Source organism: Arthrobacter sp. SAFR-179 (assembly GCF_059414945.1).
This window is the reverse complement of sequence record NZ_JBPFDM010000011.1, coordinates 112,359-168,363: the sequence shown is the minus strand read 5'-3', so window position 1 is coordinate 168,363 and position 56,005 is coordinate 112,359. Positions and strand designations below refer to the sequence as shown.

Genomic DNA, 56,005 nt, shown 5'->3' with positions numbered 1-56,005 from the left:
GGGGTCTCCCGGCAGTTCTCGGCCAGCGGTTCGAGGGTTTCGGGATCCACCACTTCGAAGTAGTCGAGTTCAACCATGGGCTGGGACTCAACCAGCGCCAGCGCGGAATCCAGGTCCAGCGGCTCATGGGCATTCGCCCGGTCCTCCAGCAGGCGCAGTGCCCTGGACAGGACCAGCGCGGCCTCCCGCTCCGCCTCCGAAAGGAAACGGTTCCGGCTGGACAAGGCCAGCCCGTCCTCTGCCCTGACAGTTGGCACGCCGACGATTTCGACCGGAAAGTTCAGATCGGCAACCATCCGCCGGACCAGGGCCAACTGCTGCGCGTCCTTCTGCCCAAAGTAGGCCCGGTACGCGGGCAGGCGGCCGGCCCGGGAAGCGTCATCAGCGGACCCGGCAGGAAGGCCTGCGGCCGGCATGCCGTAATGGAGCAGCTTTGCCACAACGGTCAGGGCGCCGTCGAAGTGTCCGGGCCGCGATGCACCCTCCCACTTTTCGCCGAGGCGGCCGGACGTCACCCGTACTAACGGCTCCCCGCCGGGGTAAACCTCCTCCACAGACGGCGCGAATGCCAGGTCGACGCCCTGTTCCTCCAGCAGCGCAAGGTCCGCGTCCAGCGTCCTGGGGTAGCGGTCCAGGTCCACGGCGTCGCCGAACTGCAGGGGGTTGACGAAGATGCTGGCCACCACAACGTCGTTGTGTTCGGCGGCGGTGCGCGCCAGTGCGGCATGGCCTTCGTGGAGTGCGCCCATGGTGGGCACCAGGCCCTGCGATGTACCGCGCCTGGCGCCAAGGAGCCTGGCGCTTTCCGCGTGCAGTTCGTGAACGGTCTTGACGAGTTGAATGGACATTCAGTCCTCCTTCGGTTCGAGGGCCTCGCGCAGCCCCTTCAGCTGGTCAGGTTTCAGAAGTCCCCGCCCTTCTGCCCTAAGGGCTGTGGCCCGGGCCATCGCGAGGTAGGCCTCGAGCACGTCGCCATGCCCGCCGCCGTCGAACTCCCGCAAAGCCTCGGCATGGGCACGGACCGTTCCCACGTCCCCGCGGGCCACCGGTCCGGTCAGCGCCGACTCCCCCGATGCCAGCGCGTTTTCCAGCGTGGCCCTCAGCAATGGACCCAGCATTCGCTCGGGTGCCTCCACCCCAACCTCCCTCAGGAGCTGGGACGACTGGGCCACCAGGGTGACCAGGTGGTTCGAACCGTGCGCGAGGGCTGCGTGGTAAAGCGTCCTGTCGGCCTCGGCGATGGCCACGGGTTCCGCCCCCATCTCCACCACCAGCGCCTGGGCGATGGGCAGCATGGCGGCATCGGCCGTCACCCCGAAGGTGCAGTCCAGCAGCCGGGTGAGGTCCAGGCTCATGCCTGTGAATGTCATGGCCGGGTGCAGCGCCAGCGGAACGGCACCGGCTGCGCGCACAGGATGCAGCACGCCCACCCCGAACCGTCCTGAGGTGTGCGCCACCAGCTGGCCGGGCTGCCATGCCCCCAGCTTCGCCAGCCCGTCCACCAGGCCGGGCAGTGCGTCATCCGGCACGGCCAGCAGAACCAGTTCCGACCGCTCGACAATGTCCTGCACTTCCAGGACGGGCACGCCGGGCAGGAGTGCTTCAGCCCGTTCCCGGCTTGCGTCGGACACGGCTGACACCCCGACGACGGCGTGCTCGGCCGCGCGCAAAGCCGCGCCAAGCACGGCTCCCACCTTGCCGGCACCGATGATTCCGACGCCGAGGCGTCCGGGCTTAGCCATGCTGCTGGCCTTCCTGTTGGTAATGGTCCCGCGCCTTAGCGGCTGCTGCGTCGGTTGTGTCCCCACGGGCCGGCGCATCGGGCATCGGCACGCCAGGCGCCGCGGCGCCGGGCAGTTGCAGGGCACCCATCGGCGTGGGCGCAACTGCCGGAACAACCTGCCGCAACCATTGTTCGGTGGTGTGCCGCTTCCGCGCCAGCCGGGCGCGTGCCGACTGGTCGTCGAAAAGCTGCCGGGCCTCGTCCAGCCCGGCCTGGACCAGCCGGGGGGCCACCGGCCCGGCCGTCGTATGGAGGACCAGGTCCGCCACACGGAACCTGCGCGCCAGGGGTCCCTGCTGCAATGCCAGTGACTGGGTCCGCTGGTGGGGAACCAGCACCAGTTCCCGCCACCAACGCCCGGAGCGGATCAGCAGGGCCGTGTCAGTTGCGGTGAACCCGTTGCGGCGCCACGCGAGGGGTGCCAGCAGGCGGGCCCGTCGCGGCGTGGTGACGAATCCGCCGTCGGAATCCGTGCCGTTAAGGCCGGCGCTAAACACCAGCTCGGGCTGGCTGGTCCCCGGGTCCGGCAGGACCAGCGAAAGCATGGCCATGACGTCGGACAGCTTTCCCACCGGCAGGAGGGTGGTCCTGGTGTTGCCCTCGGCGGCGTTGCCGGAAACCCCGTAGCCGGCCGCATTCACCTGCATCCGGTACCAGCCGAAGGGCCGCCACAGCGGAGGCTGGGCAACCTTCACCGCCTGGATCCGGCCTGGTGGAAGCGTCTGCGCCTGGGTGTCCAGGAGCCCGTACCGCAGCCGGATGCCGTCGGGAGAAACCGATGCTGTGAAGTTGAACCCCTTGTTGAAGAAGTTCCAGTAGCCGGCGGCCAGGCCCAGGGCCGCGGGCACCAGGTAGAAGTAGAAGGCGCGGTTGTCCGTCAGCGCCGACAGGACCACCGAGGCGATCCCGCCCACCACGATAAAGACGCTTTGCTCGCTCAGGATCAGCGATCCGAGAAGGCGCGACGGCGGCACGGCCAGGACAGTGATTTCCGGCGCCTCGAGTGCGGGCCGGGCAAGGCGCTCCGGACCTGCCGGGCTTCCGGAATTGGCACCTGCCGCGGAATCAACGTGGGCACCTGTAACAGCACCGGCGGATGCTCCGGACGCCTGCGCCAGGATGGTGGCACGCAGCTGCCGGGCATCCTCGAACTTCAGGTAGGCCAGGCGCACCGCTGATTCCCCGGCGTCGGCTACCTCAAATTTGAGTTCCGCCAGGCCGAAGATCCGGGCCAGCAGGGGCTGCACGATGTCAATGGCCTGCACCCGGTCCAGCCGCGCCTGCCGGTGCTGGCGGAAGATGAGCCCGCTGTTGACCCTGACATAGCCGCCGGACACCTGGTACTTGGTGAAGTACCAGGTGAGGACGAACCCCAGCACCGCCACGGCCAGCACCACCGCCCCGCCGCCAAGCAGCCAAGGCGCGCGCCTGGCAAACCCCTCCTCGAACACGGGCTGGCCCTGCAGCGTCCGCTCGAAGAGGTCCCGGCCAAAGAAGAAGGTGATGGCGGCCAGGGCAACCCAGCCGCGGACGAAAGGTGAGGCAGGATGCACCCGCAGCCACTCGCCGTTGGACGTTCTGTTGGTTTCCGGGCTGCCCTTGGCAGGTGGAGGCGCAGCTGGAGGAGCAGGCGGAAGCTCAGGCGGCTCCCCGGGCGGACCGGTCAGCTCGCCGTCAGTGGTCACAGTCCTGCCAGCCTGGCTTCACCGCGGGCGGCCAGCTGTTCGCGGAGCCGCGCACCTTCCGCTGCCGGCAGGCCGGGAATGCGTGCGTTCGTGCCGGGTGACGCGGTGTGCAGCTTGACGCTGCACAGCCCCAGCGCGCGTTCCACGGGCCCCACCGCAATGTCCACGTACTGCATCCGCCCGTAGGGAACGGCCATGGTCCGCTGGAAGAAGATGCCGCCCCTAATCAGCAGGTCGTCATCGCGCTCTGCGTAGCCGATGGCCCGGACCTGGCGCGGAATGAGCACCAGCCGCCACAGGGCGGCCAGCAGCGTAGCGGACGGGACGGTGATGGCGAGCCACAGCGGCGGCCACCGCCACCAGCCCAGGAGGACGAACACCAGTGGAGCGGACAGGACCAGCAGGGTGACAAGGTTGGCAACGGCCCATTCCACCAGCCGGACTGTGATGTATTTCGGCGAGACACGCTGCCAGGCGATACCCGGCGGGTCAATCGCCTCGGTACGCATATTCGCCTTCCCCGGCGGCTTCCCCGCGGGCTGGGCGGCCCTTCTTCCCGTCCAGGCTGTTGGTGTCCCCGTCTTCCGGGGGAATCCTGCAGAACCGCTCCACCAGGAGCCCCACCACGATCATCACCAGGCCGCCGCCGGCCATGGCCAGGGCCAGCCAGGTGATGCCCTGGTCACTGCGGAGGCTCCAGATCCGCAGCTGGTCCAGGAAGATGCCCACGTGCCAGCCCAGCAGCACTGTTCCGGCATAAGCGCATGCCTGGGCCAGGACCAGCGTCCGCGCGGCCAGAAGGGGGTCCAGCTGCGTTTTCCTGGCCGTGCTGTTGGGCTTGACGCTGTTGCGCCACCTCAGCACCCGGATGCCCAGGATCAGTGTGATGATGACGATGACGCCCATGGTGGCGAGCGCCGTAGCGGGCAGGACAGGAGTGGCCATGCTGTACCGGCTGGTGACTACCGTGGCCGCCCAGCCCGCCACCGCAAGGATGACGCAGATCAGCAGCAGGCGCAGCGGGTTGATCGGCTTCATCGCTCCTCCACCGCTCCCGCCGTGGGCATGCCGTCGAAGTCGCCGAACCCGTCGAATGGGGCAAGGTCCCCGAAATCCGAGGCCCGCGTTGCCAGCGTGCTGATCCGTTCGCCGTCCAGCGTGGCGGCGGGTTCGATGAGTGACCAGGGGTAGAGGACGAAGGCCCGTGATGCGGCGCGTGGGTGCGGGAGGGTCAGCGTGGGATCGTCGCTGCGGAAGTCCGCGTACGTGATGATGTCGACGTCGAGCGTCCGCGGCCCCCAGTGGACCTCGCGGACGCGGTGGTGCTTGTTCTCCACCGCCTGGCAGTGCTGCAGCAGTTCCTGCGGGCTAAGGCTGGTTTCCACCGTGATGACCATGTTCAGGAAGTCCGGCTGTCCCGGGGGTCCGCCCACGGCTTTGGTCTGGACGATGGGTGAGACGGCAAGGAGCCGGACCTCAGGCGGGTCCACCAGGTCGGCCACGGCCTCCGTCAGCGTTTCGTTGCGTTCACCAAGGTTGCTGCCCAGGGCAAGCACGGCCTTGGTGTAGGTCCCGTTCACGTCTGCGCCCCGGACATGGCGGTGCCTGCGGGGACCCGTTCCCTGTGGACGGTGACCGCCACATCGCCGAAGGGGACCTCGATGGGGGCCTGGGGTTTGTGCACGGTGATGTCCACGGCCTGGAGTGTGAACTCGGACAGGAGGCTGTCTGCGATCCGCACCGCGAGTGCCTCGATGAGGTTGAGGGGCTCGCCGGTAATCCACTCGGTAATACGCTGCGCCACCTCACCATAGTGGGCGGTGTCCCGGACATCGTCGGACTGCGCCGCTTCCGTGAAGTCCAGGTGGAGCACCGCGTCCACGACGAATGGCTGGCCCTCACGGCGTTCGAAATCGAAGACGCCGTGATGGCCCACGGCCGTCACTCCGGTCAGCGTAATCCTGTCCATGGGTCCCCCGGCCCTATTGTTTTTGGGGTACGGCGGATTGTGCCGGGGACGCTGCGGCCATGCGTGCAGCAACCTTGACGGCGTCAAGGCTGGACCCAACCTCGTGCACGCGGACCGCCCATGCCCCGCGGTAAGCGCTGATGGCGGTGATGGCCGCCGTGGCAGAGTCGCGTTCCTCGGGGGCGGCGGCCTTGCCCGCCACGGTGAGCAGGGTGCCGAGGAAACGTTTGCGGGAGGCGCCCACCAGGACCTTGTGGCCCAGGCTGTCCAGCTGGTCCAGGTTCTGCAGCAGTTCCCAGTTCTGGGCGTCGTTCTTGGCGAACCCCAGGCCCGGGTCGATGATGATCTGTTCCTGGCTGACACCGGCGGCGTACAGCTTGTCCCGCACTCCTGCCAGCTCCGCCACCACTTCCCCGGCAACATCCGAGTATTCGGCAAGCGAGTTCATGGTGCGCGTGTCCCCGCGGCGGTGGGTGAGCACGTACGGCACCTTGGAGGCCGCCACGAACTCGGCCATTTCGGGCTCGATGCTCAGGCCGGAGATGTCATTGATGATTGCTGCGCCGGCCTTTACCGCTGCTGCAGCCGTCGAGGCGTGGGTGGTGTCGATGCTGACCAGTGCCCCTGCTTTCACCAGGGCCTCGATCACGGGCAGGACGCGGCGCTGTTCCTCGTCCGGGGTCACATCGTCAGCCCCGGGCCGGGTGGATTCACCCCCGACGTCGATGATGTCGGCGCCCGCGTAGAACATCCGCAGGCCGGCAGCGATGGCAGTGTCTGCCGTGGCGTGCTTTCCGCCGTCACTGAAGGAGTCCGGTGTGACGTTCAGGATTCCCATGACCAGGGTGCGGCCAGTGGGCAGGTCCGCGAAGCGCGCCGCCGGGCGGGGCTTGCGCAGGATGGGCAGCGGGGAGGTTGCGGGCCCCGTTCCAGGGGCTGCAGCGAGTGAATCCATGGTCTGTTGTTACCTTCCGAGGATGAGGCTCATGGCTTCGGCGCGGGTGGCCGGGTCATGAAGCTGCCCGCGGACCGCACTGGTGACGGTCTTCGCTCCGGGCTTGCGGATACCGCGCATCGACATGCACATGTGTTCGCATTCAACGACGACGATGGCGCCACGGGGTTTGAGGTGGCGAACCATCGCTTCGACGATTTCAGTGGTGAGCCGCTCCTGCACCTGCGGGCGGCGGGCGTAGATGTCCACCAGGCGGGCCAGCTTGCTCAGCCCGGTAACTTTGCCATCGTGCGAGGGGATGTAGCCAACATGGGCCACCCCGTGGAACGGCACGAGGTGGTGCTCGCACGTGGAGTAGAACGGGATGTCCTTGACCAGGACCAGTTCCTCATGGTCCAGGTCAAAGGTGGTGGACAGGACCTCCGCGGGGTCGCGGTGCAGTCCCGCGAACATTTCGGCGTACGCCTTGGCCACCCTTTTCGGGGTGTCGAGGAGGCCGCCGCGGTCCGGGTCCTCGCCGATGGCAAGGAGGATCTCACGGACGGCCGCCTCGATTCTCGGCCGGTCCACCTTTTCGTGTTTCGAATGGTGGGAACCGTCCTCCGCCAGAGGTACGGCGGAGGCGGGAACGTCGTCGTCGTCGAAAGAAGTCACAGGGAAAGCTTAGCCGCGAAGGGTGTCAGGCCCCGAGTCGGGGGTGCCGCCGTGAAACGGAGCGTCTTCCGGAACGCCCTGCGAATGAGGGGGCTGGGCGTCCAGCGGCTCATCCATCCGGGCCTTCTTGGCTTCCTCCTGCGCCTCGCGCTCGGCGCGCTCCTGGCGGCTCTCCACCGGGCCTGCCATCTGGACCGGGCGGGTCTCCTTGGACAGCCACACCTCGCGGAAGTCACGCTTGCGGACGTCCCTGAAGATGTCGGCGATCTCGGCTTGGTTCAGCGTTTCGCGCTCCAGCAACTCCAGGGCCAGGAGGTCCAGGACGTCCCGGTTTTCGGTGAGGATCTCGTAGGCCTCATCGTGGGCCTGCTCAATCAGGCGGCGCACTTCCTCGTCCACGACGTAGGCGATCTGGTCCGAGTAGTTGCGCTCGTGGCCTGCGTCGCGGCCCAGGAAGGGTTCACCGCCGCCCTGGCCGAGGCGGACCGCGCCGACGCGTTCGCTCATGCCGTATTCGGTGACCATCTTGCGGGCGGTGCCGGTTGCCTTTTCAATGTCGTTGGAGGCGCCGGTGGAAGGATCGTGGAACACGATCTCCTCGGCAACACGCCCGCCCATGGCGTACGCCATCTGGTCCAGGAGCTCATTGCGGGTCACGGAGTACTTGTCGTTTTCCGGAACCACCATGGTGTAGCCCAGGGCCCGGCCGCGCGGGAGGATGGTGATCTTGGTGACCGGAGCGGAGTTGCGGAGGGCCGCCGCCACCAGGGCGTGGCCGCCTTCGTGGTAGGCGGTGATCTTGCGCTCGTGTTCCTTCATGACCCGGCTGCGCTTCTGGGGACCCGCCATGACGCGGTCAATGGCTTCGTCCAGGGCGCGGTCGTCGATCAGGTTGGCGTTGGAGCGGGCGGTGAGCAGTGCGGCCTCGTTGAGGACGTTGGCGAGATCGGCACCGGTGTAGCCGGGGGTCTTCTTGGCCACGGCCTTCAGGTCCACACCGGGCGCCATCGGCTTGCCCTTGGCGTGCACCTGCAGGATTTGGTCGCGGCCGATCAGGTCCGGTGCGTCCACGCCGATCTGGCGGTCGAAGCGGCCGGGACGCAGCAGTGCCGGGTCCAGGACGTCGGGCCGGTTGGTGGCGGCGATGAGGATGACGTTGGTTTTCACGTCGAAGCCGTCCATTTCAACCAGCAGCTGGTTGAGGGTCTGCTCGCGTTCGTCGTTGCCGCCGCCGATGCCTGCACCGCGGTGGCGGCCGACGGCGTCGATCTCGTCGACGAAGATGATGGCGGGCGAGTTGGCCTTGGCCTGTTCAAAGAGGTCGCGAACGCGGGACGCGCCAACGCCGACGAACATTTCCACGAAGTCCGAGCCGGAGATGGAGAAGAAGGGGACGCCTGCCTCACCGGCCACGGCTCGGGCCAGCAGGGTTTTACCGGTACCTGGAGGGCCGTAGAGCAGCACGCCCTTGGGGATCTTGGCGCCAACGGCCTGGAACTTGGCCGGTTCCTGCAGGAATTCCTTGATCTCCTGCAGTTCCTCCACGGCCTCGTCGGAGCCGGCCACGTCCGCGAAGGTCACCTGCGGCATGTCCTTGCTGACCATCTTGGCCTTGGACTTGCCGAACTGCATGATCTTGGAGCCGCCGCCCTGCATGCGGGTCATCAGGAACCAGAAGAGGGCGCCCAGCAGGATGACCGGGATCAGGAGGGAGAGCAGGCCGGAGAACCAGTTGCTTTCGATCGGCTGGTCAGTGAAGCCCTGGGCCGGCTTGGCGTCGGTGACAGCCTTCACCACATCCTGCGCACGGGCATCAACGAAGAAGAACTGGACGCTCTTGCCCTTGTCCTGCCCCTCCAGCTGCAGGTTGTCCTTCAGCGTGAGGTCAACGCGGTTCTCGCCGTCGAAGATCTTGGCCTGCTCCACCTTGTTGCCGGAGAGCAGTTCCAGGCCCTTGTCGGTATCGATCCGGGCCGCACCGCCGGGGGCGAGCGTTGCAAAAGCCACGAGGAGCAGACCGACCACAACGACGATCCAGATGCCCGGGCCTTTGAAGAAGTTCTTAGCTTTCATCTGTTCGGGGGCTGGCCCCGTCCCTTCCGGTAGTGCTTCACGGCGAGTAGTCTGCGCGCGTGATGGTGCTGCGTCAGCTTCTAGCTATACACCGTCCGGAGTACATCACGCATAGCGAAAAGCAAAAGTTCCCTGTGGGCGTAGCTGCGCGGGGACAGCGCAGGAGCTGCCTGCGTGGCGGGGTTTTGCCGGGGCACGGCGGTGGTGGAGCGTGCCGCGCGGCTTACTCGTAGACGTGCGGGGCCAGGGTTCCCACGAAGTCAAGGTTGCGGTACTTTTCGGCGTAGTCCAGGCCGTAGCCCACCACGAATTCATTGGGGATGTCGTAGCCTACGTACTTGACGTCGATTTCCACCTTGGCGGCGGTGGGCTTGCGGAACGCCGTGCAGATCTCCACCGAGGCGGTGCCGCGGGATTCCAGGTTGGTCTTGAGCCAGGACAGGGTAAGGCCGGAATCGATGATGTCCTCGACGATCAGGACGTCCTTGCCCATCAGGTCGGTGTCCAGGTCCTTCAGGATGCGCACCACTCCGGAGGACTGCGTGCCCGAACCGTAGGAGGACACGGCCATCCAGTCCATGGAGATGTGGCTGTGGAGTGCACGGGCAAGGTCGGCCATGACCATCACGGCGCCCTTCAGCACACCCACAAGGAGGATCTCGCGCCCTTCGTAGTCCTTGTCGATCTGCGCAGCGAGCTCGCTGATCCGCTGCTGGATCTGCTCCTTGGTGTAGAGAACGTGCTTGAGATCTGCCTGGACGTCGTTTGAATCCACCAATGGCTCCTGTTTAGATGCGGGGTGCGACTATTTTGCGGGCGGTTTTTGAGACCGGAATACTAGCTTCCCACAGCGCGCCGGTTCGCGGGGAACGGAACCGGGGCCGCCCTCCGCCCCGGGCACACCCGCAGCCTTCGATCCCTCCAGCTGCGCCAGCGACAACCGGTACACGCTGACGTTGCCGGGAAGCTCCACCGGGCCGGCCGAACCCTGCCGCCGCAACAGCGCCTCCGCCGCCAAAAGGCGCTGGTAGCTGGGCTGCTGCCCGCCGACGTCGGCCGCTGCCTTGGCGATCACCCGGAACCTGATGGCCGGGGCCAGGGCACGCAAGGCCTCCTCAGGCAGCGCCAGCGTGCCGCCGTCGCGCTCCACAAGGGATGCGAAGGTGCTTTCCGCCACAGCCTCCAGGTAGTCGGCGTCCAGCTGCAGGATGGCGGCGGTCCGGGCCAGGGACTCGGCGACGCCGGGGCCAAGGTTCTCCTCGAGGTGCGGGAGCACCTCCACACGGGTCCGGGAGCGCGCGAACGCGGGATCGGTGTTGGTGGGATCGTGCCAGGGATCCAGTTCCTCCACAGCGCAGATCTCCTCGGTGTCCGCCCTGCGCAGGCCGAGGAACGGCCGCAGGAGGACACTGTTTCCGGCACCGGCCCGGGCGGGGCGCATGCCGGCGAGGGAGCGTGACCCGGAGCCCCGGGCCAGGCCCAGCAGTACCTGCTCCGCTTGGTCGTCGAGGGTATGGCCCAGCAGGATGGCGTCCGCGCCCTGTGCCTCAGCGGCCGCCTCGAGCGCCGCATGCCGGGCTTCGCGCGCTGCGGCCTCAGGTCCCATGCCCGCACCGGCCACCGTCACCGTGCGGATTTCCACGGGCGAGAGGCCCAGTTCCTGCAGTATCCCGGCAGTGCGGGCGGCAACGTCCGCGGACCCCTCCTGCAGCTGGTGGTTTACCACCACGGCACCCACGGTCAGCGGACGCCCGTCCACGTGGCCGCGCCGCGCAAAGTACGCTGCGACGGCGGCAAGTGCCAGCGAGTCAGGCCCCCCGCTGCACGCCACCAGGACGTGGCGGGGATATCCGGCGTCGGCCAACGCGTTTTGCAGCATTTTGCGGGCGGTCCCGACGACGGGTGCCAGCCTTCCGGGCCGGCGTCGTCCGCTGCGTGTCCCCACGGCGCCGGCGGATGGGATGTCAGGCAGGGGTGCGCCGGCCAGGGGTGCGCCGGACAGCGGTGTTCCGGGCAGCGGTGTTCCGGGCACCGGGGCGTCCGCCAATCAGAGCCCCATCCGCTCAAGCCACAGCTTGGCGTCGTGGATCTCAGGCTCGGTGGGCAGGTGGTCCACCGATTCCCAAACCTTGTTGAAGCCCTCCATTCCGGCCACCTCCACCACGGCGCGGACGAATCGGGCGCCATCGGAGTACTGGCGCATCTTGGCGTCCAGGCCCAGGAGGCTGCGGATGAACTTCTCGATGACCCCGCGGTCCTTGCCGCGGTCGTTGAACCGCTGCCGGATGGTCTTCACGGAAGGGACAATGCTGGCGTCGACAGCGTCCATCACCACGTTCGCATGCCCTTCCAGCAGGCTCATCACCGCGGTGAGGTGCGAGATGGCAGCCTTTTCCTCAGGATCCTGCAGCAGGTCCAGGATGGCGCCGCGGCCGGGCGTATTTCCGGTGGCGGAGCGGTCCTTCAGGGAGCGGGCAGCGGCGGTGGCGCGCTCCATCAGGGTGTCGACGTTGCCCAGGAGGTGGCCGCTGAGTTCATCGATCTGTTCCAGCATGTGGTGCCGCAGCCAGGGCGCTGCCGCGAACTGGACACGGTGGGTTTGCTCGTGAAGGCAGACCCAGAGCCGGAAATCCTCCGGCGTGACGTTGAGCTCGCGCTCCACTGAAACGATATTGGGGGCCACCAGCAGGAGCCTGCCGGCCGCGGGGGCCGCCGAGTTTTCCGCCAGCGCCGCGAAGGGATCGTACTGGCCCAGGACCTTGCTGGACAGGAACGCCAGCACGGCGCCCAACTGGCTGCCGGTGATGGCGCCGCTGACCTGGGCGGCGGCGGGGCTGAGGGTTCCGTGGCGGCTGTCCAGCATCTTCTGCATGGCAGGCTTGAGCATCACCGCGAAGCTCTGGGTGTTGGCCTTGGCCCAGGACGCCCGGTCCACCACCAGCACCGAGGAATCGCGGAGGTCCCGCGCCGCCTCCAGTCCGGTGATTTCGTGGACGTGCGGAACAGACGCATCCGCCAGCCGGCGAAGGCTGTCCACCGCCTCGCCGATGGCCTTTTCGTCGAGCACGGGCCCGGCGGGAGCCAGCCGCGCTGCGGCGGAAGCAGCGAGGTCCCAGTTGATCAGGGACTGGGCTGTTGGGGACAACGTCGATGCGGACTCGCGCGCAGTGGACTCCATGGTTCCCATCAGAACACAGCAGGCCGGGGATCGTCCTTAAGTTCGCTGACCGGCGAACTTACACAGCCGCCGCACAGGAGGGCGAAAGTCCTGTCCCAGTCCGGGCCGGCACTGTGGGAGGACAGGAAGAATCCGCCCAAGAAGGAGGCCGTCATGATCCCCTACCGTCCCGTTCCTCCCCTGACCGCAGGCCCGCGCAAGGGCTGGGCGTCGGTGCTTGCCGCCGTCGTCATGGCTGCGCTGCTGGGGATCCAGGCCCGGTAGTTCCATCAGCAGGGGTGCCCGCCGCTGGAATTCGGGTTAGCGGCAGCCGCAGCCTGCCAGCGCCGTGGCGGCCCGGTCCAGGGCTTCCTTGTTGCCGGCGACGCCGGGCGTCAGGCCGTTGCCGATGAAGGAGAAGACCAGGAGCCGTCCGTCGGCGTCCACGACGTACCCGCTCAGTGCCAGCACGGAATTCAGCGTCCCGGTCTTGGCGCGGACCAGGCCCGCGCCGCCGGAGGTGGTGGCGTCCCCGTAGCGCGTGTCCAAGGTTCCGGAGAGCCCGCCGACCGGAAAGCCGTCCAGGGCGGCTCGAAGCCTGGTGTCCGGCCCGGTGGTGATGGCCCGCACCACCTCCGTGAACTGGCGGGCCGAAACCTGGTTGCCCATGGCCAGTCCGCACACATCCGCCAGCTTCACCGAGTCGGTGGGTATGCCGGCTGCGGCAAGTTCGGCGGAGACCACAGCCGTGGCGCCGTCGTTGCTCCCGGGCCGGCCGGTGGCCACCGCCGCCATCCGGCCCATGGTTTCGGCCAGGTAGTTGTCCGATACCTGCAGCATCAGGTTCACCTGCTCAGCGACAGTGGCCGATTCAACGGCCGCCAGGGCTGCGGCGTTGGACTGGAAAGCCCCGGGTGAACGTTCGACGCCGGCCGCCACCGTGAGTCCCGCCCCGGCACCTGCCGCCCGGAGCCGGGCGGCGAACTCCTCCGCCGCGGCCTGGGCGGCATCCTGGGGACGCGGGCCGGTGGTGACGGCGGGATCAAAGCGGGCAGAGTTCAGGGCCAGGGGGTACAGCGGGGCTATTTCGCCCGCTTCCACGTCGCCTGACTGCCAGTTGGGGTTCAGTGCGGGCCCGGTGAAGAGGGAGCCATCCACCAGGACCTTGACCTCCCCCTTGGTGCCCCCGGCCGCCAGGGCCTGCGCCGTGAGGGCGGCAAGGGTGGCAAGGCCGGCGTGGCCCATAACCTGTTCCGGCTGCGACTCCCCCGCGGCCAGGAGGACGTCGCCCCCGCCCACCAGCATCACCTGCCCGGCGGCGGGGCCGGGAACCACTTTGGTGGTGAAACGGTGGTCCGGGCCCAGGGTGCGCAGCGCGGCCACCGCAGTCAGCAGCTTAAGGTTCGATGCCGGCACCCGGCTTTCTGCCCCGCCCCGGTCGAAGAGGACCTGGCCCGTGAGCGCGTCCTGCACCATGCCGGTGAAAGTACCGCCGCCGTCGACCTTTAAAGCAGGCTCAATCTGGGCCGTCACCGCTGCCTGGAGCGGCACCGGGGCGGACGCCTGAAGCGGGGCAAGCACCTGCGGGGCCGGGAGGGTGGCGGGGGCCTGCTGCCAGGCAGGCGGCGCCGCCTTGGGTTGAGGGGCGTCTGGGCCAATGAATCCGGGGGCCACCAGAAGGGCTCCCGGGACCGCCAGGACGAGCAGGAGCAAAGCCGCCAGGACCAGCGGCCAGGGCCCGCGCTGCCCTTCCCCTGGGACCTGGGCAAGGCCGCCGCGGGGCCCGGAGGGATGCGCGCGCAACGGTTCCTGGCCGGTTGTTTTGGTCATGCTGGTGCTGGTCCTCAAGTCCTGAAATATCCCCACAAGTTCCTGATTCCAGGGCCTCTCGCTATATCCTCAATAGTAGTCGGCGGCACCGACACTCTTTTTTGTGGGCCCGTCAAGTGTGCCGCGCACCCCCTGCAATTGCCGAGGAGCATTCCATGAAGCACGACGTGACCATCGAGATCCCCAAGGGATCGCGCGTCAAGTACGAAGTTGACCACGAGACCGGCCGCGTCCGCCTGGACCGCGTCCTCTTCACCTCCATGCAGTACCCCACGCACTACGGGTACTTCGAGAACACCCTCGGCGAGGACGGCGACCCGCTGGACGCACTGGTGCTCCTGCAGGACTTCGACCTGCACCCCGGCGTCATCGTGGAGTCCCGCCCCATCGGCGTCTTCAACATGACCGACGACGGCGGCGGAGATGCCAAGATCCTCTGCGTTCCGGTGGATGCCCGCTTTGACCACATCCAGGAAGTCAGCGACGTCAACGAATTCCTGATCAAGGAAATCGAGCACTTCTTCACGCGCTACAAGGACCTGGAGCCGGGCAAGTGGGTCAAGGCTGAGGGCTGGGGCGACCGCGCCGCCGCCGAGGCCGAACTGGAAGCCTCCATCAAGCGTTACGTGCCCACCGGCCACTGACCGCCAGTTCTTCAGACGGCGGGTGCCCGGCTTTTCGAAGCCGGACACCCGCCGTCGTAGTTTCAGGAAGATATGGCATGGTGGGGCTGTGAATTCCGAGCCAGCCCTGACTTCCGAGCCTTCGTTCAATCCTCCGTGCGGGCCCGTCGCCGGCTGGCGGGACGGCGACGTTATCCGCGCCACCGGCATCCCGTATGCCACAGCTGCACGGTTCCAACCCCCCGCCCCGGCCCCGGACTGGACCTCCGAACTGTCCGCCACATCCCCCTCCCCTGCCTGCCCGCAGGCGCCTGTCCCCTTCCTCGACGACGTCCTGGGCACCCGATACGGGGAACTTCCGGGCAGCGAGGACTGCCAGAACCTCTCCATCACCATGCCGGCCGACCTCACCCCGGACGAAAAGCTGCCCGTCATGGTCTGGATCCACGGCGGCTCCTATACCACCGGATCCGGCGACCTGGCCATCTTCGACCCCGCCCGGCTGGTGGCTGAGAACCGCGTCATCGTGGTCTCGGTGACCTACCGGCTGGGACTGTTCGGCTTCCTGGCAACACCCGGCGGGCGGCCCGGCAACCTGGGGCTCCTGGACCAGCTCGAGGCGTTCCGGTGGGTGCAGCGGAACATCGCAGCCTTTGGCGGAGACCCCGGCCGGGTCACCGCGTTCGGCCAGTCCGCCGGCGGCGACGCCATTGCCCACCTCATGGCGACACCCGAGGCGCCCACCCTTTTCCAGCGCGCCGTCATCCAGAGCGCACCGCTCGGCATCACCCGGGGGCGCACCAAAATGAACCACGCCATGGGCATTGCCGCCGAATCCGTCACCGAACAGACACCGGCCATGGACGTGGTGGCGCTCGAGGAGCGGGTCACCCAGGTGGCCAAAAAGTTCGGCCTGCTGGCCGCCATGCCTTTCGGCACCCAGTACGGTCACGACCCCCTCCCGGCGGAATCCGATATCGAAGCGGCATGGGACCGGACGGCACCGGCCATCGAGGTGCTGATCGGCCATACCTCGGAGGAGGCCCGGCTGTTCCTCCCCCGCAGTCCACGCCTGATGCGCCTGGCAGGTGTCCCCGTGGTGGGGCCGCACCTCGTGCGCGCCATCGACTGGCTAGTCACCGAAACCGTATACGGCCGGGCAACCCGCCGGTTTGCCCGTCGCCACGCCAAGGCGGGCGGAAAGGCCCACCGCTACCTCCTGACCTGGCACGCCCCCGGCAATATTTTTGGCGCAGCGCACACCGTCGACCTGCCGCTGCTGCTCGGCACCAGGAAGACCTGGGACGGCGTGGGCCTGATCGACGGCGCCCGCTGGGAGGACGTGGACATGACAGGCCGGTCGGTGCGGGCCCTGTGGGCCGGCTTCGCCCGCGGCGATGATCTCGGCGAAGCGGGAGCCGTTGACGACGCGCTGCGTTACAGGCGGGTCTGACAGGCAGTGAAAACCCTCGGCGTGGACCTGGCGGCGGCCACCAAAAAGACTGCGGTGGCCGTCATCGAATGGGGCCAGGGTTCCGCGCAGTTGGTCCACCTGGCACTCGACGTGACTGACCAGGACATCGTTGAGCTGTTCGGCTCCTGCGAGATGACCGGCGTGGACTGTCCTGTGGGCTGGCCCGACGCGCTGATCCCGTTCCTCACCGGACACCTGGACTTCGACGCCGGCCCCGTCCTGGAGTACGACGGGATTGCCGGCCGAAGGCTCCTTGCCTACCGCGACACCGACCGCTTCGTCACCCGCCAGACCGGGCTGATCCCACTGAGCGTCTCCGCGGACCGGCTGGCACACCCGGCGATGCGCTGCGCAGTGATCCAGGCAAAGATTGCCGCGCTGCACGGCCCACAGCCACGGGACGGCTCCGGCCGCCTTGCCGAGGTGTACCCGGCCGCATCGCTGAAGATCTGGGGCCTCAACGGCCGCGGCTACAAGGGCCGCGGCGACCCCGAAGCCGAACGCCTCGGCCTCCTGCTGGCTGCCCTCGAAGAGCAGGCGCCATGGCTGGACCTTGCCGGACACCGGGAAAGCCTGGCCGCTTCGGACGACCTGCTCGACGCCGTCATCGCCTCCGTCACCGCCCGAGCCGCCGCCCGCCGTCGTACGCTTTTGCCGGACGAGTCCCATGCCAGGGCGGCACGCAGCGAAGGCTGGATCCACCTCCCGTCCTGCACTCTGGAAGAGCTCCCGGGCTAAGTGGGCCGGCTATGCGCCGGAGTGCCCCAGCTTCCAGTTCCGGATCTCCTCCGGGTCCTCACCGTGGGTCCGGGTGTGCTCGCGGGCACGGTTGCGGCGGTCCTGCAGTTCCTGGCGCAGCAGCGAATGCTTTTCCGCCAGGCCGGGCACACGGTCGATCGCGTCGATGGCCAGGGTAAAGCGGTCGATGCCGTTCATCATGGCCATGTCGAACGGCGTGGTGGTGGTCCCCTCTTCCTTGTAGCCGTGCACGTGCAGGCCCTGCTGGTTGGTGCGCCTGTACGCCAGCCGGTGGATCAGCGCGGGATAGCCGTGGTACGCAAAGATGACGGGCTTATCCGCGGTGAAGATGCCGTCGAAGTCATGGGCAGGCAGGCCGTGCGGGTGCTCGCTTTCGTCCTGCAGCCGCATCAGGTCCACCACGTTGACCACGCGGACCTTGAGGCCGGGCGCGCCCTCGCGGAGCAGTTCGGCGGCCGCCACGGTTTCCACGGTGGGCACGTCACCGGCGCAGGCCAGCACGACGTCGGGCTCCTCGCCGGGCACCTCAGAACCGGCGAACGTCCAGATCCCCAGGCCGCGGTGGCAATGGTTGGCGGCGTCGGCGGGGCCGAGCCAGGTGGGCGAGGGCTGCTTGCCGCTGACCACGATGTTCACGTAGTCCGTGGAGGCCAGGCAGTGTTCCATGACGGAGAGCAGGGTGTTGGCGTCCGGCGGCAGGTACACCCGGATGACCTCGGCCTTCTTGTTGACGGCGTGGTCGATGAAGCCGGGGTCCTGGTGCGAGAACCCGTTGTGGTCCTGCTGCCACACGTGCGATGACAGCAGGTAGTTCAACGATGGCACCGGCTGGCGCCAGTGCAGCTTGCGGGAAACCTTCAGCCATTTGGCGTGCTGGTTGAACATGGAGTCGACAATGTGGACGAAGGCTTCGTAGCAGTTGAACACCCCGTGCCGGCCGGTGAGGAGGTACCCCTCGAGCCAGCCCTGGCACAGGTGCTCGCTCAGCACCTCCAGGACACGGCCGGAGCGCGCCAGGTGCTCGTCGACGTCGTCAATCCGGTACTGCCACACCTTGTCGGTGACCTCGTAGACGTTCTGCAGCCGGTTGGACGCCGTCTCGTCCGGCCCGAACAACCGGAAGTTCTCCATGTTCTGCGCGATCACGTCCCGCATCCAGGAACCGAGCGTGACCATGGGGCTGACCCGGTCGATGCCGGCGTTGGGGACCTCGACGGCGTGGTCCCGGTAGGCGGGCAGTTTCAGCGCGCGCCTCAGCAGTCCGCCGTTGGCATGCGGGGTGGCGCTCATGCGGAAGTCGCCGGTGGGCGCTCCTTTCGCCACGTCGGGACTGAGCCGGCCGTCGCCGTCGAACAATTCCTCCGGCCGGTAGGACTGCAGCCACTCCTCCAGCTGTTTCAGGTGCTCGCCGTTGGTGCGCACCTCCGACAGCGGCACCTGGTGGGCGCGCCAGGTGCCTTCCACCTGCAGCCCGTCCACGGTTCGGGGCCCGGTCCAGCCCTTGGGCGAGCGCAGGACGATCATCGGCCAGCGGTGCGCGGCGTCCTCGCCGGAATCCTCACCGGATGCGTCCTGCCGGTGGGCGTCCTGGATGGCTTTGATGTCCGCCAGGCACTGGTCCAGGACGCCGGCGAAATCGCGGTGCGCCTGCTCCGTGTTGTCCGAGTCCGTCACCGTGACGAAGTAAGGCTCATGGCCATACCCGCGCAACAGCTGCTCCAGCTGGTCCTGCGGCATCCGGGCCAGGACGGTGGGGTTGGCGATCTTGTAGCCGTTCAGGTGCAGGATGGGCAGGACGGCGCCGTCCACGGCTGGGTCCAGGAAGTTGTGGGAGTGCCAGCTGGCCGCCAGCGGTCCGGTTTCCGCCTCGCCGTCGCCGATCACCACCGCCGTGACCAGCTGCGGGTTGTCAAATACCGAGCCGTAGGCATGGGCCAGGGAGTATCCCAGTTCGCCGCCTTCGCTGATGGATCCGGGGCTTTCCGGGGCGGCATGGCTTGGGATGCCGCCGGGGTACGAGAACTGCCGGAACAGTTCTGCCAGGCCGGCCTCGTCATTGCCCACATGGCCATAGATTTCGGAATACGTTCCTTCCAGCCAGGCATTGGCGACGACGGCGGGACCGCCATGGCCGGGACCGGCAACAAAGAGCATCTCCAGGGAGTCGCGGCGGATCACGCGGTTTAGGTGGGCGTAGACGAAGTTGAGTCCGGGCGTGGTGCCCCAGTGCCCGAGCAGGCGGGACTTGGTGTCCTCAGCCTGCAGCGGTTCGCGCAGCAGCGGGTTGGACCGCAGGTAGATCTGCCCTACCGAAAGATAGTTGGCGGCCCGCCACCATTTGTCGACGAGGCTAAGTTCGTCCTGCCCCAGCCCGTCCTGCCGCATGTCTTCCTGCCGCCGTTCATTCTGTCCAGCGCTGCCGGGCATAACCATCCTCACGTCGGGTGTGCCGCTGCAGGCGGCCGTTCCCCCATCGCAACAGATGGAGGGGCAGGCAGGCAACCCCCGCCGTCGCGCTTTTCCGCTCTTGCGGCATCGCTGCGGGCGGCATGTAGGGTAGTAAGCAAGCTTAGCTTCCGCTCGGCGGGGCTGGGAAAATCTACTGCGGGGAGACCAGATATGCCAGCCGAAGACGACGTTGTGATCCCCGGAGTTCCGTCCAGTGAACCTCCGGCACGCGAAGAGCCCACCACACCGCGCGAGCCGTTGCCCCCGAAACCGGACCAGCGCAGTCCTGAGGCGGTGTCCCCCACGGGAAGCCCCACCGGGGCGCCGGCCGGGGCACGCGCCCAGTCCGGCCAGTACCTGACCACGGCCCAGGGGCTCCGACTGCAGGACACGGACCACTCCCTGAAGGCCGGCGTCCGCGGCCCCATCCTGCTGCAGGACCATCACCTGCGCGAAAAGATCACCCACTTTGACCACGAGCGGATCCCGGAGCGCGTTGTCCACGCCCGGGGCGCCGGAGCGCACGGTGTGTTCCGTTCCTACGGCAGCGCGTCGAAGGTCACGCGTGCCGGCTTCCTTGCCCCGGACGTTGAGACTCCGGTGTTCGTGCGGTTCTCCACCGTGCTCGGTTCCCGGGGATCCGCGGACGCCGTCAGGGACACCCGCGGGTTCTCCACCAAGTTCTACACCGATGAGGGCACCTACGACCTCGTGGGGAACAACATCCCCGTGTTCTTCATCCAGGACGGCATCAAGTTCCCGGACATTGTCCACGCGGCCAAGCCCCACCCGGACCGGGAAATTCCCCAGGCCCAAAGCGCCCACGACACCTTCTGGGACTTCGTTTCGCTGCACACCGAGGCGCAGGCCCACACCATGTGGAACATGTCCGACCGCGGCATCCCCCGGTCCTACCGGACCATGGAAGGCTTCGGCGTCCACACGTTCCGGCTCACCAACGCCACCGGCCACACCACCCTGGTGAAGTTCCACTGGAAGCCCAAACAGGGTGTGCACTCCCTGGTCTGGGAAGAAGCCCAAATCATCAACGGCATGGACCCGGATTTCCACCGGCGCGATCTTGCCGACGCCATCGAGGCCGGCGCCTACCCTGAATGGGAGCTGGGCATCCAGACATTCCCGGACACAGAGGACCAGATGTTCGAGGGCATCGATCTCCTGGACCCCACCAAGTTCGTCCCTGAGGAACTGGCGCCGGTGCAGCCGATCGGGCTCATGACCCTCAATGCCAACCCCACCAACTTCTTTGCCGAGACCGAGCAGGTGGCCTTCCATCCGGGTCACCTGGTGCCGGGAATCGATGTCACTAACGATCCCTTGCTGCAGGTCCGCCTGTTTTCCTACCTGGACACCCAGATCTCGCGCCTTGGCGGTCCAAACTTCGCCCAGATCCCGATTAACCGGCCGCACGCACCAGTTAACGACATGCTCCGCGACGGCATGCATCAGACGGCGGTCCATGCGGGGGTTGCCCCGTACCGGCCCAATTCCCTGGATGGCGGGTGCCCGTTCCTGGCTGGGGAAGACATGGGGGCTTTTGTGGACGTGCCCCAGGCAGTGGCCGAAAGCGTGAAGGAACGGCGCAATCCGGCCTCCTTTGATGACCACTACAGCCAGGCCCGGTTGTTCTTCCGGAGCCTGAGCGCCGTGGAACAGGACCACGTGATCCAGGCATACACGTTCGAACTCGGCAAATGCTTCGAGACGCCCGTCCGGGAACGCCAGCTCCAGGCCCTGGCCAACATTGACGCACGGCTTTGCGCCGCCGTCGCCGCCGGCCTGGGCATGCCTGCACCGGAGGCCACGGAACAGGTGGCAGATCAGGATCCCAGCCCGGCACTGTCCCAGGTCGGCCATGCCTGGCCGGTTGCGGGCCGGGTGGTGGGCATCATCGCCGACTCGTCCAGCGACCTGTCCCAGGTGGCAACTGCCCGCAAAGCGCTCGACGACGAGGGCATGGTCCCGTTGGTCATCGCACCGGCGGGAGGCGTACTTTCCTCTGACGGGCTTTCGGTGATGGTGCAGCGCACCTTCCTTACGGCGCGGTCAACCGAGTTCGACGCACTGATCGTCGCCGGGGGACGGCATCCCGCACCCGACGCCACCGCAGGGCGGGACGCCAAGGGCGGGGAACCGCGTGAAGGGGCGGACCCGCGCGTCGCCCTGATGTTGACTGAGGCTTACCGCCACGCCAAGGCCATTGGCTTCTGGGGTTCGGGTTCAGCTGTCCTGGACGCGGCAGGCATCCCGCAGGACGCGGCGGGCATAGCTGCAGGAGACTCCGCAGCTGCGGTGACCTCCGCTGTCTCCGGGTTGCTCGCCGCCCACCGCGCCTGGGAGCGTTTCCCGGCAACCGGGGCAGCCGAGCAGGAGAACTGACGCCCGGTCCTTATCCATTTGCCGAATCACGGTTGAGGGTCCGCGTCCACGTGACGCGGACCCTCTCCCGTTTCAGGAATGGGGCAGCGCGGCCCTGCATAACCGGCCGTTTCGCAATTCCTACTTCCGGGTAGTGTGGACCCAGAATGTTCACACTGACCATCAACCAGACGGACAGCCGGCGCGACGGCGACCAGGTCCCGCAACTGCTCAAGGCGCTGCGGCACATCCCTGCGCGCCTGGATTTTGACCGGTCTGTGGAGGACGAAGTCCAGGGCATCGTCGAGTGCCCGCACCAGGCGGTGGATGCAGCCATGATCGCGCTGCGCAGCGGGCACTGGTACGTGGGAATTGGTGCGGGGCCGGTGAACGAGCCGTTGCCCAACCAGATCAAGGACGCGTCCGGCCATGGTTTGGTCTATGCCCGCCGGGCGGTGGACCGGCTCCGCAGCAGCAAGGAGCGGGTCCCGGTTGCGGTGGAGGGGCCGCTGGCGGATGTTGCCCAGGACGCAGAGGCCATCCTCCGGTTGCTCGGCCATATTGTGCGGGACCGCTCAGACGCGGAATGGCGGGTGCTGGACCTGCTGACCCCCGGCGTCCGGGGGCAGCAAAAAGCGGTGGCACAGGAACTGGGCATCACCACCCAGGCCGTCAGCAAAGCCGTGGCACGGGCGCAGTGGAACGAGGAACATGCCGCCCGGCCGGCAGCTGCCAGGCTGCTGGCGCTGATCCTCGCGGCCCGGTAGCCTGCGGGCGCTTGGCCCTCTTTTGCGGCCTGTTTGGCTGATAGGCCTCAGCTGCCGGTGGCCGCCATAACGGGTTCGCCGTTGAAGTACTCCAGCTTCCAGCCGTCGATTGCGTGATGGTGCGCCAGGTTCAGTACGGCGTTGTCCACGCTGGACAGGGTCTGGCCGATGGCCCGGCTGAGGCTCACGCGCAGCAGGGTGCCGTGGGTGACCACCAGGAGCCGCTGGCCGCGGAACTCCTCCGCAAGGGCCTCCAGCGCGGCAAGCCCCCTGTTGGCGGCCTCTTCTTCGCTTTCCGCGCCTTTGAAACCGCCCGGAATACGCAATGCGTCCAGCTCCGGGCCGGCCTGCATTCCTTCAGCCGGTCCGAAGCTGCGCTCCGTGAGTTCCGGGACACGCCGGGACACTGACAGCCCCAGTCCCTCGGCAATCAGGTCCGCGGTTTCTGCGGCCCGGCTCAGGGGCGAGGAGACAATGGCGTCCCATTCGTACGGGGCAAGGACGGCGACGGCGTCCCTCGCCTGGCCGCGGCCGACGTCGTTCAGGGGGATATCCGTTGCTCCCTGCAGCCGCCGCTCGGCATTCCAGTCGGTCTGGCCATGGCGGACGAGGGCAAACGTCGTAAGGGTCATGCCTCTATTCTGCCTTGGCCGACCGGCGGCCCTGAATTCCCGCTTGCTCCATCAGTAATGGTCGGCAAAACCGGGGTTTAGGTGCCGTATCTGATGGAGCAACGCGCAGGGTGTCTAGAGGAGGCTGCGCAGCACCTGGGCGGCGCCGTCGTCATGCACTGAGTGGGTGACCTCATTCGCGGCGGCCACCACCTCCGCCGGCGCCTGCCCCATGGCCACACCGCGGCCCGCCCAGGTGAGCATCTCGATGTCATTCCGGCCATCCCCGACAGCAACGGTGAGGTGCTCTTCAAAACCAAGGCGCACGCGAAGGTTTTCCAGCGCGCTGGCCTTGGTCACTCCTGCCGCAGCGATGTCCAGCCACGCGGTCCACCCCACGGAGTAGGTCACTCCCGCCAGGCCCACGTGGTTGATGGCCTCGGTAAACTCCTCCGGCGTGTTTTCGGTGCTGAAGACCACCACGCGCACGGCGGTGGCTTCCAGCATGGTGTGGAAGTCCACGCCCACGGCCTCGACGCCGAAGCTGGCATCCTGGAACCGCTCGGTGGAGAGGAAGTTGCCGTCGGCGTCCTCAAGGGCGTACTTGGCGGACGGCAGCCGTTCCCGCAGCGCGCGCAGGGCGGGAGCGGGATCGAAGGTGGCCTTGTGGATCACCTCGTAGCCGTTTTCCAGTTCCGGGTGCAGCCGGAGGGTCACGCCGCCGTTGCAGCAGACCGCATACCCGCGCTCCATTCCGATCTTTTCAATGATGGGAAGCGTGGCATTCAGGGAGCGGCCGGTGGCGATCATCACCTCGTGCCCGGCGGCCACCACGGCCTGCGCCGCTTCCCGCACGCCCGGGGACATGTGGCCGTCGTGGTTCACCAGGGTGCCGTCCACGTCCAGCGCGACCATGAACTTCCGGTCCGCACCGGCGAAGCCAAGGGCGTTCTCGTTGGTGTCTCGAATGTTGTCTCGCCGGTCATCGTTGCCGGCGACTGAGGTTTCAGTCAGCGTTGTCATCCACATAGTGAACCAGACGTAACTGACGGGCGCTAGGACGCGGACCACAGGTTTATTGAACTGTTGGTTAACACGGCGGATTCCCACATCTTGGGGCAGGGATGTTCGTTGCGCACCCGCCAACGGACGATACACCCCCGCACGCGCCGGTGTATCGTCCACCTCGCGGTGCGGAACTCCATGGGGCCGGTTATCCACATGCACCGGCCGGCCCCTCCAGCCCCCGACCATGCTCCAGCGACGATGAGTGGCATGCACCTGATTTCCGCCCTGGACCTTCGCCACACCACCGGGGACACCCGGTCACTCAGCAGGCGCTATGCGCAGGGTGAACTCGTCCGCGTTCGCAAGGGTGTTTACGCCGCGAAGGACGAATGGGTGTCGCTGCCTCCCTGGGAAAGGTACCTCCAGACGGTCCGGGCCGTGGACTTGGAACTGCCGCAATCCACGTTCTGCTTGAACACGGCCGCCGTCCTCTGGGACTTGGAACTCCTTGCTGTGCCCGGATATGTTCACTTGTCCGGGGCATCCAGGGGCCACACCGGCCGCAGGCAGCCAACAACCTCCGCGGCCCCTGATGGATCCAGGCGAACCGGCATCACCCACCTCACCGCATACGGCATCCACAGGCATCGCGGGGATACAGCGTCGGTCCAGCGCGGAGGCCTGCTGGTCACTCCGCTGCCCGATACCGTCATAAACGTCCTGGCGAGGGAAAGCTTCGCGGCAGGAGTCGTGCTGGCTGACCACGCAATCAGCAACCGGCGCGTTTCAGGACCTCCGGTCAGCAAGGACGAACTGTTCCAGGCGGCCTCCCAGCTCCCCTCGGCCGCCCGCCGAGACTGGGTGGCACAGGTGCTTAACTTCGCTTCGCCCCATTCAGAGTCAGCCGGAGAATCCCTTAGCCGCGCACAGATGCATCTTCTCGGTTTCCCGGCCCCTACGCTCCAGGCAAGGTTCCGGCAGGGAGGTTCATTGCTCGCACGGACTGATTTCTTCTGGCCGCGGTACCGGCTGATCGGCGAGTTCGACGGCGACTCAAAGTACCTGAGTGACGACTACCTGGGCACACGGACGGCACGGCAAACCGTGTTGGCGGAGAAGAAACACGAGGACAGGCTCCGGGCGGCGGGTTTCCGGGTTGTCAGGTGGGATTGGGCAACGGCCTCGGACCCGTCCCGCTTTACGGCGTGCCTCCGCCAGGCCGGTCTCCCGAATACCCTGAACAGACCGTCCAGCACCCAGTAACGGACAGTGCACCCCCGCGCTCGGGGGTGCATTGTCCAGGTCCGGGTGCACCAACAGGGAAGAACCCTAGAGGACCGGCAGGACCTCGAGGCCGCCCAGGTACTTCTGCAGCGCCTTGGGCACGTTGACGGAGCCGTCCGGGTTCTGGTGGTGCTCCAGCAGCGCCACGATCCAGCGGGTGGTGGCCAGGGTGCCGTTCAGCGTGGCTACAGCCCGCGTGCCCTTGGCGACCCCCTCGGAGTTCACCACGCGCTCACGGATATTCAGGCGGCGCGCCTGGAACGTGGTGCAGTTGGAGGTGGAGGTCAGCTCACGGTAGGCGCCCTGGGTGGGGACCCACGCTTCGCAGTCGTACTTGCGGGCCGCGGAGGTGCCAAGGTCACCGGCAGCGGTATCAATCACCCGGTACGGCAGCTCGCACTTGGCCAGCATCTCCTCTTCCCAGGCCAGCAGGCGCTGGTGCTCGGCGGCAGCCTCTTCCACAGTGGTGTAGATGAACATCTCCACCTTGTTGAACTGGTGGACGCGGATGATGCCGCGGGTGTCCTTGCCGTGCGAACCGGCCTCGCGGCGGTAGCAGGAGCTCTGTCCGGCATAGCGGACCGGACCGTTGGAGAAGTCCAGGATTTCGTCCGCGTGGTACCCGGCAAGCGCCACCTCGGAGGTGCCCACAAGGTAAAGGTCGTCCTCGGCGAGACGGTAGATCTCGGCGTCGTGCTTTACATCGAAGCCGGTGCCCTGCATGGTCTCCGGGCGCACCAGCGTGGGGGTGATCATCGGGACGAAACCTGCTTCGATGGCCTGGTCCATGGCCATCTGCAGCAGTGCCATCTCCAGGCGTGCGCCGACGCCACGGAGGAAGTAGAAACGGGCACCGGAAACCTTGGCGCCGCGTTCCATGTCGATTGCGCCGATCAGCTCGCCGATCTCCAGATGGTCGCGGGGCTCGAAGTCCGGGAATTCGCGCGGGGTGCCGACGGTCTTGACCACCACGTAGTCATCCTCGCCGCCCTCGGGAACACCATCTTCAATGAGGTTGGGGATGGTGCGCAGGAGCTCTTCCTGCTTGGTCTGCGCAGCATCGGCCTCTGCAGACGCGGCCTTGACGGAGTTGGCCAGCTCCTTGACCTCCGCCAGCAGAGCCTGCTTCTCCTCGCCCTTGGCCTTCGCCACCTTCTTGCCGAACACGTTCTGCTCGGCGCGGAGGTTTTCGAAGCGGAGCAGGGCCTCGCGGCGGGCGGAATTCGCGGAGATGATCGCGTCCACCACTGATTCGTCCGCGCCGCGGGCGCGCTGGCTGGCACGGTACTTGTCAGGGTTTTCGCTGAGGTCTTTTACGTCGATCACCAGACAAGGGTATCCAATACAACGCACGACGGCGGGCGGCGGCCCCAGTGCACCCGCCCACCGCGCGCCGGGCTACTGTTGAACCACCATGAGCGACTGGATTCTCTACCTGCTGATTGCGGTGGCGCTTGCCTTCGCCACATCCAGCTGGTGGGGCGTCCGCCGCCTCAAGGCCCTGCATGTCCGCAGTGCGATGGCAGGGGAAGCCTACGACACGGGGCTGACGCAACAGCGGGTGGCCGTGGTCCTCAACCCGATCAAGGCCCGGTCCGGGGAAGCGAAGGAACTCATCCAGCGCGCGTGCCTGGCAGCCGGATGGGAGGAGCCCGTCTTTTTCGAGACAACGGCGGAGGATCCCGGCTTCTCCCAGATGCAGGCCGCCCTGGCCGGCAAGCCCGACGTCGTCCTTGTGGGCGGTGGCGACGGCACCGTACGCGTGGTGGCTGAGGCCCTGGCGCACACGGACGTTGCCATAGGTTTGATTCCGCTGGGCACCGGCAATCTGCTGGCGCGGAACGTGGACCTGGATGTGAACGACCTTCACGGCAACGTCCAGACAGCCCTGTTTGGACGCCAGCGCTACATCGACACCGCACGGATGGCCATCGAGAACTCCCGGACCGGCCACTATTCAGAGCATGTGTTCCTGGTGATCGCCGGAATCGGCATGGATGCCGAGGTCCTGGCCGACACAAACGCTGGGCTGAAGAGAGCGGTGGGCTGGCTCGCGTACACGGAGGCGGGCGTTCGCCATCTTCCGGGCCGGCGCAAAAAGGTGTCCATTGCGTTGGACGGCAGCCCGGAGCAGATAAGGAACATCCGCAGCGTGCTTTTCGCCAACTGCGGCCTGGTTCCCGGTGGCATCGACTTCATCCCGCAGGCCATGATCGACGACGGCATGCTCGATGTTGTGGTCATGAGCCCCCGCAGCGCCCTGGGTTGGCTGCTGATGTACGTCAAAATCATGTTCAAGCACAGCGGAAAGCTGCCCATCATGACCGTCTACCGGTCAGGCAGGGTGGTGATCAAGTGCCCCGAACCCATGCCCACCCAGCTCGACGGCGACACATCGGGCGAGGCCACGCAGCTCACCGTCCAGGTTTTGCCGCGGTCCCTCCTGGTCCGGGTCAGGCGAGAGGTCCACGGCAGCAGCGCCAAAGCAGTGCGCTGATAAGGCTGTGAGACGACGAAGCGGTGAGTGCCGCGTGGGTCAGGCGCTGGCTTGCTTCTTGGCGTCAGCGGCGGCCTTGGCAGCAGCGTGGGCTTCAGACTGCTCGCGGATCATGGCCTGCTCCTCTTCGAAGCGCAGGCGGTCGGCGCGGTCCGCGTCATCGCCGTCCCAGTCCTGGTTGTCGGCGGTCGGCTTGGGATTGACGATCATCCCCTGGCCGTCGTTGTCAGTGCTGCTGGTCATGACCCTCTCCTTTCGTCAGGGGCCATACCCCGTGTGGATCAAGCAAGCATACGCATTGTCCACAGCCCGCGGAAGTACTTCAAGAGGCATTTGCCTACGCTGTGGGCGAAGCTCCGGAACCGTTTTCACCTGCGAAAGATTCCGCGGCAAGGATGGACTCAACCCACGATTGGGCGGCCGCGAATGCTGCATCCGAGGTGTGCGTCGGCACCGGCGTCTCCTGCTTGTCAGCCCTGGCATATGAGCCCAGGAAGCGGGTTCCCGGGCTGATGCGATGCAGGCCCGCCAACGCGTCGGCCAACCTCGCTTCACCGGCGTGGCCGTCGGCGTCGATGCTGAAGAAGTAGTGGCCCAGGTACTGCCCGGTGGGCCGGGATTCGATCCGGCTGAGGTTGACCCCGCGGCTGGCGAACTGGTCCAGGATCTCCATCAGGGCCCCTGGACGGTCCTCAGGAAGCGGGACGACCACGGTGGTTTTGTCCGCACCTGTGCGGGGCGGAAGGGCGGCGGGCCGGCTGACCAGGATGAAGCGGGTCACCGCAGCCGGGTTGTCTCCGATGTCCTCCGCCAGCACCGACAGCCCCGCATGCGTACTGGCTACCAGTGGCGCGCAGATGGCGGCGTCGTAATGGCAGTCCTCCTCCAGTAGCCCCAGGGCCGCAGCAGCGGTTGACGAGCCGGGAACGTATTCTGCATGTGGCATATTCTGGTCCATCCACAACCTGCACTGGGCCCAGGCGTGGCCGTGCGTGGACACCCGCCGGACGTCCGCCGCCCGCACCCCGGGCCGGGCCACCAGGACAAAGCTGATGGGAACCAGGACCTCGCGGATGATCCGCAGTTCCTGGCCCGTGGCAATGGCGTCCAGGGTGGCAGTGACGCCGCCCTCCACCGAGTTCTCGATGGGGACCATTGCCGCGTCGGCCGCCCCGTCACGTACATTCCCAAGTGCAGCGTTGACGTTGGACGCCGGGATCCTGACCGACTGAAGGGCGTCAGGCACCTGCAGGAGGGCAGCGTCGGTGAAGGTACCTTCCGGCCCCAGGAAGGTGTAGGTGCGGGAAGTGCCGGGCACTAAAGCACCAACGGCTTGAGCCCGTTGTCCGAGACCAAAGGCTTGCCGGATTCCAGCCACTGATCCATGCCGCCCGCGACGTTGATGGCGGTATACCCCTGGCCGGTGAGCCACTGGGCAGCGCGGAAGGAACGCCCGCCTGTCCGGCAGATGACGTAGATGTCCTCGTCCGGGTCGAGCTCGTCCAGCCGTGCCGGGATCTGGTCCATAGGGATGTGGAGTGCGCCGTCAGCGTGTCCGGCTACCCACTCGTAGTCCTCCCGGACATCCAGGATCACAGCATCAGCGGGAACGTCATGCACGGGGACGGTATCGAAGTCACTCATCGGAGTCCTGTCTTGGCGGGATCAGAGTCAGGTTTAAGCCTAGCCCTTCCGCCCCTTTCCACCTCCCTAAGCCCGGAACAGTTGCGTCAAAAGCTGCGGGTTAGGCTGGTGAAGCCCAAGGAGGTTTCCATGTCCCAGCAGCCCGCCGCCGTCCCCGCCTGCCCGGTCGTTCCGGATCCGGCCACGGAACGGTACGCCGGAGCCCACATGGAGTCCCGGTTCCGTGGCTGAAATCCATGAGCTCTCCGCACTGGCCCTACGGAACCTCCTTGCGAATGGAACTGTGTCCGCCACGGATGCCGCCGCCCATTTCCTGAGCCGGATAGGGCAGCAGAACAAGCTTCTTGGCGCATTCATCACCGTGACCGCGGAACAAGCAATGAAGCAGGCAAGGGCGGCCGATGCCCTGCATGCCCGCTCCAACGGCGACCTTCCGCCGCTCCATGGAATGCCGCTGGCCTTCAAAGACCTCACCGACGTGGCCGGTGTAGTGACCACGCACGGCAGCGCCGCCCTGGACCACAAACCTGCCCCCGCCGACGCTCCGCTGGTCTCCCTCTTCAAGGAGGCAGGCGTGGTTTCGCTGGGGAAGACCCAGGTGCCTGAATTCGGACTGACGGCCTACAGCGAAAACCGCGTCGCACCGCCGTCGCGCAATCCGCACGCACCCAGCCGGAGTTCCGGAGGTTCCTCCGGCGGCAGTGCGGCCGCCGTGGCGGCGCGCCTGCTGCCTTTCGCCCCCGGGACCGACGGCGGAGGGTCAATCCGCATCCCCGCAGCCGCCTGCGGCCTGGTGGGCCTCAAGCCTGGGCGGGGGCTGGTGGCAGCCGGCGAAAGTGCCGGCGATCCTGCACGGCTGGTGGTACCCGGCCCTCTCGCCCGCAGCGCGGAAGACGCCGCACTGATGATGGACGTCCTGGTGCCGGGAAACCAGTACCTGCGGTCAGTGCAAAGTGGGAAGCCGCCACGGCTGCGGATCGGCGTCACGCTGGACAGCCCGTGGTCCGCCACGTTCCCCTTTACGCCGGAACAGGAGGCCCTGGACGCGCTCCATGCCGGCGAGGCCCTCCTGGAACACGCGGGCCACAGCCTGGGCGACGCTGCCATCCGTTACGACAACCGCTACCCGGATGCCTTCACCACAGCCTGGACCGCCGGCGTGGGCGCGGCCCGGATCAGTCCGTCACGCGAAGCGTTGCTGGCACCCCTGACCCGGACCTTCCCGCGCCGCGCCCAGCAGCGCAGCCCCGCCAAACTCGCCGAGGCCCTGGCATTCCTTCGGCAGTTCCAGCACGACACCCTGGTGCAGTATGGGCAGTGGGACCTGATGCTGATGCCCGCCTTGGCGCAGACGCCGCGGCCGGTAGGGTGGTTCACCGGCACTGCGCACGGCACTGAGCGCTGGCCGTCGGCCCAATGGCCGGGGGACGCGGACGGCGACTACCGGAAACAGTGCGAGTTCGCCCCGTGGTCCTCGATGGTAAATGTGTGCGGACTGCCGGCCATCACCCTTCCCGTGCACTGGACCGGGGGCGCCCCCGGCAGCGGACTACCCATGGGAATCCAACTGGTGGGCCCCATGGGCTCCGAAGCCCTCCTCCTGCAGGTTGCACACCAGCTCGGTTGTTAAGGGCCCCGCTTGTTGGTTCCGCGACGTTGTTGACCTGCTCCTAACGTCCGCTTAATCCGTTGGTAACCCCGGCGGCGCACACTGGAAAAGCACCTTTCAGCACCCTCCATTCGCCCTCCACCCGATGAGGAGTTGCCCCAACATGAACGTTGAACACCCTGCCCCAGGCATCGAGACCACCATGACGGCAGACGACGGACGTCCGGACATGAGCAATTCGAACGTCAGGGAAGACCTGGCGATGACCGGCCGGTGCGCGCTGGTCCATCTGCCTACGGGCCGGACCTGCCTCCTCCCCCTGCGGCATGCCGGGCCCTGCGAGTTCCACCGCCCGCAGGAGGCCCAGGACGTGGTGGACGGCGGCTGACAGTGCCGGAGACGATTCCCGGCGCGGCTGCCGCTTTGCGTGGCCGCGGCGCCATGCCTGCTGCAGTGCCCTGCCTGCTGCGCCCCCTTCTGGACTTCGCTTGCGTATCGACTCCGCCGTCAATCAGGAGGACGATTAAAGGGCAGTCACCATGAGGAGGTCTGTGATGTGCTACGCATCGAGCAAGGACTTCGGGTGGGGCGCCAGGAAAGAAACCAAGCGCCGGCCCGAAGCGGAAACGGAAACCCCTGCGGAAACTCCGGAGAAGCCGGCCAAGGAACAGGAATTTACGTTCTGGGCCTTCCCCAGCTGGCACAGGACATCTGCGTCCAGCACCCCCTCCGGCGAACGGAGCAGGGAGAGGGTCTGATGCCGGGGCCTGAATGACGCGGGCTATATCGACCCGCCCTACCGGCCCAGGCGCGTACCAAAGGAGGGGTTCTCTCGTGAGGACCCCTTCGTCCTGAAAGCGGCCCTCGCCATCCAACCCGGGACAGCCCTTTGACGGCAGGCCACGAGACCGTTCGTTGTGCCACGGCAACCCGGACGGCTATGGTTGCACAATAAGCATGCTTAGCAATTTGTGAAAGGGGACGAGCATGAGCGCAGGACAGTACACGCCAGGACCGGACCGCCGGCCGGAACCGGACGTCAACACCACACCGTCGAGCGCAGCTCAGCCCTCAGAAGACCGCGCACCAGCCTATGGCGGCGTCCCGTCCTACGCACCGGACGCACCAGGAACGGGCGGAACAACGGGAACCACAACCACACCAGGGCCCGCTGCCGGCGGCACCGCAGACCGCAAGGTCACCCGCGCCGGAGTCATCTGGGCAGCGGTGGTTGCAGCCTTGGTGCTGCTCATCCTGCTGATCGTCTTCATCCTGCAGAACCAGGAACAGGCGTTGGTGAAATTCCTGGGCTTCGAGGGCGCAGTCCCGCTGGGCATGGCACTGTTCATCGCAGCCGTGACGGGCGGCGTGCTGGTAGCCGTAGCGGGCGGCGCGCGAATCCTGCAGCTCCGTTCCAACGCCCACAGGGCAAGGGCCCGGCAGCGGAAGTAGGTTAGCCGGCTGGCGCCAGGGGCCCTTAGGAAAGGCTGACCGCAAATGGGCAGGGTCGTCGTCATGAACCACGTGACGCTCGACGGCGTCATGCAGGGACCAGGCCGGCCTGACGAAGATCCCCGGGGTGGATTCACCGACGGCGGGTGGGCGGTTCCGTATGCCGACGAGGCAACAGTCCAGAAGATGGGCGAACGGATGGGTGCCGACCATGCCTTCCTCTTCGGGCGGCGCACCTACCTGCAGCTCCTGGAGTCCCGGAACGCCCAGGGAGGACCCTTCAAGGACGCCTTGAACAGCACGCCCAAATACGTCGCCTCCGGGGACCCCGACCTGAAGCTTGAATGGCCGAATTCAACCCTCCTTCACGGTGATGTTCCCGCGGCGGTGAAGGAACTCCGGGAAACCTCCCCGGCGAACCTCGTGATCATGGGCAGCCGAGTGCTGATCCGCACGCTCATGGCAGCCGATCAAATCGACGAGTACCTGCTCATGATCCATCCCCTGGTACTGGGCAGCGGCCAACAACTTTTCGCCGGCGGCACCCAGACACCGCTGAGGCTCCTCGAAGCCGACCACACGGCAACGGGCGTCCTCATGGCCGTTTACATACCGGACCGGCAGTAGGAGACGCCGGGGACACAGCTCCGACGCCTCCCTGCAACCGGCACTACTAAGCGCCCACCCCGTCAGCAGACGCCGAGGGTCGCGAACTTCCGGGCCCGGGCTGCCACGAGTTCCGGCACCGGAATACCGGCCACCGCGCCGAGTTCATATTCAATGGCCCGGGCCATCCGGGTGCAGAATTCGCGTGGCTCCAGCGAAGCATCATCACGCTCATCCACAATGTGGTCCACAAGGCCGTGCCCATACAGCGCGGCCACGTTGACCCCCTGCGCCTGGGCCATCGCCGGGGCGAATCCGGTGGTCCGGTGCACAATGGCGCTGGCACCCTCCGGAGGCAGTGGCGAGAGCCAGCTGTGCTGGGCAGCAATAGTCCTGTCCGCGGGCAGCAGCGCCAGCGCTCCCCCGCCGGCGCCCTGGCCGAGCAGCACCGAGACCGACGGCGATTCCAGGCCGATCAGCTCATGCAGGGAGCGGGCAATTTCCCCCGCAAGTCCGCCCTCCTCTGCCTCCTGCGACAACGCGGCGCCGGCGGTGTCAATGACTGTGAGCAGCGGCAGCCGCAGTTCCTCCGCCAGCTTCATCCCCCGGCGCGCCTCGCGCAGTGAGCCCGGCCCCATGCCGGCGGCGTCCTTCCGCAGCGGGCGGGCGTGGCCCAGCACGATGCATGACTGGGTGCCAAAGCGCGCCAGCGCCAGGAGCAATCCAGGATCCTTCTCACCCTGCCCGGTCCCGTTCAGGGGAAGGGCGTCCGTGGCGCCGAACTTCAGCAGCTGGCGCAGGTCCGGCCGCCGCGGGCGGCGGGAAATCCCGATGGACGTCCAGGCGTCTACGTCGGCCGGCCGTACGGCGAGCGTGGACGGAACGGACACAGATGCCATAGAGCCGGCGGCTGCTGCCGTGGGCGTCAGGATGTCCAGCGCCCGCCCCACCAGGTCGGCCAGGTCACCCGGTTCCACCACGCCGTCGATGAGCCCCTTGTTGAAGAGGTTTTCCGCCACCTGCACATTTTCGGGGAACGCCTCCCCGTACAGCGCTTCATAAACCCGGGGACCGAGGAATCCCAGCAGTGCTCCCGGCTCCGCCACGTTGATATGACCCAGGGAACCCCAGGAGGCCATGACACCGCCGGTGGTGGGGTGCCGCAGGTAGACGAGGTACGGCAGGCCGGCCTGGCGGTGCGCCCGGACGGCGCCGGTGATCTTCACCATGGACAGGAACGCGAGCGTCCCTTCCTGCATCCGGGTTCCCCCGGATGCGGGCCCGGCCAGCAGGGGCAGCCCCTCGGCGGTGGCGCGTTCGACGGCGGCGACGATCCGTTGTGCCGCGGCGTGGCCGATGGAACCGGCCAGGAAGGAGAATTCGCTGACGATCAGGGCCACTCGGCGGCCGCGGATGAGGCCGGCACCGGTGATCACCGACTCGTCCGCACCACTGCGTTCGCGGGCCTTGGCCAGGTCAACGGCGTACTCCCCAGACACTTCCGGCTGTTCCGGCTCGCTGTCCCAGGAGACGAACGACCCCGCATCCACCACGGCGTCCAGGAGTTCGCTTGCGTTCAGGTGCCGCACCTTTTCCTTCACCGGCATGCTATTTCGCCCCGGCTGCTGCAGAAGCCAGGCCCAGCCACTCGCGGATCGCCGGACCGTCCTCGTCCAGCAGCGGCGGTGCATCGTGCTCAGTCAGGGTGGTTTCCCCTGCATCCCCCGGTGCGAAGAACCGCAGCGGCGGGCCGGGCAGGCTGACCTTTCCGAGCAGCGGGTGATCCACATTCACCACGAGGCCCTGGGACGCCACCTGCTCCCAGGCGTACACCTCGTCAAGCGAGCGGACCTTGCCTGCCGGGATCCCGGCGTCGTTCAGTTTTTCCAGCAGTTCCACCGCGCCGTAGCCGGCGAAGGCGCGTTCGACGGCGGCAATCACCCCTGCGCGGTTCCGCACCCTTTCGGCGTTGCTGGCAAAGCCGGGGGCAGCGGGGTCCAGGCCGAAGGCCGATGCAAATGACTGCCACAGCTTCTCGCTGCCTACGCTGATCTGCACGCTCCCGTCCTTGCAGTTGAACAGGCCGTAGGGTGCGATCGAGGGATGGTGGTTGCCCTGCGCCTGCGGAACCTCCCCTGCAACTGTTGCCCTGGTGCCCTGGAACGCATGGACACCGATCAGCGACGCCAGCAGGGAGGTGCGCACCACCTTGCCCTGGCCGGTCCGCTCGCGTTCAACCAGCGCGGCCAGCACGCCGAAGGCGCCGTTCATGCCGGAGAGCAGGTCGGCAATCGGAACGCCGACGCGTTGGGGATCGTCAGGGCCGGACCCGGTGAGGGACATGAGCCCCGCCTCGCCCTGCAGGATCTGGTCGTAGCCGCTGCGCTGGGACTCGGGCCCGTCGTGGCCGAAGCCCGTGATGGAGAGGATCACCAGCCGGGGGTTGAGCTCATGCATGGCCGCGGTGGAGAAGCCCAGCCGGTCCATGACCCCCGGGCGGAAGTTCTCGATCACCACGTCCGCCCGCTCGAGCAGGCCGCGGAGCACCGCCTGCCCGTCGCCGCTCTTCAGGTCCAGGCTGATGGACTCCTTGTTGCGGTTGCAGGACATGAAGTAGGTGGACTGGAGGTCGTCCTCCGGGCCGACGAAGGGCGGCCCCCACCCGCGGGTGTCATCGCCGGTTCCCGGGTTTTCCACCTTGATGACGCGGGCGCCGAGGTCCGCCAGCATCATGCCTGCGTGGGGTCCGGCCAGTGCGCGGCTGAGGTCGACGACGGTGTGCCCGGCCAGCGGGCCTTGGCGGTTTTCGGTGCTCATGGTCTGGGTTACCTTTCTGGAACGGATGGCGGAACGCCGGCGGGTGCAGCTGTGGCTAGAGCCAGCCGGGCACTACCAGTGCCAGCCATGCCAGGACGGGGCCGGCCACGATGACGATGCCGCTGTAGCCCAGGATCCGCTTGTAGAACTGGTCCTTGTCCACGCCTTCCGGGGCGTTGGCCAGGACCAGGGCGCCGTTGGTGGAGAACGGTGAGACGTCCACGATCGTGGCGGACACCGCCAGGGCGCAGATGACGCCGACAGCGCCGATCTCGCCGGTGGAGAGGAACGGGACGGCGAGCGGGATGAGGGCGGCCAGGATGGCTGTGGAGGAGGCAAAAGCGGATACTACGGCGCCGATGAAGCAGATGAGGAGGGCTGCGAGCAGCGGCATGCCCAGGCCGGCCACGCCGTTGGAGACGAATTCGATGGTGCCGGCTTCCTCCAGCACGCCCACGAAGGTCAGCATCCCGCAGATCAGCAGCACCGTGGACCAGCTGATCTTGTTGATGGCACCCTTCTGGGCCGCGGGTGATACCAGGGCCAGGACGATGGCGATGGTGATCGACACGAAACCGACGTCCATCTTGAAACCGAGCGCAACGACGGCCAGGGCAATCAGGCCGGCAATGGTGACCAGCTGGGGAATCCGCTCCTTGCGTTCCCTGGTGGCTGCGACGCCGTCGCCCGCGGGGTCCCGGGGACCGTACATGCCGGAGCCGAAGCCCTTGAAGGGGACATCGGTGCCGGCTTTGGCGCCAACGCTGACGGCCATCCTGGCCTCGGCAGCCTGCTCCACGAACTGGCCTACCTTGGAGGACAGGAGGTTCCGTCCGCCGAGGACCACGAAGAGCACCAGGGCAATGACCAGGTTGAAGACGAAGCTCGAGAGGAAGAGCGCGGTGGGACTGAAGGCAAGGTCCGTCTTGGCCAGGATGCCGTTGACGGTGACGCCGTAGACGGCAATGGGCGAGAAGCCGCCCGCCTGCGCCCCGTGTATCACCATCATGCCCATCAGCAGCGGGCTGATCTTGTACTTGCCGGCGAAGCTCAGGGCGATGGGGGCAATGATGGCGACGGCGGCTGGAGACAGTGCGCCAACGGCAGTGATGACGGCAGTGATGGCAAACATGACCCACGGGATGAGGGCAACGCGGCTGCCCACCAGGCGGACGGCGCCGCGGACCAGCAGGTCAATGGTGCCGTTGTTCTGCGCGATGGCGAACAGGTACGTGACGCCCACGATCGTGAGGAAAAGGCCGCCCGGAAAGTTGGCCAGGATTTCGTTGGTGGACATGCCCAGTACCACGGCGCCGAGCAGGAACGCGCCCACGAAGGCGAGCGCGCCCATGTTGAGGGGCAGGACGGTGGCGAGCAGGAACATCGCCGCCAGGATGATGATCGATAAGACAGGAGCGGACATCGTTGGTCCTCCGTTGGGGAAAGAAGAATGTGACGTGAGTTACTGGCTCACTGGACTAGCCTCTTAGACAGTGAGTCTATCTGTCAATAGAACGAGGAGGTATTCTGTTCCGTACGACCCAAGGGAGGGCTTTGTGGAGAAGACAGCACGGCTGGGCCTGGAACGCGTCACACGGCCACGGCTGTACGAGCAGCTGGTGGAGCAGATCCTCGCCTACATCGAGTCTGCCCAGCTTCGTCCCGGGGATCTCCTGCCGGCGGAACGCGACCTGGCCGAACGGCTGGGGGTCTCCCGCGCAACACTGGCCCAGGCCCTGGTGGCCCTGGAGGTGCTGGGCGTCATCGACGTGCAGCACGGCACCGGCGCGGTCCTGGCCCGGCGGCCGAGCGTGGCGTCGGTCATCAAAGGGCTGCGTGAACACCAGAGCCGGCTGCCGGAGATCGTGGAAGCGCGCAGCACCCTGGAAGTCAAGCTCGCCGCCCTCGCCGCGGAACGCCGGACCGACCAGGACCTCGCCGCCATCGACAACGCCCTGGACGTCATGGCAAAGGAAATCAACGACGGCGACCGCGGCACCCATGGCGATGAACTGTTCCACCAGGCCATCACCGCGGCGGCACATTCCTCCGTCCTGGCACAGCTGATGGCCTTCATTGCCGAGATGATCCTGGAAACCCGGATGGAGTCCCTGGGCCAGCCCGGCCGGCCTGAGCAGTCCCTGGCGTCGCACCGGAAGATCGCCGATGCCGTCCGCGCCCAGGACCCGGAAGCGGCCGCGAGCGCCATGCTGGCGCACATCGAGCTTGTCTCGGACGTGGAACTGCTCCGCTAGGCGCCGACAAGCGGCTTAGACCGGGGCATCTCCCCGCTTTACGGACCACTACCCCTGTAATGCCCGTCCGGAGGGATTTTTTCTGCGCGACACGCCGGGGTGTCTGGTTTCCCGGACAGCAGGAATCCGTTACGGGTGTAGACGAAGAACCAAACCCGGTGTGATGGACACTACGTTTTCCATCACTGAGGAGTTAGGCCATGGCCGGAGGCAGCACCGCCGTAGAGGCACGATCGATCGACATGATTCCGCCCGGCGAGCGGCACGGCCACCCGCGCGGCCAGTTCACCCTGTGGTTTGGCGCTAATGCCCAAATCACCGCCATCGTGGACGGCGCTCTGGCCGTGGTGTTCGGTGCGGACGCCTTCTGGGCCATTGTTGGCCTGCTGGTAGGGAACGTGCTGGGCGGCGCCGTCATGGCCCTCCACTCAGCGCAGGGCCCCAAGCTGGGCTTGCCGCAGATGATCTCCAGCCGCGCCCAGTTCGGCGTCTACGGGGCCGTAATTCCGCTGGTGCTGGTCATCCTGATGTACGTCGGATTCGCCTCCACCGGCACCGTCCTCTCGGGGCAGGCGATCAACCTCATGCTGGGAGTGGACGCGCCCGCCGTCGGAATCCTCATCTTCGGTGCCGCAACAGCACTTCTGGCCATCCTGGGCTACAAATACATCCACGCACTGGGCCGGATCGCCACAGTGCTGGGGCTGGCCGGCTTCCTGTACCTGACGTTGGCCGTTGCCACGAAGTTCGACATCACGCAGGTGTTGATGGTCAAGGGTTTTGAATGGCCCACTTTCCTTACCGCCGTTGCTTTGGGCGCAGGATGGCAGCTCACCTTCGGGCCCTATGTTGCCGACTACTCCCGCTACCTGCCCGCAGACACCTCGGAACGGAAGACCTTCTGGTACACCTTCGCCGGCTCGGTGGGTGGCGCGCAGTGGGCGATGACCTTGGGCGCCCTGGCCGGCGGACTGTCCGCCGCAAAGCTGGGCGGGGACTTCCTGAAGAACCAGGTGGGCTACATGGGCGACCTCGCCGGCGGCGGCCTGATCGCCGTCTTCATCTACTTGATGATCGTCACCGGCAAGCTGACGGTGAACTGCCTGAATGCCTACGGCGCGTTTATGTGCGGCGTGACCATCAGCACCGCCGTCAACCGCAGGGATACTGTCTCCAAGGCCGTGCGCATCGCTTTCATCGTGGCGGTGATCGGCGCCAGCGTGCTCATCGCGTTGTTCGCCAGCAAAGACTTCCTGAACCTGTTCAAGAACTTCGTCCTCCTGCTGCTCATGGTGTTCACGCCGTGGTCGGTGATTAACCTGGTGGACTACTACAAGATCTCGCGGGACCGGCTGGACATCCCAGCCCTCTACAACCCGGACGGCCGTTACGGCCGCTGGAACGTTGCCGCCCTGGTTTCCTATGGAATCGGAGTCGTCATCCAGGTCCCGTTCCTGGCTCAGGCGCTGTACACAGGGCCCGTCACCAAACTGCTGGGCGGCGCGGACATCTCCTGGCTCGTGGGCATCGTGGCCACCCTTGCCATCTACTACCCGTGGGCCAGGGCCACCAACCGTGCGCCGGCGCAAACGATCTACCCAGAGAATCCGGCCGAGACGCCGGCCGTTGCAGTGAACGGATAAGGCACGACGGCCGTACGGGCCCGGGTGCTAAGGCCGCGCAGGCGCCCGGGCGGGCGGGGCTAGAAAGTGCCGGTATTCGAACCGACGGTGCCGGCGACTGCCAGGCCGACGATGAGCAGCAGCCAGAGGGCCCCGTAGCCCAGGAGGCACAGGTAGCCCAGCACCAGGCCGGTGATGGACATTCCCCTGCTTGAGGGTTCGCGTCGGAGGGCCAGGTGGCCAGTGATGATGGCGGCAAACTGCGGCAGGAGCAGCCAGCCCATCAGGACCGACGCAATGCCGCACACCATGCTCGCAATGCTCAGGGTCTTCGCTTCCACCGGCCGGCCGTAGTAGGACCCCTGGCCAAAGTACTGCTGCTGCCCGAACTGGGGCTTGCCGTACTGTGCCTGGTTGTATGGCGCCCGGCCATACTGGGGTTGGCCACTGGAGGACGCCTGCCCATATTGGGGCGGGGGCTGGTAGCTGGGCCACGGCGAACCGTCACGCTGGTAGTCAGGTCCCTGGGATGGCTGGTTACTCATGGTTTCTCCCCTGCGAATCTGGCTCCAGCCTACTTCAGTGCAGGACCAGGCGGACCGCCAGGATCAGCATCAATATGCCGATGGCCGCATCAATCCAGCGCCAGGTGCGGGTGCTGCTGAGCACTCCCGCGAGCGCCCTTGCCCCGTACCCCAAGGCGGAGAACCACACCACGCTACCGGTGACCGCGCCCGAGGCGAAGATCCACCGCAGGTCGGGGCCCTGCTGGTTGGCAAGGCTGCCCACCAGCACCACGGTGTCCAGGTAGACATGCGGGTTCAGGAAGGTCAGGGCCGCCGTTGCGGCGATCACCGAATTCTTCGACCTGGGCGCCTGTTCCGCCAAAGCCGAGGGTTTCGCCGCCGCCATGAAGGACCGTACCGCGAACCACAGAAGGTAGGCCGCTCCGGCCCAGCGCAGCACCTCCAGGGCCTCGGGGAACCGGGTGACCAGGGCCCCGATGCCCGCGGTGCCGCCCACGATCAGGAGGGCGTCGCCGGCCATGCAGACAGCCACCACCGCCCCGACGTGCTCCCGCCGAATGCCCTGGCGGAGCACGAAGGCATTCTGGGCGCCGATCGCCACGATCAGCGCCATCCCGGTGAGCATTCCCGTTATCCCTGCAGTCCACATACCTATGACCGTAGGTTTTCCTCCTACCTTAGACAAGTAAAGGATCCTTCGGTGTCATTAGAATGGCTTCATGAACCTTGAGCACCTGAAAGCCTTGGTGGCTGTTATCGATGAAGGAACGTTTGAGGCGGCGGCGGACCTGCTCCGGATCACGCCCTCCGCGGTAAGCCAGCGGATCAAGGCCCTGGAAGCTTCGGTGGGCCAGGTGCTGGTTCGCAGAAGGTTGCCCTGCACGGCCACCGACGCGGGCGCGCTGCTGCTGCGGATGGCCCGCCAGGTGCAGGTGCTGGAGGCGGAGACGTCGGCAGCGCTGGGCTCCGGCAGCGCCGCCCGGGCGCACCTGCCGGTGGCCGTCAACGCGGATTCGCTGGCCACCTGGTTTGTCCCCGTCCTGCAGCAGGCCGCCGGATGGGAGGACTCTGCCCTCGATCTCCACGTTGAGGACCAGGGCTACAGCAGCCAACTGCTGCGCGAGGGCGAGGTCATGGGCGCCGTGACGTCGGATCCCGTCCCGGTCAGCGGGTGCAGGGTGGAACTGTTGGGCTCCATGCGGTACGTCCCGGTGGCCACTCCGGCGCTGCACCGCCGGCTCTCCGCCTCCGGGGGCGTGGACTGGGCCGCAATGCCCGTCCTGAAATTCAACACAAAGGACAACCTGCAGCAGCAGCTGCTCACCGGGAAGCCCCTGCGGCAGCCCCCTCCCACGCACACTGTCCCGTCCTCCCAGGGATTCCTCGCGGCGGTCAAAGCCGGCCTGGGCTGGGGAATGATTCCGGAACTCCAGCTTACGGATGAGCTGGAGTCGGGCGCCCTGGTCCGGCTTGAGGACGGCGCGCACCAGGATGTAGCTCTTTACTGGCAGGCCTGGACCCTCGATTCAGACAGGCTCAACCGGATGACCGCTGCAGTCCGCGCCGCAGCCAAAGAGCGGCTGCTGCCGGGAGATGCGCCGGAGGCTAACGGCCCAAGTAGGGCAGGATATAGACGGCAAAAATGACGAAGGCCGCCAGCAGGGCAAGCTTTCCTCCGCTGGTACCGCCGTGCTGCTGGGCCTTGCCGTTCCTTCCGCGGTGCCCCGGTCCTGCCGACGACCCTGCCCGCGTTCCCGCCCCCTGCCGTCTGGGCTGCCCTGACTTCGTAGTTCCCGGGAGAAGGGCACGGCCCGCGGGGTGCCGCGCCACGCTTTGGCTGCGGCCCGTCCCGTCCCCGGATCCTGGTTTCTCCCGCGGACGTGCCGCAGGGCCGGCAGGCGGCAATGCCCCTGCGGGACGCACCACGGTTCCCGGCCGCACGCTGCGCAGGGCTGTGATGCCCGGCTCCTGCTCATGGGTGAGCTGCTGGCCCAGATGCGCGTACAGGCCCACCACGGTTTGCTGGTCGAGGACTGCCGGCAGCGAATCGATGGCGCCGACCACCCGCTGTGAACCCGCCACGGCAACATCGGAGTCCGTGACCCCGAAAAGATCAGGTTGCGCGGACATGCAGATGAGTGGACGCACCAGCCGGCGGTGCGGCGGAGCCAGCACCGAGGCCACCGCTGCGCACTGGGCCAGGGCGCCTTCCACTGCCTGGGTGCGCGCAAACCTGCCCTGCCACAGCACCCCGGACGCCACCCGCACCTCGCCGGTCCAGTTCTTCGAATCGACCACCACCACGCCGCCGGGGCCCACCAGGACGTGGTCGAGGTTCGCCTTGGGCCGGCCCGGCCAGTGGACGTCGTGGAGCACGTACCAACCCCGCGGGACCAGTTCACTGAGCTTCTCGGCCACCACCCGCTCGCCTACCGCGCCGGCGTCCCACGCCCTCGTGGAACGCTCCGCCTGGTCGAGTTGGCGCTTCAGCCTCGCAACGCGCTCGGCAGCCAGCCTGGACTGCTCCGCTGCCCCGTCTCCTGCCCCCATTGGACGTCCCCGTTTCCTTGCCGGACGGACGACGGCGGCGGCCCGCCGTCGTCCGTTTCTTTCGGTTGTTTTCGTGGAATTTTTTGAAAGGTAGCAGGGCGCTTAAGGCCGGGTATATAGGTACTTTCGGGCGGTGTACTCAGGTGGACTACTTGGTTAATGGCGTCATGGCGTGTCACAGGGTCCGGATTTTGGGCGGGTCGTTTGGACTCCTGCCAGCTTCTGGCATGCTGGAGCCATGGCTAGCCGCGCGGGCACAGTTGCCCAACCCCAGGACCTTGTTGACATCACTGCGCTCCTTGACGCGTATTACGACATTGCGCCGGACCTGGGTGATCCCGGCCAGCGCGTGGTGTTTGGCACTTCGGGGCACCGGGGTTCCAGCCTCAAGGCGTCGTTTAACGAACAGCACATCGTGGCCATCACCCAGGCAATCGTGGAATACCGTGCCGCCCAGGGCGTCACCGGCCCGCTGTTCCTGGCCAAGGACACCCACGCACTGAGCGAGCCCGCACAGAACTCCGCCCTGGAGGTGCTCGCCGCCAACGGTGTACAGGTCCTCGTCGACGCCAGGCATGGCTACACCCCCACCCCGGCTTTGAGCCACGCCATCCTGACGTACAACCGGAAGGCGGCGCCCGGGGCCCCGCAGGCCGACGGCATCGTGGTGACTCCCAGCCACAACCCACCGGGCGACGGCGGCTTCAAGTACAACCCCCCGCATGGCGGCCCGGCGGACTCGGACGCCACCGGCTGGATCGCCAACCGGGCCAACGAACTGCTGGAAAACGGGCTGCGCGGCGTGAAGCGGATCCCGCTGGCTGAGGCCCAGGCCGCAGACACCACGGGCAAATTCGACTTCCTGAGCAGCTACGTGGACGACCTTCCGTCCGTCCTGAACCTGGACGTCATCCGCAATGCCGGCGTCCGGATCGGCGCCGACCCCATGGGCGGGGCGTCCGTGGACTACTGGGGCGAAATCGGTGAGCGCCACCACCTGGACCTCACCGTGGTGAACCCGACGGTTGACCCGCAGTGGGCCTTCATGACCCTCGACTGGGACGAGAAGATCCGCATGGACTGCTCCTCGCCGTCGGCCATGGCCTCGCTGATCCAGCGGATGTCCGACGCCGCAGCCTCCGGCCAGCCCGCGTTCGATGTAGCCACGGGCAACGACGCCGACGCCGACCGCCACGGCATCGTCACCCCGGACGGCGGGCTGATGAACCCCAACCACTACCTTGCCGTCGCCATCGACTACCTCTACCGCAACCGCAGCGGCTGGAACCCCGCCTCCGTGATCGGCAAGACCCTGGTGTCCTCCTCGATCATCGACCGCGTGGCCGAGAGCCTGGGCCGCAAGCTCGTTGAGGTTCCCGTTGGCTTCAAGTGGTTCGTCCCCGGCCTGCTTTCCGGTGAAGGCGCGTTCGGCGGCGAGGAATCCGCGGGCGCCTCCTTCAACAAGCTGGACGGCAGCGTCTGGACCACTGACAAGGACGGCATCCTGCTGGCACTGCTGGCCTCGGAGATCACAGCGGTCACCGGCAGCTCCCCGTCGCAGCTGTACAAGGGGCTGACGGACCAGTTCGGCGCCCCCGTCTACGCGCGGATCGACGCGGCAGCCACCCGGGAGCAGAAGGCCGCACTCGGTAAGCTGTCGCCGTCGGATGTCACCGCCACGGAACTGGCCGGCGAGACGATCACGGCCAAGCTCACCGAGGCACCGGGCAACGGCGCGGCCATCGGCGGCCTGAAGGTGGTCACCGAGAACGCCTGGTTCGCGGCCCGCCCCTCCGGCACCGAGGACGTGTACAAGATCTACGCCGAGTCGTTCAAGGGCGAGGAGCACCTGAAGCAGGTGCAGGCGGAGGCCAAGGCACTGGTGGACAGCGTCATCGCCTAGCCCTGCTGCTGCTCCGGCGAAGGTTCCTGGCTCCAGAGCCGGAGGACGCACCTGGTGGTGGGGTCCCCGCCGGGAGCCATGTCCACCAGGGCGACGCGGTCAAGCACGACGGCGTCGCCCGGGTGGAGGCGCTTGCTGCCGTGGTGCGAGACGTGGGGCCGGTAGCCTGCGCGCGTGTGCGCCGGCGTCAGGATCCTGCCGCCGAGGGCGTCGACTGCCTCGACGAGGTGCTCGTGCAGCCGTTGGAGGTCCGGTTGCGGCTTGATGAGGTTGACGGGGACGGAGCCGTTGCGCCCGAACCCCGCGTCCTCCCCCACCGCCAGCGGCGCCCCAAGGGCTGCCTCGGCGTGCGGCGCCGCCAGCCCGGCGATGCTGCCGGCGACGTCGGCGCCCTCTGTGGTGGCGGCGTCGAACCTCACCAGGGTGATGTGCAGCGGCCACTCCGTCCGTGGAAAAACCTGGCCGGCAGCAACCGGTTCGACGAAGGCCACAAAGATCAGGTTCCGCACGGGCATACGCCCAGTCTCCCACCCGCCCCAGCAGACGCCCGCTCACTTTTGACACGTGATGGTCACACCCCCGCTCACATTACGCAGAGAAACAGCAAACGCCCGCTCACCGTGTGAGCGGGCGTTTGCCGAAAGACCGCCAAAAGTGAGCGGGCGTCGGGTGCTAGACGGTGCGGACAGCCTCGTCGTAGGAGAACTTGGGCTTTGCCTCGCCCCAGGCGTCGGCGGCCGGCTGGCCGATATTGACCACCAGGAAGCTCTTCTGGTCGCCGCCCGGGAAGAAGGCGGCGTCGATCGCGGCGAAGTCGGCGCCGGTCATGGGGCCTGCGGCGAACCCGAGCGAGCGGACGGCCAGGATGAAGTAGCCGGCCTGCAGGTGGGCGTTGTTGTTGCCCGTGGCGGCGGCGAGTTCCGGGTCGGCGTCGTACATGGCCTTGGGGGCGTTGTAGCCGGGGAGGAACTCGTCCCACTTGCCGGCCCAGTCGGTGTCGTAGCTGAGGATGGCCACGAGCGGAGCCGAGGCGGTCTTGGCCTGGTTGCCGCGGGACAGCGCGTCCACCAGGGTGGCACGGGCCTCGGGCGAGCGGACGTAGGTGACGCGCAGCGGCTGGGAGTTGAAGGCGGTGGGGCCGAACTTGGTGAGCTCGTAGATGGCCTGGGCCTGCTCGTCGGTCACCTCACCTGTGAAGGAGTTGGCGGTGCGGGCCTGGGCGAAGATGGCGTCCACGGCTGCCGAATCGATAACCGCTTCTTCGTGGGCAATGGTCATTGGCTTACCTTTCGATGCGCCGCCCGCCTGCCGGGGTGGCCTCTGATGCTTTCCATAGTTGCAACTTCAACTGCTTTCCCCCTCTTCCCGTGACGGCAGGTGACGTTGGGCACAGTAGACCGGCAGGAAATACTTGGCGGTATTCTGGACCGAGTTATTCTTTGCCCCCTCGCGGCACCCCCTGAAAGGCATTCCTTCCCATGAGCATGCTCGGAATCAAATGGAAGCTGCACGGCACCGGCAAAACCATCAAGCCCGGCCAGGTGGTGGCCCCGGATGAGCGGTTGGCGTGGCCCCTGACCATCGGCGTGGGAATGCAGCACGTGGTGGCCATGTTCGGCGCCACCTTCCTGGTTCCCATCATTACCGGGATGCCGCCGGCCACCACGCTGTTCTTCTCGGGGATCGGCACGCTGCTGTTCCTGGTGATCACTAAGGGCCGGGTCCCCAGCTACCTGGGCTCGAGCTTCGCGTTCATCGCCCCCATCACGGCTTCGCAGGCGCAGTTCGGCATCCCCGGCGCCCTGGGCGGCGTAGTGCTGGCCGGCGCCACCCTGGCCCTGGTGGGTGCCGTGGTGCAGAAGTTCGGCGCCGGCTGGATCAACCGGCTGATGCCGCCCATCGTCACCGGCGCCATCGTGGCCCTGATCGGCCTGAACCTGGCCCCCGCCGCCAAGCAGAACTTCGACGCCGCCCCGATCACCGCCCTCATCACACTGGTCACCATCATCCTGGTCAGCGTCCTGTTCCGCGGGATCCTGGGCCGGCTCAGCATCCTGGTGGGCGTGGTGGTGGGCTATCTGGTGGCCATGCTCCGCGGCGAGGTGAAGTACGACAAGATGGACGCCGCAGCCTGGGTAGGCCTGCCGCACTTCCAGACCCCCGAGTTCCACATCGGCGTCCTGGGCCTGTTCGTCCCCGTGGTGCTGGTGCTCGTGGCGGAGAACATCGGCCACGTGAAGTCCGTCGCCGCCATGACCGGGCAAAACCTCGACGGCGTCTCCGGGCGGGCGCTGATGGCCGACGGTGCCGCCACGGTGCTGGCCGGCCTGGGCGGCGGGTCGGGCACCACCACGTACGCAGAGAACATCGGTGTCATGGCGGCCACCAAGGTGTATTCGACGGCGGCCTACTGGGTGGCGGGCATGTTCGCCATCCTGCTCAGCTTCTCGCCCAAGTTCGGCGAGCTGATCGCCACCGTCCCGGCAGGCGTGCTGGGCGGCGCGGCCACCATGCTGTACGGCATGATCGGCATCCTGGGCGTGAAGATCTGGGTACAGAACAAGGTGAACTTCTCCAACCCGGTCAACCTGACCACTGCCGCGGTGGCCCTGATCATCGGCATCGCGGACTACACCTGGACCATCGGCGACCTGAAGTTCACCGGCATCGCCCTGGGTTCGGCTGCCGCGCTGGTGATCTACCACGGCATGAAGGCCATCGCGAAGGCACGCGGAACGGTGGCCGAACCCGAAACCGAGCAGGGCGTACTGCCGCCCGCGGCCAAGGCCGCCATGAAGGCCGCGGCCAAGCGTTCCCCCAGGAAGCGCTAAGCCGCGCTGCCGGTTCCCAGTTCCGGGTCCGTTCCAGGCACCACATAGGCGGCCCCGGGCAGGGACGCACCGACGGCCGGATGGCCGGGCGGGAAGGGACCGGGACGGCCAAGGCCGAACACCGGGCCCGGCTGCGGCCGCTTCGCCGCCAATCCATTCAACTGATGGGGCCGCATCCGCTTCAGCACCCACGGCACGAAGTACTGCTTGGCCCACACCAGGTCCTCGGCCCGTGCCTGCGTCCAGCCGTGGGCCGGAAGCGGCCGGGGCTGGGAGGGCTTGAGCGTGTGCGGCACGCCCAGGGCGTTGAGGGTGGCCACGGCCACTGAGTGGTGGCCCAGCGGGGAGAGGTGCAGCCGGTCCGGATCCCACATCAGCGCATGCTGAAGTTCCGGCAGGCACCAGAGGTCAACCATGATGGCGTGGTGCCTGGCCCCGATCCGGTGGAGGTGTTCGTTGTAGATCGCCACGCGGCCGCGGATCTTGCCGAAGACCGGCGTGTTCCCCCAGTCCGGTCCGGCATAGAGCAGGACTGTGGCGCCCGTAGCTGCCAGGATGCCCACGGCCTCATCAATCTTTTCCGCCAGCTTGTCCGGGTCGCCGTGGCGGAACACGATGTCGTTGCCACCGCCGGACATGGCGATCAGGTCGGGCTTCAGCTCCAGTGCCTGTTCCAGCTGCCCGTCGAGGATCTGCCGCAGCAGCAGGCCGCGGATGGCCAGGTTGGCATAGGCGAAGTCCGCCTGGCTGTCGGCCAGTTCCTCCGCCACCCGGTCAGCCCAGCCCCGGAGACCCCCCAGACTGTGCGGTTCGGGGTCCCCAATGCCTTCCGTGTAGGAGTCCCCCAGGGCAACGAAACGGTGCCAGGGGTGCCGGTCCGGTCCGTCCGCGATGGAGCGCAGTTCCTGTTTCTCGATGGTCATGCCGTCCTCCCTTCCGCAGCGGGCGGGGGTTCCTTCCCCGCCGCAGCGTCCTTGCGGGGCGACGTTCCGGTTGGAAAGTCCCGCCCCGCCGACGACGGCCGCGGCAGCTCCGCCACGCCGTCGTACGTTTCCTGCCGCAGCCCCGAAGGCTGCCCGGCCCCCGGGCCCATCCCCGTGGGGGCCACAACGTTCAATGCCGCGTCCCGGAGATCCAGTTCATGGTGCAGCGCCTGCGTCTGCAGGAACCGCAACGCGCCCTCCCGGGTGAGTCCGTATTCGTCCATCAGGCTGCGCACAGCGAGGTCCACCAGGACCAGGGAGCTTTGGACGACGGCGAGGCCCGCCGTCGCTTCCGCGCGCTCGGCTACGCGGACCACAACACGAAGGGCACGCGCCACCTCACGGGCATAGCTTTGGCTGAGTACCAGGTCATCGCTGGTGAAGGTGTGCGGGGACGGCGCGTAAAGGTTGATGCCGGCGCTGGTCCCGCCTTCGGTGAGGATGGGGACGGAGAGCAGGGACTGCACGCCGTGGCCGGCGGCGGCGCTGGAATACCCGGGCCAGCGGCGGTCCCGGCTCAGGTCGGACACCAGGACGAACTCCCCCGTCCGCATGGCTTCCATGACCGGTCCATCGGCAAACGAGCATTGTTCGCGGTCCGCCTCAAGTGCCTGCTCAGTGCTGGCCGCAAGGGTGTGCGCCTTGCCCAGGCGGAAGAGGGTGGCCGCCCAGCTGATGCTGCGGTGCTCACCTTTGATGCCCGCCATGAAGTCGCGGGTCACATCCCGGAGGTAGTCCTCAACGTCCTTGCTGTCGAAAACCGGCTCCGGGGCAACTGGAAGCGGTCCCCAGCCAACCTGCCCCATGGGTTCAGCGGCCATGCTCCAGCCCTGCTATCAGCACGTCGGCCCACTGCAAAACCTTTGTTCTAAGAATACGACCGGCGGCGGGCTTAGTGGGCAAACTCGGCGAAACAAGGGGGAAAGGGGGATTCGCGGTACGGGGCGGGTGTAGGTAGGCAAGGACACCCGGCTCTCCGACCGCCATCCTCCAGCAGATTGGCCGGGACATCGGAGAAAGCATCCTCCAGCCCGGGCACGTTTGTCCCTTCCACCGGCCCCGCCGCGCAGTAGCATCGGGAGAGGGGACGCCGAATACTCCCTGATGCCCTGGGTACCTTTCCTTGGGCAAGGGGTCTTTTGAGCGTCCATGCCAGCACGGAAACGAGCAATGGAAAGAGGAGCTTATGCGGGAGCCGGGCACCAGCGGGAACACTTCGGAAGCGGATGCAGCCGCAGGCAACGGGGAAGTGGAAGCGGGCGCTGCGGAGCCGTCAGCGGAACTGGACGTCAATTTCGACGAGCAGTTCTTCGCAGCAAGGCCAAAGGCGCTGCGGCCCATCGCGCGCCGGCGCCAGTTCGTAGGCAGCAGGCCGTCCTTCGAGTTCGACGGGCGGAACGCGGCCTACGTGGACTGGCTCCGCAACCAGGCCATGCTCGGGGACGCCAATACTTTGGCCCGGCAGCTGTCCGGGCAGGCCAGCATGTGGCAAAACTCCTATGCCCATCCCAACCCGCGGGCCGCCGTCGAACGTGCCTCCGTTTGGTTCACCGCCTACCCGCTGTCCTTCATCACCCCCACCGGGCAGTCGTTCCTCTCCGCCCTGGGCGATCCGGCCATGTGGAAGGCGTTCCGTGAGATCGGCATCCGGGGGATCCACACCGGCCCCGTGAAGCTCGCCGGCGGCATCAGCGGCTGGTCCCACACTCCCAGCGTGGACGGGCACTTCGACCGCATCAGCATGGCGATCGATCCGGTCTTCGGCACCGAGGAGGAGTTCCGCCGCATGTGCGAGGTGGCTGCTGAGCACGACGGCACCGTCATCGACGACATCGTCCCGGGCCACACCGGCAAGGGTGCGGACTTCCGCCTGGCCGAGATGAACTTCCGGGACTACCCCGGCATCTACCACATGGTGGACATCCCCGAAGAGGACTGGCACCTCCTCCCGGACGTCCCGGAGGGGGCCGACTCGGTCAACCTCAGCCCCGACTCGGAGCAGGCGCTGCAGAAGGCCGGCTACATCATCGGCCGGCTCCAGCGGGTCATCTTCTACGAACCCGGAGTGAAGGAGACCAACTGGAGCGCCACCCGGCCCATCGTGGACACCACCGGCAAGACCCGCCGCTGGGTCTACCTGCACTACTTCAAGGCCGGGCAGCCCTCCATCAACTGGCTGGACCCCACTTTTGCGGGAATGCGGCTGGTGGTGGGCGACGCCCTGCACTCGCTCGTGGACCTTGGCACCGGCGCACTGCGCCTTGATGCCAACGGCTTCCTGGGCGTGGAGAAGAGCGCCGAAGAACAGCCCGGCTGGTCCGAGGGGCATCCGCTGTCCGAGGCAGCCAACCAGCTCATCGGCTCCATGATCCGGAAGGTGGGCGGGTTCTCCTTCCAGGAGCTGAACCTGACCATCGACGACATCAAGGCAACCTCCGACGCCGGCCCGGACCTCTCCTACGACTTCATCACCCGGCCCGCGTACCACTACTCCCTGATCACGGCCGATACCGAGTTCCTGCGGCTGACCCTCCGCCTTTCCCTGGAGATCGGTGTGGACCAGGCCTCGCTGGTGCATGCACTGCAGAACCATGACGAACTCACCTACGAGCTCCTGCACTTCGCCGCCGGGCACCGGGACGAGATGTTCGAGCTCAACGGCGAGGAACTCACCGGCGCCCAGCTGGCCGAACAGATCCAGCAAACCATGCGTGAGCGGCTGACCGGCGAGAACGGGCCCTACAACGCCGTCTTCACCACCAACGGCATCGCCTGCACCTCGGTCAGCTTCATCATGGCTGCGCTGGGCATCAAGGACCCGTCCGCCACCACCCCGGAACAGGAATCCCAGATCCGGGACGTCCACCTGCTCCTGGCCATGTACAACGCCCTGCAGCCGGGCGTTTTTGCCCTGTCCGGCTGGGACCTCACAGGCATCCTGGCCCTGGACCGGAGCAGCGTGCGGGAACTTACCTCGCAGGGTGACACCCGCTGGATCAACCGCGGCGCCCATGACCTCATGGGCACCAGCCCGGACGCAATCACCTCCTCCTCAGGGATGCCGCGGGCCCGGAGCCTCTATGGTCCGCTGCCGGACCAGCTGAAGGACCCCGAGTCGTTCGCGCGCCGGCTGCAGCGGATCCTCACCGTGCGGGAAGAGAACGGCATCGCCACCGGGACCTTGCTCGATGTCCCGGACGTTTCCAACCGCAGCGCACTGGTGCTGGTCAACAGGCTGACGGACGGGACCCTGCAGGTCACGGCGCTCAACTTCTCCGGGCAGGACATCGCCGGCAGCATCCAGTCCAACGAGCTGCCCTCAGGTGCCAACGTCAAGGACCTGTTCAGCGGCGAAACCGTGGGGCAGGTGGATGACCTGCACAGCTTCTTCCTGGAGCTGCCCGCCTACGGCGGGACTGCGCTGATCCTGACCGAAGCACCCGAAGCGGAGGCGGACGCCTAAGCCAGGCAGCCGGGTAACGCGGGGATACTCCTGCGTTACCCGGCGATGGCGCCTGCCAGCGTTGCTTCGATGACGGCCGGCGAGAGGACATACTGGGTGACCAGTTTGCTGGCACCAAGGACTGCCGCCTGGCTGCCGGCGCGCGAGCCGTTGATGCGCAGGTGCGAGGTGGCCAGCGGCGGCGAGCGCCGGTAGACCACCTCGCGGATGCCGGCCACCAGGTGCTCCCCCGTCTCGCCGACGCTGCCGCCCACCACAATGACGGACGGGTTGAGCAAGTTCACCACTGTGGCCAGCACCTCGCCGATGTCCCGGCCGGCCTGGCGCAGTGCCTGGATGGCCTGCAGGTTGCCGTCGGCGGCGAGCCGGAGCACGTCCGCGCCCTTCGCCACGTCCAGCCCCTGGTCCCGGAGGGAACGCACGACGGCGGGACCTGACGCCAGCGCTTCCAGGCACCCGTAGTTTCCACAGGCACACAGGACATCCGCGCCGCGCGCCACCTGCACGTGCCCCAGGTCGCCTGCCGTGCCGTTGGCGCCGCGCTGCAGTTCCCCGTTGCTGATGATGCCGGAGCCGATTCCGGTTGCCACCTTCACGAAGAAGAAGTTGTTGTGTTCGGGCCAGTGGGCGGACTGCTCCCCCAACGCCATGATGTTCACGTCGTTGTCCACCAGCACGTGCACGGGCAGGGACCGCTGGACGTAGCTGACTACGTCGAACCCGTCCCAGCCGGGCATGATGGGCGGCTTGACGGGCTTGCCCGTGTCATGTTCCACGGGCCCGGGCAGGCCAATGCCGATCCCGGCGAGTTCGGCCACGCTTCGTCCGGTGGACGCCAGCAGCTCCTTGCCCTGCGCCACCACCTGGTCCAGGACCGCTTCCGGGCCGTCGGCCACCTGCTGCGCCAGCCGGTGTTCGGCCAGGATGTTTCCGCCGAGGTCCGTGACCGCCACGATGACATGGGTGGCGCCCACGTCCACAGCCAGCACCAGGCGGGCGGCCGGGTTGAAGGCAAAGCGCGACGGCGGCCTGCCGCCGCTGGAGAGCGCCTCGCCCGCAGGGCCCACCAGGCCGGACAGCATCAGCGCGTCGATCCGCGAGGCCACCGTTGACCGGGCCAGTCCCGTACTCAGGGCAAGCTCGGCGCGGGTGCGGGCCTGGCCGTCACGCAGCAGCTGGAAGAGGTCGCCGGCGCGCGACAGGCTGCCGACGTCGGCGTCTTTTCCGGCCTGCCTGCCCGTCACTGAAGTCATGTCTAAGTCATAACACTCTTACTTACGACTGTCATTACGGCAGAAGAATGACGCGCAACAAACAACTTTTGCTTGACGTGCGTCAAAAGTAGTTCTACGTTGTGATTCAAGGCACATTCGCGGATCCGATGGTGGACATCAGCCGCAGTGATCCCGGCACCGCCGCCGCCACAGGCAGCCCGTTTACGCACCAGAGTCCGTCCAGATCCCAGAGTCCGCTTACAAAGAGGTAACTGAACTTGTCCCATGACACAGCGCCCGCAGACCGCCCCCTCGGCGTCGGCATCCTCGGCGCCGGGCCCGTCACCCAAGCCATCCACCTCCCGGCCCTGGCACGCCTCCAGGACATCCTGGAAGTCCGGCACATCATGGATGTGGACCCTGCCGTTGCCTCCTCGGTGGCGGCCCGCGTCGGAGCAACCGCCGGCACCAGCATGGATGCGCTGATGAACGATCCGGCCGTTGACGTCGTAGCGATCTGCAGCCCCCACCAGTTCCACGCTGACCAGGTCATCGCCGCCTGCAGGGCCGGGAAGAAAGCCGTCCTCTGCGAAAAGCCCTTCGCAATGAACGCCGGGGAAGCTGCGCGCATCTCGGCGGTCAGCAGCGAAACGGCCGTACCCATCGTCGTGGGCGCCATGCACACCTTTGATCCGGGCTGGCTCGCGGCGGAACAGAACTGGGGCGACCTCCCGGAGCAGGTCCACACCATCCGCTCATCCATCGTCCTGCCGCCCAATGCCCGCTTCGAGGACTTCGCCACCGAAATTCTCACGCGTCCCGCCGCCGGCGAGCCCAACTACTCGGACATCAACGTCATCAAGAACGCGCTTCGGGGCGGGATCATGGGCCTGGCCATCCACGACCTGCCCCTGGTCCGCCGGTTCACCCCGGACTTCGCGGACATTGAAGTCCTCCAGGTGTTCCACGTCCGCCCGTTCGGCTACGCCGTGTCGCTCCGCACCCCAACCCGCGTCATCGAACTGCGTGCCGTCATGAACAGCACGTGGAAGCCTGAATGGACCTTTGAGGCAATCGCGGATGATGCGGCACTGCACATCGACTTCACGCCGTCCTACGTCCAGGCCGGCTCCGCGGTCGCCACGCTGACCAGCCGCGGCGGCAGCGAAACCCGCACGTTCGGCCCCTATGGGCATAACGGCTACGAGGGCGAATGGCGTGAACTGGCGGAGCTGGCCCGGGGAACCCGCCAGGCGCCCTCCGCCCAGGCACTGATCGACGACCTCACCTTCGCACTCGCCATCGCGGACGCAACCGTAGACAGCGCCGCAGGACAAACCGGCGCGGCAGAAAAAGCAGGAGTTTCGGCATGAGCGGCCAGTACACGGTCTCTGCATCCCCCACCGCGAGCGCAGCCGGGGCGGTAACCCAGACGGTGGCTTCACTGCCCGCAACCTTCGCACCCGCCCCGGAGAACGCTCAGATCGCTGCCGACGTGCTGGTGGTTGCGGGCGAACCCGGCTGGACGGACGAAGCCCGCCGCGCCGTGGCCGCTGGTGCCCGCGGCATCGTGGTGGCCAACCCGGTCCCCGAGGACACCCGCGAACTGGCCGCCGCGGCAAACGCCGCAGGAACCGCCGTCGTCCTGGACCTCCGCTGGGCCTCCAATCCCGCGTTGGTGGCAGAAGGCGACGGTCCCGACGCCCGTGACGCAGTGCGCAGCGCCCTGGGCACCGCGTCACTGCTGGACAGTGTTGCCGTGGCGGCTCCGGGCACGGACCCGCGGCGGCTCCTTGGCGAGCATCTGGCCGCGCTGCTGGCCGTCAGCGGTCCCCTCCACGAAATGCTCCTCCTCCGCTGCGACGCCACGGGGTACACCGTGGCCGGCAGGCTGGCCAACGGCGCCCCCTTCACCGCCCAGGGCATGCTGACCGCGGCCCGCCCGGCCGCCGTCGATATCCGCCTCTACACCACCGACGGCGGGATGGCCGTCCAGGTTCCGGATCCGGACGCGGCCTGGCCGGCCGAAGTCCGGGTCACCGGAACCCACGGCGAACTCCTTCTTCCCACGCTTTACGAATCCGCCCACCGGTCGGCGTGGCGGCGCCTGAAGGACCATCTTGGCGCCGGCACCCGGCCGGACGATCTGGCCGGGTTCGCCCGGCTGACCGACCTCTACGCAACCCTCGCTGCCACGTAACCAAACCCACCGATACGCAACCTGAACAGCAGTCCAGTCCCACCTCCACTCTCAACGATGAGCAGGACCGCATCAACGGCGCATCACGCCTGCCGGTCCCGAAAGGACACATCATGAACGCATCTTCCGAACAGCGCCGTTCCTTCAACCGGCGCGGCTTCCTGGGCCTGACGGCTGCCGCTGCCGCAGCACCCCTCCTCGCTGCCTGCGGGGGCGGATCGGCATCGCAGGGCGGAGGCGGAGGCGGAGCAGGCGGCACCGTTAAGTTCTGGGACATGCCCTGGGCCACCCCTGCCTACAACGACGCTGCCAAGGGCATCGCGGAAGGCTTCTCCGGCGCCAACGGCGCCAAGGCGAGCTACCAGATCATCCA

General features: G+C 67.2%; 53 protein-coding genes (2 of these 53 only partly in view). 20 read left to right on the top strand and 33 right to left on the bottom strand.

Going from position 1 to position 56,005, the window contains the following annotated elements; translation table 11 throughout:
• From ACR65K_RS16730 to dacB, 15 genes are all read right to left on the bottom strand, one after another.
• A protein-coding gene (locus ACR65K_RS16730) for a 4-phosphopantoate--beta-alanine ligase (protein WP_440154149.1) crosses the window boundary here: on the bottom strand, positions 1-848 show its 5' portion. It extends 82 nt beyond the left edge of the window; the window shows 848 of its 930 coding nt (coding positions 1-848); the start codon lies at positions 846-848; its stop codon lies beyond the left edge, outside the window.
• Positions 849-1,742, bottom strand: a complete 894-nt coding sequence (locus ACR65K_RS16725; protein ID WP_440154148.1) for a Rossmann-like and DUF2520 domain-containing protein — start codon at positions 1,740-1,742, stop codon at positions 849-851. It abuts the gene before it with no gap.
• Positions 1,735-3,468, bottom strand: a complete 1,734-nt coding sequence (locus ACR65K_RS16720) for a PH domain-containing protein (RefSeq protein ID WP_440154147.1) — start codon at positions 3,466-3,468, stop codon at positions 1,735-1,737. Before ACR65K_RS16720 ends, ACR65K_RS16725 begins: the two co-directional genes overlap by 8 nt.
• Positions 3,465-3,977, bottom strand: coding sequence for a PH domain-containing protein (locus ACR65K_RS16715; protein WP_056330671.1), 513 nt, complete (start codon positions 3,975-3,977; stop codon positions 3,465-3,467). Before ACR65K_RS16715 ends, ACR65K_RS16720 begins: the two co-directional genes overlap by 4 nt.
• Entirely contained in the window at positions 3,958-4,506 is a 549-nt protein-coding gene (locus ACR65K_RS16710) for a DUF3180 domain-containing protein (RefSeq protein ID WP_440154146.1), read from the bottom strand. The genes ACR65K_RS16715 and ACR65K_RS16710 overlap by 20 nt, the downstream gene beginning before the upstream one ends.
• Entirely contained in the window at positions 4,503-5,048 is a 546-nt protein-coding gene (gene folK / locus ACR65K_RS16705; RefSeq protein ID WP_440154145.1) for a 2-amino-4-hydroxy-6-hydroxymethyldihydropteridine diphosphokinase, read from the bottom strand. Before folK ends, ACR65K_RS16710 begins: the two co-directional genes overlap by 4 nt.
• Complete coding sequence (gene folB, locus ACR65K_RS16700) at positions 5,045-5,437, bottom strand: dihydroneopterin aldolase (RefSeq protein ID WP_440154144.1); 393 nt, start codon at positions 5,435-5,437, stop codon at positions 5,045-5,047. Before folB ends, folK begins: the two co-directional genes overlap by 4 nt.
• A gap of 13 nt (positions 5,438-5,450) precedes the next feature.
• A complete protein-coding gene (gene folP, locus ACR65K_RS16695; RefSeq protein WP_440154143.1) occupies positions 5,451-6,392 on the bottom strand; it encodes a dihydropteroate synthase in 942 nt (313 codons plus the stop codon).
• A gap of 9 nt (positions 6,393-6,401) precedes the next feature.
• The gene (gene folE, locus ACR65K_RS16690; RefSeq protein ID WP_056330657.1) at positions 6,402-7,046 is read right to left on the bottom strand and encodes a GTP cyclohydrolase I FolE; all 645 of its coding nucleotides are present in this window, start codon (positions 7,044-7,046) and stop codon (positions 6,402-6,404) included.
• A 9-nt stretch (positions 7,047-7,055) separates the two neighbouring features.
• Complete coding sequence (ftsH, locus tag ACR65K_RS16685) at positions 7,056-9,119, bottom strand: ATP-dependent zinc metalloprotease FtsH (RefSeq protein WP_056330654.1); 2,064 nt, start codon at positions 9,117-9,119, stop codon at positions 7,056-7,058.
• A gap of 223 nt (positions 9,120-9,342) precedes the next feature.
• A complete protein-coding gene (gene hpt / locus ACR65K_RS16680; RefSeq protein WP_056330651.1) occupies positions 9,343-9,894 on the bottom strand; it encodes a hypoxanthine phosphoribosyltransferase in 552 nt (183 codons plus the stop codon).
• A 30-nt stretch (positions 9,895-9,924) separates the two neighbouring features.
• Complete coding sequence (tilS, locus tag ACR65K_RS16675) at positions 9,925-10,998, bottom strand: tRNA lysidine(34) synthetase TilS (protein WP_440154161.1); 1,074 nt, start codon at positions 10,996-10,998, stop codon at positions 9,925-9,927.
• A 168-nt stretch (positions 10,999-11,166) separates the two neighbouring features.
• Positions 11,167-12,297 carry a zinc-dependent metalloprotease gene (locus tag ACR65K_RS16670; RefSeq protein ID WP_440154142.1) on the bottom strand — a complete coding sequence of 377 codons (1,131 nt, stop codon included), beginning with the start codon at positions 12,295-12,297 and terminating at the stop codon, positions 11,167-11,169.
• A gap of 8 nt (positions 12,298-12,305) precedes the next feature.
• Complete coding sequence (locus tag ACR65K_RS16665) at positions 12,306-12,452, bottom strand: hypothetical protein (protein ID WP_440154141.1); 147 nt, start codon at positions 12,450-12,452, stop codon at positions 12,306-12,308.
• A 145-nt stretch (positions 12,453-12,597) separates the two neighbouring features.
• A complete protein-coding gene (dacB, locus tag ACR65K_RS16660) occupies positions 12,598-14,106 on the bottom strand; it encodes a D-alanyl-D-alanine carboxypeptidase/D-alanyl-D-alanine endopeptidase (protein WP_440154140.1) in 1,509 nt (502 codons plus the stop codon).
• A gap of 155 nt (positions 14,107-14,261) precedes the next feature.
• Here dacB and ACR65K_RS16655 point away from each other — a divergent pair, with 155 nt between their 5' ends.
• The 3 genes from ACR65K_RS16655 (at position 14,262) to ACR65K_RS16645 (ending at position 16,941) form a co-directional block, all read left to right on the top strand.
• Positions 14,262-14,750, top strand: coding sequence for an inorganic diphosphatase (locus tag ACR65K_RS16655; protein ID WP_018762663.1), 489 nt, complete (start codon positions 14,262-14,264; stop codon positions 14,748-14,750).
• A gap of 88 nt (positions 14,751-14,838) precedes the next feature.
• Positions 14,839-16,182: a carboxylesterase family protein gene (locus ACR65K_RS16650; protein WP_440154139.1), complete on the top strand. Its 1,344-nt coding sequence runs from the start codon at positions 14,839-14,841 to the stop codon at positions 16,180-16,182.
• Positions 16,183-16,188: 6 nt separating this feature from the next.
• Positions 16,189-16,941 carry a DUF429 domain-containing protein gene (locus ACR65K_RS16645; protein WP_440154138.1) on the top strand — a complete coding sequence of 251 codons (753 nt, stop codon included), beginning with the start codon at positions 16,189-16,191 and terminating at the stop codon, positions 16,939-16,941.
• A 9-nt stretch (positions 16,942-16,950) separates the two neighbouring features.
• On the opposite strand, the gene ACR65K_RS16640 is transcribed toward ACR65K_RS16645, so the two are convergent.
• Positions 16,951-19,347: a phosphoketolase family protein gene (locus tag ACR65K_RS16640; RefSeq protein WP_440154160.1), complete on the bottom strand. Its 2,397-nt coding sequence runs from the start codon at positions 19,345-19,347 to the stop codon at positions 16,951-16,953.
• Positions 19,348-19,581: 234 nt separating this feature from the next.
• Here ACR65K_RS16640 and ACR65K_RS16635 point away from each other — a divergent pair, with 234 nt between their 5' ends.
• A complete protein-coding gene (locus ACR65K_RS16635) occupies positions 19,582-21,810 on the top strand; it encodes a catalase (RefSeq protein WP_440154137.1) in 2,229 nt (742 codons plus the stop codon).
• A 146-nt stretch (positions 21,811-21,956) separates the two neighbouring features.
• Positions 21,957-22,556, top strand: a complete 600-nt coding sequence (locus ACR65K_RS16630; RefSeq protein ID WP_440154136.1) for a hypothetical protein — start codon at positions 21,957-21,959, stop codon at positions 22,554-22,556.
• Positions 22,557-22,603: 47 nt separating this feature from the next.
• Here the strand turns inward: ACR65K_RS16630 and ACR65K_RS16625 are convergent, their stop codons facing one another.
• Both ACR65K_RS16625 and ACR65K_RS16620 read right to left on the bottom strand, forming a co-directional pair.
• Positions 22,604-23,188, bottom strand: coding sequence for a histidine phosphatase family protein (locus tag ACR65K_RS16625; RefSeq protein ID WP_056330632.1), 585 nt, complete (start codon positions 23,186-23,188; stop codon positions 22,604-22,606).
• A gap of 114 nt (positions 23,189-23,302) precedes the next feature.
• Positions 23,303-24,190, bottom strand: a complete 888-nt coding sequence (locus ACR65K_RS16620) for an HAD family hydrolase (RefSeq protein WP_440154135.1) — start codon at positions 24,188-24,190, stop codon at positions 23,303-23,305.
• 252 nt (positions 24,191-24,442) lie between these two features.
• Here ACR65K_RS16620 and ACR65K_RS16615 point away from each other — a divergent pair, with 252 nt between their 5' ends.
• Positions 24,443-25,438 carry a hypothetical protein gene (locus ACR65K_RS16615; RefSeq protein ID WP_440154134.1) on the top strand — a complete coding sequence of 332 codons (996 nt, stop codon included), beginning with the start codon at positions 24,443-24,445 and terminating at the stop codon, positions 25,436-25,438.
• A 66-nt stretch (positions 25,439-25,504) separates the two neighbouring features.
• Here ACR65K_RS16615 and serS read toward each other — a convergent pair whose 3' ends face one another.
• Positions 25,505-26,785, bottom strand: coding sequence for a serine--tRNA ligase (gene serS, locus ACR65K_RS16610; RefSeq protein WP_056330626.1), 1,281 nt, complete (start codon positions 26,783-26,785; stop codon positions 25,505-25,507).
• An 88-nt stretch (positions 26,786-26,873) separates the two neighbouring features.
• On the opposite strand from serS, the gene ACR65K_RS16605 reads away from it, so the two are divergent.
• Positions 26,874-27,956, top strand: a complete 1,083-nt coding sequence (locus ACR65K_RS16605) for a diacylglycerol/lipid kinase family protein (RefSeq protein WP_056330622.1) — start codon at positions 26,874-26,876, stop codon at positions 27,954-27,956.
• A gap of 39 nt (positions 27,957-27,995) precedes the next feature.
• Here the strand turns inward: ACR65K_RS16605 and ACR65K_RS16600 are convergent, their stop codons facing one another.
• The 3 genes from ACR65K_RS16600 to ACR65K_RS16590 all read right to left on the bottom strand — a co-directional run bounded on the left by ACR65K_RS16600 (position 27,996) and on the right by ACR65K_RS16590 (position 29,600).
• Entirely contained in the window at positions 27,996-28,199 is a 204-nt protein-coding gene (locus ACR65K_RS16600; RefSeq protein ID WP_056330619.1) for a hypothetical protein, read from the bottom strand.
• A 94-nt stretch (positions 28,200-28,293) separates the two neighbouring features.
• Entirely contained in the window at positions 28,294-29,274 is a 981-nt protein-coding gene (gene pheA / locus ACR65K_RS16595; RefSeq protein ID WP_440154132.1) for a prephenate dehydratase, read from the bottom strand.
• Positions 29,274-29,600, bottom strand: coding sequence for a rhodanese-like domain-containing protein (locus ACR65K_RS16590; RefSeq protein WP_440154130.1), 327 nt, complete (start codon positions 29,598-29,600; stop codon positions 29,274-29,276). Before ACR65K_RS16590 ends, pheA begins: the two co-directional genes overlap by 1 nt.
• Positions 29,601-29,823: 223 nt before the next feature.
• Between ACR65K_RS16590 and ACR65K_RS16585 the strand changes: the two genes are divergently transcribed.
• From ACR65K_RS16585 to ACR65K_RS16570, 4 genes are all read left to right on the top strand, one after another.
• Positions 29,824-31,230, top strand: coding sequence for an amidase (locus ACR65K_RS16585; protein ID WP_440154128.1), 1,407 nt, complete (start codon positions 29,824-29,826; stop codon positions 31,228-31,230).
• A gap of 142 nt (positions 31,231-31,372) precedes the next feature.
• The gene (locus ACR65K_RS16580) at positions 31,373-31,597 is read left to right on the top strand and encodes a hypothetical protein (protein ID WP_440154126.1); all 225 of its coding nucleotides are present in this window, start codon (positions 31,373-31,375) and stop codon (positions 31,595-31,597) included.
• Between the two features lie 599 nt (positions 31,598-32,196).
• A complete protein-coding gene (locus ACR65K_RS16575; RefSeq protein WP_440154124.1) occupies positions 32,197-32,661 on the top strand; it encodes a LapA family protein in 465 nt (154 codons plus the stop codon).
• A gap of 45 nt (positions 32,662-32,706) precedes the next feature.
• The gene (locus ACR65K_RS16570) at positions 32,707-33,288 is read left to right on the top strand and encodes a dihydrofolate reductase family protein (RefSeq protein ID WP_440154123.1); all 582 of its coding nucleotides are present in this window, start codon (positions 32,707-32,709) and stop codon (positions 33,286-33,288) included.
• Positions 33,289-33,350: 62 nt separating this feature from the next.
• Here ACR65K_RS16570 and ACR65K_RS16565 read toward each other — a convergent pair whose 3' ends face one another.
• The 3 genes from ACR65K_RS16565 to ACR65K_RS16555 are packed head-to-tail and all read right to left on the bottom strand — an operon-like array spanning position 33,351 to position 37,507.
• Entirely contained in the window at positions 33,351-34,874 is a 1,524-nt protein-coding gene (locus ACR65K_RS16565) for a carboxyl transferase domain-containing protein (RefSeq protein WP_440154121.1), read from the bottom strand.
• 1 nt (position 34,875) lies between these two features.
• A complete protein-coding gene (locus tag ACR65K_RS16560) occupies positions 34,876-36,084 on the bottom strand; it encodes a CaiB/BaiF CoA transferase family protein (RefSeq protein WP_440154119.1) in 1,209 nt (402 codons plus the stop codon).
• Positions 36,085-36,139: 55 nt separating this feature from the next.
• A complete protein-coding gene (locus tag ACR65K_RS16555; RefSeq protein WP_440154117.1) occupies positions 36,140-37,507 on the bottom strand; it encodes an SLC13 family permease in 1,368 nt (455 codons plus the stop codon).
• A 133-nt stretch (positions 37,508-37,640) separates the two neighbouring features.
• On the opposite strand from ACR65K_RS16555, the gene ACR65K_RS16550 reads away from it, so the two are divergent.
• Both ACR65K_RS16550 and ACR65K_RS16545 read left to right on the top strand, forming a co-directional pair.
• Positions 37,641-38,339: a FadR/GntR family transcriptional regulator gene (locus ACR65K_RS16550; RefSeq protein ID WP_440154115.1), complete on the top strand. Its 699-nt coding sequence runs from the start codon at positions 37,641-37,643 to the stop codon at positions 38,337-38,339.
• Between the two features lie 200 nt (positions 38,340-38,539).
• Entirely contained in the window at positions 38,540-39,982 is a 1,443-nt protein-coding gene (locus ACR65K_RS16545) for a purine-cytosine permease family protein (RefSeq protein WP_440154113.1), read from the top strand.
• 59 nt (positions 39,983-40,041) lie between these two features.
• Here the strand turns inward: ACR65K_RS16545 and ACR65K_RS16540 are convergent, their stop codons facing one another.
• Both ACR65K_RS16540 and ACR65K_RS16535 read right to left on the bottom strand, forming a co-directional pair.
• On the bottom strand, positions 40,042-40,506 hold the full coding sequence (locus tag ACR65K_RS16540; protein ID WP_440154111.1) for a DUF4190 domain-containing protein: 465 nt from the start codon (positions 40,504-40,506) through the stop codon (positions 40,042-40,044).
• 34 nt (positions 40,507-40,540) lie between these two features.
• Positions 40,541-41,113, bottom strand: a complete 573-nt coding sequence (locus ACR65K_RS16535) for a LysE/ArgO family amino acid transporter (RefSeq protein ID WP_440154109.1) — start codon at positions 41,111-41,113, stop codon at positions 40,541-40,543.
• Positions 41,114-41,207: 94 nt separating this feature from the next.
• Between ACR65K_RS16535 and ACR65K_RS16530 the strand changes: the two genes are divergently transcribed.
• Positions 41,208-42,134 (top strand): LysR family transcriptional regulator ArgP, encoded by a 927-nt coding sequence (locus tag ACR65K_RS16530; protein WP_440154107.1) that lies wholly within the window; start codon positions 41,208-41,210, stop codon positions 42,132-42,134.
• Here the strand turns inward: ACR65K_RS16530 and ACR65K_RS16525 are convergent.
• The gene (locus ACR65K_RS16525; protein WP_440154105.1) at positions 42,094-43,038 is read right to left on the bottom strand and encodes a nuclease-related domain-containing protein; all 945 of its coding nucleotides are present in this window, start codon (positions 43,036-43,038) and stop codon (positions 42,094-42,096) included. The genes ACR65K_RS16530 and ACR65K_RS16525 overlap by 41 nt on opposite strands.
• 238 nt (positions 43,039-43,276) lie before the next feature.
• Between ACR65K_RS16525 and pgm the strand changes: the two genes are divergently transcribed.
• Positions 43,277-44,941 (top strand): phosphoglucomutase (alpha-D-glucose-1,6-bisphosphate-dependent), encoded by a 1,665-nt coding sequence (gene pgm, locus ACR65K_RS16520; RefSeq protein WP_440154103.1) that lies wholly within the window; start codon positions 43,277-43,279, stop codon positions 44,939-44,941.
• Here pgm and ACR65K_RS16515 read toward each other — a convergent pair.
• Positions 44,938-45,456: a 2'-5' RNA ligase family protein gene (locus ACR65K_RS16515; protein ID WP_440154101.1), complete on the bottom strand. Its 519-nt coding sequence runs from the start codon at positions 45,454-45,456 to the stop codon at positions 44,938-44,940. The two genes, pgm and ACR65K_RS16515, sit on opposite strands and share 4 nt — an antisense overlap.
• A 157-nt stretch (positions 45,457-45,613) precedes the next feature.
• A complete protein-coding gene (locus ACR65K_RS16510; RefSeq protein ID WP_440154099.1) occupies positions 45,614-46,219 on the bottom strand; it encodes a malonic semialdehyde reductase in 606 nt (201 codons plus the stop codon).
• A 200-nt stretch (positions 46,220-46,419) separates the two neighbouring features.
• On the opposite strand from ACR65K_RS16510, the gene ACR65K_RS16505 reads away from it, so the two are divergent.
• The gene (locus ACR65K_RS16505) at positions 46,420-47,772 is read left to right on the top strand and encodes a uracil-xanthine permease family protein (protein ID WP_142029733.1); all 1,353 of its coding nucleotides are present in this window, start codon (positions 46,420-46,422) and stop codon (positions 47,770-47,772) included.
• Here ACR65K_RS16505 and ACR65K_RS16500 read toward each other — a convergent pair.
• Both ACR65K_RS16500 and ACR65K_RS16495 read right to left on the bottom strand, forming a co-directional pair.
• The gene (locus tag ACR65K_RS16500) at positions 47,769-48,695 is read right to left on the bottom strand and encodes an SGNH/GDSL hydrolase family protein (protein ID WP_440154097.1); all 927 of its coding nucleotides are present in this window, start codon (positions 48,693-48,695) and stop codon (positions 47,769-47,771) included. The two genes, ACR65K_RS16505 and ACR65K_RS16500, sit on opposite strands and share 4 nt — an antisense overlap.
• Positions 48,692-49,576 (bottom strand): GAF domain-containing protein, encoded by an 885-nt coding sequence (locus ACR65K_RS16495; protein ID WP_440154095.1) that lies wholly within the window; start codon positions 49,574-49,576, stop codon positions 48,692-48,694. The genes ACR65K_RS16500 and ACR65K_RS16495 overlap by 4 nt, the downstream gene beginning before the upstream one ends.
• Positions 49,577-49,941: 365 nt before the next feature.
• Here ACR65K_RS16495 and treS point away from each other — a divergent pair, with 365 nt between their 5' ends.
• Positions 49,942-52,218 carry a maltose alpha-D-glucosyltransferase gene (treS, locus tag ACR65K_RS16490; RefSeq protein WP_440154093.1) on the top strand — a complete coding sequence of 759 codons (2,277 nt, stop codon included), beginning with the start codon at positions 49,942-49,944 and terminating at the stop codon, positions 52,216-52,218.
• 35 nt (positions 52,219-52,253) lie between these two features.
• On the opposite strand, the gene ACR65K_RS16485 is transcribed toward treS, so the two are convergent.
• Positions 52,254-53,471, bottom strand: a complete 1,218-nt coding sequence (locus ACR65K_RS16485) for an ROK family transcriptional regulator (protein WP_440154091.1) — start codon at positions 53,469-53,471, stop codon at positions 52,254-52,256.
• Positions 53,472-53,710: 239 nt separating this feature from the next.
• Between ACR65K_RS16485 and ACR65K_RS16480 the strand changes: the two genes are divergently transcribed.
• From ACR65K_RS16480 to ACR65K_RS16470, 3 genes are all read left to right on the top strand, one after another.
• Positions 53,711-54,805, top strand: coding sequence for a Gfo/Idh/MocA family protein (locus ACR65K_RS16480; protein WP_440154089.1), 1,095 nt, complete (start codon positions 53,711-53,713; stop codon positions 54,803-54,805).
• Positions 54,802-55,632, top strand: coding sequence for a hypothetical protein (locus ACR65K_RS16475; protein ID WP_440154087.1), 831 nt, complete (start codon positions 54,802-54,804; stop codon positions 55,630-55,632). The genes ACR65K_RS16480 and ACR65K_RS16475 overlap by 4 nt, the downstream gene beginning before the upstream one ends.
• A gap of 113 nt (positions 55,633-55,745) precedes the next feature.
• On the top strand, positions 55,746-56,005 hold the start of the coding sequence (locus ACR65K_RS16470; protein ID WP_056330533.1) for an ABC transporter substrate-binding protein. It continues 1,069 nt past the right edge of the window; only the first 260 of its 1,329 coding nucleotides appear in the window; its start codon is at positions 55,746-55,748; its stop codon lies beyond the right edge, outside the window.

Excerpts from the sequence above, each read along its gene's own strand:
- ACR65K_RS16725 (WP_440154148.1), bottom strand. The coding sequence starts at position 1,742 with ATGGCTAAGCCCGGACGCCTCGGCGTCGGAATCATCGGTGCCGGCAAG.
- ACR65K_RS16670 (WP_440154142.1), bottom strand. The coding sequence starts at position 12,297 with ATGGAGTCCACTGCGCGCGAGTCCGCATCGACGTTGTCCCCAACAGCC.
- ACR65K_RS16655 (WP_018762663.1), top strand. The coding sequence starts at position 14,262 with ATGAAGCACGACGTGACCATCGAGATCCCCAAGGGATCGCGCGTCAAG.
- ACR65K_RS16580 (WP_440154126.1), top strand. The coding sequence starts at position 31,373 with ATGAACGTTGAACACCCTGCCCCAGGCATCGAGACCACCATGACGGCA.
- ACR65K_RS16590 (WP_440154130.1), bottom strand. The coding sequence starts at position 29,600 with ATGAGTGACTTCGATACCGTCCCCGTGCATGACGTTCCCGCTGATGCT.
- ACR65K_RS16715 (WP_056330671.1), bottom strand. The coding sequence starts at position 3,977 with ATGCGTACCGAGGCGATTGACCCGCCGGGTATCGCCTGGCAGCGTGTC.
- folB (WP_440154144.1), bottom strand. The coding sequence starts at position 5,437 with ATGGACAGGATTACGCTGACCGGAGTGACGGCCGTGGGCCATCACGGC.
- ACR65K_RS16630 (WP_440154136.1), top strand. The coding sequence starts at position 21,957 with ATGTTCACACTGACCATCAACCAGACGGACAGCCGGCGCGACGGCGAC.
- ftsH (WP_056330654.1), bottom strand. The coding sequence starts at position 9,119 with ATGAAAGCTAAGAACTTCTTCAAAGGCCCGGGCATCTGGATCGTCGTT.
- ACR65K_RS16560 (WP_440154119.1), bottom strand. The coding sequence starts at position 36,084 with ATGAGCACCGAAAACCGCCAAGGCCCGCTGGCCGGGCACACCGTCGTC.
- ACR65K_RS16495 (WP_440154095.1), bottom strand. The coding sequence starts at position 49,576 with ATGGCCGCTGAACCCATGGGGCAGGTTGGCTGGGGACCGCTTCCAGTT.
- ACR65K_RS16640 (WP_440154160.1), bottom strand. The coding sequence starts at position 19,347 with ATGCGGCAGGACGGGCTGGGGCAGGACGAACTTAGCCTCGTCGACAAA.
- ACR65K_RS16605 (WP_056330622.1), top strand. The coding sequence starts at position 26,874 with ATGAGCGACTGGATTCTCTACCTGCTGATTGCGGTGGCGCTTGCCTTC.
- folP (WP_440154143.1), bottom strand. The coding sequence starts at position 6,392 with ATGGATTCACTCGCTGCAGCCCCTGGAACGGGGCCCGCAACCTCCCCG.
- ACR65K_RS16505 (WP_142029733.1), top strand. The coding sequence starts at position 46,420 with ATGAGCATGCTCGGAATCAAATGGAAGCTGCACGGCACCGGCAAAACC.
- ACR65K_RS16665 (WP_440154141.1), bottom strand. The coding sequence starts at position 12,452 with ATGACGGCCTCCTTCTTGGGCGGATTCTTCCTGTCCTCCCACAGTGCC.
- ACR65K_RS16540 (WP_440154111.1), bottom strand. The coding sequence starts at position 40,506 with ATGAGTAACCAGCCATCCCAGGGACCTGACTACCAGCGTGACGGTTCG.
- ACR65K_RS16545 (WP_440154113.1), top strand. The coding sequence starts at position 38,540 with ATGGCCGGAGGCAGCACCGCCGTAGAGGCACGATCGATCGACATGATT.
- ACR65K_RS16475 (WP_440154087.1), top strand. The coding sequence starts at position 54,802 with ATGAGCGGCCAGTACACGGTCTCTGCATCCCCCACCGCGAGCGCAGCC.
- ACR65K_RS16510 (WP_440154099.1), bottom strand. The coding sequence starts at position 46,219 with ATGACCATTGCCCACGAAGAAGCGGTTATCGATTCGGCAGCCGTGGAC.
- ACR65K_RS16600 (WP_056330619.1), bottom strand. The coding sequence starts at position 28,199 with ATGACCAGCAGCACTGACAACGACGGCCAGGGGATGATCGTCAATCCC.
- ACR65K_RS16615 (WP_440154134.1), top strand. The coding sequence starts at position 24,443 with ATGCACCTGATTTCCGCCCTGGACCTTCGCCACACCACCGGGGACACC.
- ACR65K_RS16515 (WP_440154101.1), bottom strand. The coding sequence starts at position 45,456 with ATGCCCGTGCGGAACCTGATCTTTGTGGCCTTCGTCGAACCGGTTGCT.
- ACR65K_RS16710 (WP_440154146.1), bottom strand. The coding sequence starts at position 4,506 with ATGAAGCCGATCAACCCGCTGCGCCTGCTGCTGATCTGCGTCATCCTT.
- ACR65K_RS16565 (WP_440154121.1), bottom strand. The coding sequence starts at position 34,874 with ATGCCGGTGAAGGAAAAGGTGCGGCACCTGAACGCAAGCGAACTCCTG.
- ACR65K_RS16635 (WP_440154137.1), top strand. The coding sequence starts at position 19,582 with ATGCCAGCCGAAGACGACGTTGTGATCCCCGGAGTTCCGTCCAGTGAA.
- ACR65K_RS16530 (WP_440154107.1), top strand. The coding sequence starts at position 41,208 with ATGAACCTTGAGCACCTGAAAGCCTTGGTGGCTGTTATCGATGAAGGA.
- ACR65K_RS16525 (WP_440154105.1), bottom strand. The coding sequence starts at position 43,038 with ATGGGGGCAGGAGACGGGGCAGCGGAGCAGTCCAGGCTGGCTGCCGAG.
- pgm (WP_440154103.1), top strand. The coding sequence starts at position 43,277 with ATGGCTAGCCGCGCGGGCACAGTTGCCCAACCCCAGGACCTTGTTGAC.
- ACR65K_RS16620 (WP_440154135.1), bottom strand. The coding sequence starts at position 24,190 with ATGACAACGCTGACTGAAACCTCAGTCGCCGGCAACGATGACCGGCGA.
- ACR65K_RS16555 (WP_440154117.1), bottom strand. The coding sequence starts at position 37,507 with ATGTCCGCTCCTGTCTTATCGATCATCATCCTGGCGGCGATGTTCCTG.
- ACR65K_RS16535 (WP_440154109.1), bottom strand. The coding sequence starts at position 41,113 with ATGCTCACCGGGATGGCGCTGATCGTGGCGATCGGCGCCCAGAATGCC.
- treS (WP_440154093.1), top strand. The coding sequence starts at position 49,942 with ATGCGGGAGCCGGGCACCAGCGGGAACACTTCGGAAGCGGATGCAGCC.
- ACR65K_RS16485 (WP_440154091.1), bottom strand. The coding sequence starts at position 53,471 with ATGACTTCAGTGACGGGCAGGCAGGCCGGAAAAGACGCCGACGTCGGC.
- dacB (WP_440154140.1), bottom strand. The coding sequence starts at position 14,106 with ATGACCAAAACAACCGGCCAGGAACCGTTGCGCGCGCATCCCTCCGGG.
- ACR65K_RS16575 (WP_440154124.1), top strand. The coding sequence starts at position 32,197 with ATGAGCGCAGGACAGTACACGCCAGGACCGGACCGCCGGCCGGAACCG.
- tilS (WP_440154161.1), bottom strand. The coding sequence starts at position 10,998 with ATGCTGCAAAACGCGTTGGCCGACGCCGGATATCCCCGCCACGTCCTG.
- ACR65K_RS16625 (WP_056330632.1), bottom strand. The coding sequence starts at position 23,188 with ATGACCCTTACGACGTTTGCCCTCGTCCGCCATGGCCAGACCGACTGG.
- ACR65K_RS16500 (WP_440154097.1), bottom strand. The coding sequence starts at position 48,695 with ATGACCATCGAGAAACAGGAACTGCGCTCCATCGCGGACGGACCGGAC.
- ACR65K_RS16570 (WP_440154123.1), top strand. The coding sequence starts at position 32,707 with ATGGGCAGGGTCGTCGTCATGAACCACGTGACGCTCGACGGCGTCATG.